Source organism: Curtobacterium caseinilyticum, from assembly GCF_030363035.1.
Taxonomy (GTDB): Bacteria; Actinomycetota; Actinomycetes; order Actinomycetales; family Microbacteriaceae; genus Curtobacterium; species Curtobacterium caseinilyticum.
Genome location: NZ_JAUCMN010000011.1, coordinates 1 through 57,257, shown reverse-complemented (window position 1 = coordinate 57,257; position 57,257 = coordinate 1). Strand labels below are relative to the sequence as shown.

At 71.0% G+C, this 57,257-nt stretch carries 52 protein-coding genes, 1 pseudogene and 1 other annotated feature (1 of these 54 running past the window's edge); of the genes and pseudogenes, 28 read left to right on the top strand and 25 right to left on the bottom strand.

All coding sequences use genetic code 11. The annotated features are described in order from the left end of the window. The 4 genes from QUG93_RS14250 to QUG93_RS14235 all read right to left on the bottom strand — a co-directional run. Positions 1–459, bottom strand: partial view of a dipeptide ABC transporter ATP-binding protein gene (locus tag QUG93_RS14250; RefSeq protein ID WP_289474865.1) — the beginning only. The gene continues 1,254 nt to the left of window position 1, outside the view; the window shows 459 of its 1,713 coding nt (coding positions 1–459); the start codon lies at positions 457–459; its stop codon lies off the left edge, out of view. Further along, positions 460–1,359, bottom strand: coding sequence for an ABC transporter permease (locus QUG93_RS14245; RefSeq protein ID WP_289474863.1), 900 nt, complete (start codon positions 1,357–1,359; stop codon positions 460–462). Then, entirely contained in the window at positions 1,356–2,315 is a 960-nt protein-coding gene (locus QUG93_RS14240) for an ABC transporter permease (protein ID WP_289474862.1), read from the bottom strand. The genes QUG93_RS14245 and QUG93_RS14240 overlap by 4 nt, the downstream gene beginning before the upstream one ends. A 156-nt stretch (positions 2,316–2,471) precedes the next feature. Further along, positions 2,472–4,268: a peptide ABC transporter substrate-binding protein gene (locus QUG93_RS14235; protein ID WP_289474861.1), complete on the bottom strand. Its 1,797-nt coding sequence runs from the start codon at positions 4,266–4,268 to the stop codon at positions 2,472–2,474. Positions 4,269–4,483: 215 nt separating this feature from the next. Here QUG93_RS14235 and QUG93_RS14230 point away from each other — a divergent pair, with 215 nt between their 5' ends. The 4 genes from QUG93_RS14230 to QUG93_RS14215 are packed head-to-tail and all read left to right on the top strand — an operon-like array spanning position 4,484 to position 8,946. Beyond that, a complete protein-coding gene (locus tag QUG93_RS14230) occupies positions 4,484–5,668 on the top strand; it encodes an ROK family protein (protein ID WP_289474859.1) in 1,185 nt (394 codons plus the stop codon). Continuing rightward, entirely contained in the window at positions 5,661–7,184 is a 1,524-nt protein-coding gene (locus QUG93_RS14225) for a M81 family metallopeptidase (RefSeq protein WP_289474856.1), read from the top strand. The genes QUG93_RS14230 and QUG93_RS14225 overlap by 8 nt, the downstream gene beginning before the upstream one ends. Beyond that, positions 7,181–7,933, top strand: coding sequence for a copper homeostasis protein CutC (locus tag QUG93_RS14220; RefSeq protein WP_289474854.1), 753 nt, complete (start codon positions 7,181–7,183; stop codon positions 7,931–7,933). Before QUG93_RS14225 ends, QUG93_RS14220 begins: the two co-directional genes overlap by 4 nt. 47 nt (positions 7,934–7,980) lie before the next feature. Further along, a complete protein-coding gene (locus QUG93_RS14215) occupies positions 7,981–8,946 on the top strand; it encodes a helix-turn-helix domain-containing protein (protein ID WP_289474853.1) in 966 nt (321 codons plus the stop codon). A gap of 32 nt (positions 8,947–8,978) precedes the next feature. On the opposite strand, the gene QUG93_RS14210 is transcribed toward QUG93_RS14215, so the two are convergent. Next, a complete protein-coding gene (locus tag QUG93_RS14210) occupies positions 8,979–9,605 on the bottom strand; it encodes a metal ABC transporter ATP-binding protein (protein ID WP_289474850.1) in 627 nt (208 codons plus the stop codon). Between the two features lie 50 nt (positions 9,606–9,655). Here QUG93_RS14210 and aztB point away from each other — a divergent pair, with 50 nt between their 5' ends. The 5 genes from aztB (at position 9,656) to QUG93_RS14185 (ending at position 14,444) form a co-directional block, all read left to right on the top strand. Continuing rightward, positions 9,656–10,555, top strand: a complete 900-nt coding sequence (gene aztB, locus QUG93_RS14205) for a zinc ABC transporter permease AztB (RefSeq protein ID WP_289474848.1) — start codon at positions 9,656–9,658, stop codon at positions 10,553–10,555. After that, a complete protein-coding gene (locus QUG93_RS14200) occupies positions 10,552–11,760 on the top strand; it encodes a YncE family protein (protein WP_289474847.1) in 1,209 nt (402 codons plus the stop codon). The genes aztB and QUG93_RS14200 overlap by 4 nt, the downstream gene beginning before the upstream one ends. Continuing rightward, positions 11,757–12,659, top strand: coding sequence for a metal ABC transporter substrate-binding protein (locus QUG93_RS14195; protein WP_289474846.1), 903 nt, complete (start codon positions 11,757–11,759; stop codon positions 12,657–12,659). The genes QUG93_RS14200 and QUG93_RS14195 overlap by 4 nt, the downstream gene beginning before the upstream one ends. A gap of 29 nt (positions 12,660–12,688) precedes the next feature. Next, on the top strand, positions 12,689–13,867 hold the full coding sequence (locus tag QUG93_RS14190; protein WP_289474845.1) for a hypothetical protein: 1,179 nt from the start codon (positions 12,689–12,691) through the stop codon (positions 13,865–13,867). 295 nt (positions 13,868–14,162) lie between these two features. Then, entirely contained in the window at positions 14,163–14,444 is a 282-nt protein-coding gene (locus QUG93_RS14185) for a substrate-binding domain-containing protein (protein ID WP_491700597.1), read from the top strand. Between the two features lie 24 nt (positions 14,445–14,468). Here QUG93_RS14185 and QUG93_RS14180 read toward each other — a convergent pair whose 3' ends face one another. Continuing rightward, the gene (locus QUG93_RS14180) at positions 14,469–14,729 is read right to left on the bottom strand and encodes a hypothetical protein (protein ID WP_066651540.1); all 261 of its coding nucleotides are present in this window, start codon (positions 14,727–14,729) and stop codon (positions 14,469–14,471) included. 220 nt (positions 14,730–14,949) lie between these two features. On the opposite strand from QUG93_RS14180, the gene msrA reads away from it, so the two are divergent. Next, positions 14,950–15,471: a peptide-methionine (S)-S-oxide reductase MsrA gene (msrA, locus tag QUG93_RS14175; protein WP_289474840.1), complete on the top strand. Its 522-nt coding sequence runs from the start codon at positions 14,950–14,952 to the stop codon at positions 15,469–15,471. A 102-nt stretch (positions 15,472–15,573) separates the two neighbouring features. Here the strand turns inward: msrA and QUG93_RS14170 are convergent, their stop codons facing one another. Continuing rightward, positions 15,574–16,575, bottom strand: a complete 1,002-nt coding sequence (locus tag QUG93_RS14170) for an aldo/keto reductase (protein WP_289474838.1) — start codon at positions 16,573–16,575, stop codon at positions 15,574–15,576. Positions 16,576–16,704: 129 nt separating this feature from the next. Between QUG93_RS14170 and QUG93_RS14165 the strand changes: the two genes are divergently transcribed. The 7 genes from QUG93_RS14165 (at position 16,705) to QUG93_RS14135 (ending at position 24,502) form a co-directional block, all read left to right on the top strand. Continuing rightward, positions 16,705–17,436, top strand: coding sequence for an OBAP family protein (locus QUG93_RS14165; protein WP_289474837.1), 732 nt, complete (start codon positions 16,705–16,707; stop codon positions 17,434–17,436). Positions 17,437–17,492: 56 nt separating this feature from the next. After that, positions 17,493–19,511 (top strand): glycogen debranching protein GlgX, encoded by a 2,019-nt coding sequence (gene glgX / locus QUG93_RS14160; RefSeq protein ID WP_289474834.1) that lies wholly within the window; start codon positions 17,493–17,495, stop codon positions 19,509–19,511. A 185-nt stretch (positions 19,512–19,696) separates the two neighbouring features. Then, entirely contained in the window at positions 19,697–20,407 is a 711-nt protein-coding gene (locus QUG93_RS14155) for a GntR family transcriptional regulator (protein ID WP_289474833.1), read from the top strand. A 29-nt stretch (positions 20,408–20,436) separates the two neighbouring features. Next, complete coding sequence (locus QUG93_RS14150) at positions 20,437–21,435, top strand: ADP-ribosylglycohydrolase family protein (protein WP_289474832.1); 999 nt, start codon at positions 20,437–20,439, stop codon at positions 21,433–21,435. A 94-nt stretch (positions 21,436–21,529) separates the two neighbouring features. After that, the gene (locus QUG93_RS14145; protein WP_289474831.1) at positions 21,530–23,059 is read left to right on the top strand and encodes a purine-cytosine permease family protein; all 1,530 of its coding nucleotides are present in this window, start codon (positions 21,530–21,532) and stop codon (positions 23,057–23,059) included. Further along, positions 23,059–23,982 (top strand): PfkB family carbohydrate kinase, encoded by a 924-nt coding sequence (locus QUG93_RS14140; protein WP_289474830.1) that lies wholly within the window; start codon positions 23,059–23,061, stop codon positions 23,980–23,982. The genes QUG93_RS14145 and QUG93_RS14140 overlap by 1 nt, the downstream gene beginning before the upstream one ends. A 100-nt stretch (positions 23,983–24,082) precedes the next feature. After that, entirely contained in the window at positions 24,083–24,502 is a 420-nt protein-coding gene (locus QUG93_RS14135) for a BLUF domain-containing protein (RefSeq protein ID WP_289474829.1), read from the top strand. 52 nt (positions 24,503–24,554) lie between these two features. Here the strand turns inward: QUG93_RS14135 and QUG93_RS14130 are convergent, their stop codons facing one another. Both QUG93_RS14130 and QUG93_RS14125 read right to left on the bottom strand, forming a co-directional pair. Further along, positions 24,555–27,278 (bottom strand): helix-turn-helix transcriptional regulator, encoded by a 2,724-nt coding sequence (locus QUG93_RS14130; protein ID WP_289474828.1) that lies wholly within the window; start codon positions 27,276–27,278, stop codon positions 24,555–24,557. Between the two features lie 44 nt (positions 27,279–27,322). After that, complete coding sequence (locus tag QUG93_RS14125; protein ID WP_289474826.1) at positions 27,323–28,150, bottom strand: helix-turn-helix domain-containing protein; 828 nt, start codon at positions 28,148–28,150, stop codon at positions 27,323–27,325. 338 nt (positions 28,151–28,488) lie between these two features. On the opposite strand from QUG93_RS14125, the gene QUG93_RS14120 reads away from it, so the two are divergent. The 4 genes from QUG93_RS14120 (at position 28,489) to QUG93_RS14105 (ending at position 31,668) form a co-directional block, all read left to right on the top strand. Next, entirely contained in the window at positions 28,489–29,217 is a 729-nt protein-coding gene (locus QUG93_RS14120; RefSeq protein ID WP_289474825.1) for an alpha/beta fold hydrolase, read from the top strand. Further along, on the top strand, positions 29,214–30,179 hold the full coding sequence (locus QUG93_RS14115; protein ID WP_289474823.1) for an alpha/beta hydrolase: 966 nt from the start codon (positions 29,214–29,216) through the stop codon (positions 30,177–30,179). Before QUG93_RS14120 ends, QUG93_RS14115 begins: the two co-directional genes overlap by 4 nt. A 71-nt stretch (positions 30,180–30,250) precedes the next feature. Continuing rightward, complete coding sequence (locus tag QUG93_RS14110) at positions 30,251–30,970, top strand: alpha/beta fold hydrolase (RefSeq protein WP_289474822.1); 720 nt, start codon at positions 30,251–30,253, stop codon at positions 30,968–30,970. Between the two features lie 11 nt (positions 30,971–30,981). Beyond that, positions 30,982–31,668, top strand: a complete 687-nt coding sequence (locus QUG93_RS14105) for a hypothetical protein (protein WP_289474820.1) — start codon at positions 30,982–30,984, stop codon at positions 31,666–31,668. Between the two features lie 75 nt (positions 31,669–31,743). Here the strand turns inward: QUG93_RS14105 and QUG93_RS14100 are convergent, their stop codons facing one another. The 6 genes from QUG93_RS14100 to QUG93_RS14075 form a co-directional block, all read right to left on the bottom strand. Then, the gene (locus tag QUG93_RS14100) at positions 31,744–33,510 is read right to left on the bottom strand and encodes a carbohydrate-binding protein (protein ID WP_289474818.1); all 1,767 of its coding nucleotides are present in this window, start codon (positions 33,508–33,510) and stop codon (positions 31,744–31,746) included. Between the two features lie 47 nt (positions 33,511–33,557). After that, positions 33,558–33,779 carry a LacI family DNA-binding transcriptional regulator gene (locus tag QUG93_RS14095; protein WP_353067775.1) on the bottom strand — a complete coding sequence of 74 codons (222 nt, stop codon included), beginning with the start codon at positions 33,777–33,779 and terminating at the stop codon, positions 33,558–33,560. A 99-nt stretch (positions 33,780–33,878) separates the two neighbouring features. Then, on the bottom strand, positions 33,879–35,810 hold the full coding sequence (locus QUG93_RS14090) for a glycoside hydrolase family 127 protein (RefSeq protein ID WP_289474817.1): 1,932 nt from the start codon (positions 35,808–35,810) through the stop codon (positions 33,879–33,881). Between the two features lie 31 nt (positions 35,811–35,841). After that, positions 35,842–36,603, bottom strand: coding sequence for a carbohydrate ABC transporter permease (locus QUG93_RS14085; RefSeq protein ID WP_289474973.1), 762 nt, complete (start codon positions 36,601–36,603; stop codon positions 35,842–35,844). 133 nt (positions 36,604–36,736) lie between these two features. Then, on the bottom strand, positions 36,737–37,708 hold the full coding sequence (locus QUG93_RS14080) for a carbohydrate ABC transporter permease (RefSeq protein WP_289474816.1): 972 nt from the start codon (positions 37,706–37,708) through the stop codon (positions 36,737–36,739). A gap of 59 nt (positions 37,709–37,767) precedes the next feature. Next, complete coding sequence (locus QUG93_RS14075; RefSeq protein WP_289474815.1) at positions 37,768–39,018, bottom strand: sugar ABC transporter substrate-binding protein; 1,251 nt, start codon at positions 39,016–39,018, stop codon at positions 37,768–37,770. A gap of 184 nt (positions 39,019–39,202) precedes the next feature. On the opposite strand from QUG93_RS14075, the gene QUG93_RS14070 reads away from it, so the two are divergent. The 6 genes and pseudogenes from QUG93_RS14070 to QUG93_RS14045 form a co-directional block, all read left to right on the top strand. Continuing rightward, positions 39,203–40,252: a LacI family DNA-binding transcriptional regulator gene (locus QUG93_RS14070; RefSeq protein WP_289474813.1), complete on the top strand. Its 1,050-nt coding sequence runs from the start codon at positions 39,203–39,205 to the stop codon at positions 40,250–40,252. 27 nt (positions 40,253–40,279) lie between these two features. Continuing rightward, positions 40,280–41,353, top strand: coding sequence for a hypothetical protein (locus QUG93_RS14065; protein WP_289474811.1), 1,074 nt, complete (start codon positions 40,280–40,282; stop codon positions 41,351–41,353). 346 nt (positions 41,354–41,699) lie between these two features. Next, entirely contained in the window at positions 41,700–42,023 is a 324-nt protein-coding gene (locus QUG93_RS14060) for a hypothetical protein (RefSeq protein WP_289474809.1), read from the top strand. Positions 42,024–42,159: 136 nt separating this feature from the next. Continuing rightward, the gene (locus QUG93_RS14055) at positions 42,160–42,507 is read left to right on the top strand and encodes a hypothetical protein (protein WP_289474807.1); all 348 of its coding nucleotides are present in this window, start codon (positions 42,160–42,162) and stop codon (positions 42,505–42,507) included. A 24-nt stretch (positions 42,508–42,531) separates the two neighbouring features. Beyond that, positions 42,532–42,840, top strand: a complete 309-nt coding sequence (locus QUG93_RS14050; RefSeq protein WP_289474805.1) for a DUF6966 domain-containing protein — start codon at positions 42,532–42,534, stop codon at positions 42,838–42,840. Positions 42,841–42,867: 27 nt separating this feature from the next. Then, a pseudogene (locus QUG93_RS14045) lies at positions 42,868–42,966 on the top strand (Lsr2 family DNA-binding protein); the annotation flags it as partial. Between the two features lie 168 nt (positions 42,967–43,134). Continuing rightward, positions 43,135–43,248, bottom strand: a sequence feature (AL1L pseudoknot). Here the strand turns inward: QUG93_RS14045 and QUG93_RS14040 are convergent. The 10 genes from QUG93_RS14040 to QUG93_RS13995 form a co-directional block, all read right to left on the bottom strand. Further along, positions 43,206–43,526 carry a transposase gene (locus QUG93_RS14040; protein ID WP_289474803.1) on the bottom strand — a complete coding sequence of 107 codons (321 nt, stop codon included), beginning with the start codon at positions 43,524–43,526 and terminating at the stop codon, positions 43,206–43,208. (Overlaps the previous feature by 43 nt.) Before the next feature lie 311 nt (positions 43,527–43,837). Next, a complete protein-coding gene (locus QUG93_RS14035) occupies positions 43,838–44,266 on the bottom strand; it encodes a glycosyl hydrolase (protein WP_289474801.1) in 429 nt (142 codons plus the stop codon). Further along, positions 44,182–44,844 carry a glycosyl hydrolase gene (locus QUG93_RS14030; protein ID WP_289474799.1) on the bottom strand — a complete coding sequence of 221 codons (663 nt, stop codon included), beginning with the start codon at positions 44,842–44,844 and terminating at the stop codon, positions 44,182–44,184. The genes QUG93_RS14035 and QUG93_RS14030 overlap by 85 nt, the downstream gene beginning before the upstream one ends. A 122-nt stretch (positions 44,845–44,966) precedes the next feature. Further along, complete coding sequence (locus tag QUG93_RS14025) at positions 44,967–47,840, bottom strand: CIA30 family protein (protein WP_289474798.1); 2,874 nt, start codon at positions 47,838–47,840, stop codon at positions 44,967–44,969. Between the two features lie 60 nt (positions 47,841–47,900). Then, positions 47,901–48,869, bottom strand: a complete 969-nt coding sequence (locus QUG93_RS14020) for an ROK family protein (protein WP_289474797.1) — start codon at positions 48,867–48,869, stop codon at positions 47,901–47,903. 2 nt (positions 48,870–48,871) lie between these two features. Further along, positions 48,872–51,358, bottom strand: coding sequence for a glycoside hydrolase family 2 protein (locus QUG93_RS14015; protein ID WP_289474795.1), 2,487 nt, complete (start codon positions 51,356–51,358; stop codon positions 48,872–48,874). Continuing rightward, positions 51,355–52,209 carry a carbohydrate ABC transporter permease gene (locus QUG93_RS14010; protein WP_289474792.1) on the bottom strand — a complete coding sequence of 285 codons (855 nt, stop codon included), beginning with the start codon at positions 52,207–52,209 and terminating at the stop codon, positions 51,355–51,357. Before QUG93_RS14010 ends, QUG93_RS14015 begins: the two co-directional genes overlap by 4 nt. Continuing rightward, complete coding sequence (locus tag QUG93_RS14005) at positions 52,206–53,165, bottom strand: carbohydrate ABC transporter permease (RefSeq protein WP_434533118.1); 960 nt, start codon at positions 53,163–53,165, stop codon at positions 52,206–52,208. The genes QUG93_RS14010 and QUG93_RS14005 overlap by 4 nt, the downstream gene beginning before the upstream one ends. Then, complete coding sequence (locus QUG93_RS14000; protein WP_289474790.1) at positions 53,162–54,460, bottom strand: ABC transporter substrate-binding protein; 1,299 nt, start codon at positions 54,458–54,460, stop codon at positions 53,162–53,164. The genes QUG93_RS14005 and QUG93_RS14000 overlap by 4 nt, the downstream gene beginning before the upstream one ends. A 184-nt stretch (positions 54,461–54,644) precedes the next feature. Then, positions 54,645–55,517, bottom strand: a complete 873-nt coding sequence (locus QUG93_RS13995; RefSeq protein WP_224442013.1) for a LacI family DNA-binding transcriptional regulator — start codon at positions 55,515–55,517, stop codon at positions 54,645–54,647. A gap of 99 nt (positions 55,518–55,616) precedes the next feature. On the opposite strand from QUG93_RS13995, the gene QUG93_RS13990 reads away from it, so the two are divergent. After that, entirely contained in the window at positions 55,617–56,840 is a 1,224-nt protein-coding gene (locus QUG93_RS13990; RefSeq protein ID WP_289474787.1) for an ROK family transcriptional regulator, read from the top strand. Positions 56,841–57,257 lie beyond the last annotated feature (417 nt).

The window sequence follows — 57,257 nt, the reverse complement described above, 5'->3', positions numbered from 1 at the left end:
GAGCTGGAACGGGAACGCCTTCGCCCGGGTCTCTGGCGAGGGGATGCCGACACGGGCGAGCAGGTCGACGGCGGCGGCGGACGCCTCGGCCGCGGAGACCGACCGGTGGTTCCGGATCACCTCGGCGATCTGGGCGCCGATGCGGGTGAGCGGGTCGAGGGCCGTCGCGGGCTCCTGGAACACCATCGAGACGGTGCTCCCGCGGAGACCACGGAGCGACGACTCCGGTGCGCCGACGACCTCGTGGCCGTCGACGACCGCGCTCCCCCGCGCCGAGGCGTTGCCGGAGAGCAGCCCCATCGCGGCGAGCGCCACGGTCGACTTGCCGGAGCCGGACTCGCCGACGAGGGCCAGGGTCTCCCCCGGCTCGACGTGCAGGGTCACCCCGCGGACGGCGTCGACCGTCCCGGTCTCCGTGGCGAACGCGACCCCGAGGTCGGTCATGGTCAGGATGGACATCTAGCGGCCCCTCACGTCGAAGGCGTCCCGGAGTCCGTCGCCCACCGCGTTGAACGCGCAGACGACGAGGATGACGGCGAGCCCCGGTGGCACGATCAGCCACCAGCGACCCGAGTAGGCGGCGGTGAGCCCCGCCGACAGCATGCCACCCCAGTCCGTCGCGGGCGCCTGCACCCCGAGGCCGAGGTACGACACGTAGGCGACGAGCAGGATCGCGTCGGCGACCTGGAACGTCGCGGCGACGACGATCGTCGACACCGAGTTCGGCAGCAGGTGCTTGCCGATGGCACGGGCATGCGAGCCACCGATCGCGCGCAGGGTGAGCACGTAGTCGCGGTTCTTCAGCGTGAGGGTCTCGGCGCGGATCAGCCGCGAGGGCACGAGCCACGACACGAGGCCGAGGATCACGATGAGGCCGGCGACCCCCGGTGTCGTGATCGCCGAGATGACGAGCAGGATGAAGAGCGCGGGGATCGCGATGCCCGCGTCGACCACACGCATCATCACGGCGTCGACCCAGCCGCCCGCGTACCCGGCGACCGAGCCCCAGAGCGTGCCGACGACGGTCGCCAGGACCCCGGCCGCGATGCCGACCATGAGCGACACCGTGCCGCCGTACATCAGGCGGCCGAGGACGTCGTGCCCGACGGCGTCGGTACCGAGCGGGTGCGCGCCGCTCGGGCCCTGGTTCGCCTGCTCGAGCAGGGTGTGCGTCTGGTCGGTCGGGTACAGGAACGGGCCGACGAAGCAGAACAGCACGACGACGACGATCACGACGAGGCCGACGACCGCGAGCGTGTTGTGCCGGAACCGACGGACGGCGAGGCGCCAACCGGTCGCGGCGACGGGCTGCACCAGGGCCCCTGCCCCGGGCGCTTCGGGTGCGAGCTGTGCGGTCATGCGCGGCCTGCCTTCACTCTGGGGTCGATCAGCGACTGCGCGACGTCGGCGAGCAGCGTGCCGACGACGGTCGCGATGGAGATGACGAGCACGCAGCCGAGCAGCGTCGGGTAGTCCGAGGACTGCGCGGCGTTCCAGAACAGCAGCCCCATCCCCGGGTAGTTGAACAGCTGCTCGGTGACGAGCGCGCCACCGAACAGCACCGGCAGGTAGTACCCGAGCATCGCCACCACCGGGGTGAGCGAGTTCCGGAACACGTGTCGCCGCAGGATCGCCGCGGTCGAGGCGCCGCCGGCCCGCGCGGTGCGCACGTAGTCCTCCTGCAGGTTCTCGAGCGTCGCTGCTCGCATGTACCGGCTGAACACGGCGATCATCGCGAGGGCCCCGGTCAGGACGGGCAGCACGAGACCCGCGGGGTCCTGGAACACCTCGGACAGGGTGGTGCCGCTCGGCGCCTGCGACGGCAGCCAGGGCAACTGCTGGCTGAACACGATGATCAGGACCAGGCCGAGGAAGAACGCGGGCGTCGAGTAGAACACGAACGCCAGTGCGGTCGCCGCGTAGTCGGCCGCACCGTTGCGGCGGGCGGCCTGCAGCATGCCGACCGGGATCGCGACGAGGAGCCCGAGCACGGCGGACAGTCCGGTGAGCACGAGGGTCTTCGGCAGGCGCTCGACGATGAGCTGCGAGACCGGTTCGTTGAGCGTGTACGAGGTGCCGAGGTCACCGGTGAGCAGTCGTCCGAGGAAGCGGACGTACTGCACGGGCAGCGGCTGGTCGAGTCCCTGCGCCTGGTTGAAGGCAGCGATCTGGGCGGGCGTCGCGGAGACGCCGAGCACACCGCGGGCGGGACCGCCCGGCAGGGCGTGCAGCAGGCAGAACACGACGATCGTGACGATGAGGATCACCGCGAGCGCCTGCAGGACGCGTCGGAGGAGGTACAGAGCTGTGGTCATGCGGCTTCCGTCGTTCGGGTGGTTGCTGAGCGGTCGGGCGCGCCCCGCTGAGCGGCGATGCGGAGCATCGCGCGGGGCGCGCCGACCGAGCTTGCGAGGGAGGACGGTGCGCGTCGGACGCGCACCGCGCCTCCCGACCGTGGTCGCGTCAGCGACTCACTTGCTCCACTTCCACTGGGCCGGGTGGAAGTTGGCGAGGGAGTCCTGGTCGAACCCGGTCAGGCCCTGCTTGACGACCGAGATCTGGTAGTCCGGGCTCGGCAGCCAGATGACGGGCAGGTCCTTCGCGACCGCGGCGCTGTAGTCCTGCACCTTGGTCGGGTCGGTCGAGGTGGTGGTCGCGTCGATCAGGGCGTCGACCTCCTTGTTCGAGTACGAGCCGAAGTTCGCCGAACCGCCGGTCTGGAAGAGCGACTCACCGGTCGGGTAGGCCGGGAAGTACCAGCTGCCCGCGGTGCCGAAGAACGAGAGGTCCCAGTCGCAGGACGCCTCGTCGCTCGTGCAGGTCGGGGTCTGCGACAGCACGCTCGAGACGGGCGCGGTCTTGATCGTGAAGCCGATGCCGGTCTTCGCCAGCGACGACTGGATCGCGCTCATCATGTTGTCGGTCACCGTGGAGCCGGACTGCGACAGCACCTGCATGGTGAACTCCGTGCCCTTCGCGACCCCCTCGCCGCACTGGTCCGCCGAGGTGCCCGGGTCCGTGCAGACCATGGTGTCGCCCTGCTTCGTCCAGCCGTGGCTGGTGAGCAGTTCCTTCGCCTTCGACGTGCTGAACGGGTACGGGTTGTCCTTCTGCACGTCGGAGACGAAGTCGGACTCCTGCGCCTGCGGGACGGGACCGTACGTGGCGGTGGCGGTGCCGTTGAAGACGACCTTCGACAGCGCGGTCTGGTCGATCGACATCTGCACGGCCTGGCGGGCGTACAGCTGCTTGAACACGGCACCCATGTCCGGGTTGTTGAAGTTGTACGGCATGTACGTGATCGCCCAGCCGGTCCACGGCTCGACCTCGTAGCCCTTCTGCGTGAAGGAGTCCTCCTGGTCCATGTCCGTGGCGTTGATGTACCCGTAGTCGACCTCACCCGAGCGGACGGCGTTCACCTCGGCGTCGGCGGTCGTGAACGGCAGCAGGTTGACGGTCGCGATCTGCGCCTCCTCACCGCCGTCGTACTTCGTGTTCGCCGTCAGGGTGACCTTGCCGGCAGTCGTGAACGCCGTGACGCCGTACGGGCCGGAGATGGTCTTCCACAGGTCGTCGGTCGCGTAGTCGGCGATCTTCCCCGCGGCGGTGTTGAGGTACTTCCAGACCTGCTTCGCGCCGTCCGTGGTCTCGTCGGCGTCGCTCACCGTCGCGGAGGCGCTCGTCTTGTCCCAGGCGTGCTGCGGCAGCGGGATGATGTGGCTCAGCTGGTTCGCGAGCATCCAGTCCGGGTTGTACGCCTTGTCGAAGGTGATCGTGAAGTGGGTGTCGTCGACGGCCTTGAAGGACGTCCAGTTGTCGGGCGCCTTGCCCTCGGAGTACGAGCCCCACTGGTCCTTGTTCGCCTTGACCAGGTTGAACCAGAACGCGACGTCACGGCTCGTGATCGGCTTGCCGTCCGACCAGTGCCGGTCGCCGAGCGTCATGGTCACGCTCGTGCCGTCCTTCGCGAAGTCGGCCGCCGTCGCGATCGAACCCGCCTTGTTCCAGGCGATCTTGCCGGTCGAGCCGTCGTAGGCGACGAGCGGTTCGTACAGCGACTGCGCGATCGAGCCGTTGTTGGTGTTGAGGTGGGCCGCGGTGCCGATCGGCAGGATCCAGTTCGGCGTGAAGTTGGCGGGGAGCGCGTAGTTGATCTCGTCGGATCCGGAACCGGTGGAGGCGTTGCCACCGCCGGAACATCCGGCGAGCAGGGCGCTCACGGCGATCGCGGCTCCGGTGAGGAGCGCCCAGCGACGGGGCTTGGACATGCGGTGTCTCCTTGTGCGTGGAACGTCGGGGAGGGTGGAGCACGGGTGCCGGCGGCACGGGGACAGTCAAGGACCAGGCGCGTTGGAAAAACAAACGTCTCCGTGTAAATAGTGTGTTTCTGCGATTTGCACGAAAGCCTCGCTGCGTACGGATCGCCGTATCGTCGCGGTGGACGGGACGCCGCCGACGCGTTCCGTCCGGATTGGAGAAAGTCGTGCCGGACCTCAGCGCGCGCGTCCTCGAGCTCGTCGCCACCGGGCAGGCGTCGAGCCGCACCGAGATCGCCGAGCTCCTCGCCGCCGCACCCTCGACGGTGTCGCACGTCGTCGGACAGCTGCTGCGACACGGACTGCTCGCCGAGGAGGGCACCGACGTCTCCACGGGCGGGCGTCCCCGCAAGGTGCTCCGCATCGGCGGTGCCGACGAGTACGCGGTCGCCGCGGACGTCGGCGGTGAGCACGTGCGGATCGGTGTGGTGCTGCCGGGAGGCGCGCTCGAGTCGGTCGCGACGGTCCCGTTCGCGCTCGCCGACGGGCCGACCGCCGGGCTCGCCCGCCTGGCCGGCCTGCTCGAGCGGCTCGCGGACGACCGGGGCCGCGACGGACTGCGCGGCGTCGGGGTCAGCCTCCCCGGCCCGGTGGACGTCGAGGCGGGGGTCGTCGACCTGCCGAGCCGGATGCCCGGCTGGAACGGGTTCCCCGTGGTCGACTGGCTCTCCGCGCGCTTCGGGCTGGCCGCCGTCGTGGACAACGACGCGAACTGCATGGCCGCGGGCGAGCAGACGGTGCGCGATCCGTCGCGTCGGCAGACCATCACGATCAAGGCCGGGTCGGCGATCGGTGCGGGCATCGTCCTCGACGGCCGGCTCTACCGCGGCTCGACCGGCTCCGCGGGCGACATCACGCACGTCCGGATCGACGCCGCCGGCGACACCCCGTGCTCGTGCGGCAACACCGGCTGCCTGGAGACCGTCGCGTCCGGCGCCGCCCTCGTGCGGATCCTGTCGTCCGCCGGGGTCGACGTGGCCTCGACCGCGGACGTCGTCCGACTCGCCTCGGACGCCCACCCGGAGACGACCCGCGCCGTGCGGGTGGCCGGTCGGTACCTCGGCGAGGTCCTCGCCGCGAACGTCAACTTCTTCAACCCGGACGCCGTCTACCTCGGCGGGATCCTCTCCACGCTCGACCCGTTCATCGCCGCCGTGCGGAGCCAGCTGTACGAGAGCTGCCACCCGCTGATGACGCAGCACCTCGCGATCGAACCGGTGTCGCTCGGCGCCGATGCCGGGCTCGTCGGTGCGGGGCAGTTCGCCCTGCAGCGCGGGCTCGCGGCATCGCTCGAGGCACTGTCCACCCCCATCCCGCAGTCCGCCACCAGGAACAGGAGCACCCGTGTCTGAGACCCCCGCCCGCCGCCGCCCGGTGATCGCGATCGCCGGACTCGCGATCGAGACGTCGACCTTCACGCCGACCCGGACGACGGCGCCCGCGTTCCACCCCGACCGCGGCGACGAGGTCGTGACCCGGTACCCGTTCCTGGCGTCGTACGCCGACGCGGCTGAGTTCCGCGGGGCGCTCATCGGTCACGCGCTGCCCGGCGGGGTCGTCGCCCGGCCGGCGTACGAGGAGCTCGCCGACGAGATCGTCGCGCGCCTGACCGACATCGGCCCCGTGGACGGGCTCTGGTACGACATCCACGGCGCGATGGTGGTCGAGGGGCTCGACGACGCCGAGACCGACCTGCTCGGTCGCATCCGCGCGGTCGTCGGACCGGACGTGGTCGTGTCGGCGTCGATGGACCTGCACGGCAACGTCACGCGGGAGCTCGCGCACCAGGTCGACCTCGTCACCTGTTACCGGATGGCCCCGCACGAGGACGCCCTCGAGACGAAGGAGCGCGCGGTCCGGAACCTCGTCGACGTGCTCACCACGAGGCCGGTCGGAGCACAGCGGCCGGTGAAGGCGTGGATCCCGATCCCGGTGCTGCTGCCGGGCGAGCAGACCTCCACCCGCATCGAGCCCGCGGCGTCGATCTACGCGCAGGTGCCGGAGGTCGAGCAGGAGGACGGCGTCCTCGACGCCGCGATCTGGGTCGGGTACGCCTGGGCCGACCAGCCCCGCGACCGTGCCGTCACCGTCGTCACCGGCTGGGACCGCGACGTCGTGGCCGCCGGCGCCGAGCGCCTGGCGCGGGCCTTCTGGGACGCCCGCGAGGACTTCGCGTTCGTGGCACCGACGGGCTCGTTCGACGAGTGCCTCGCCGCCGCGCTCGCGCCCGGTGCCGCCCGTCCGTTCTTCGTGTCGGACTCGGGGGACAACCCCACTGCCGGCGGTTCCGGCGACATGACGTGGGGGCTCACACAGGTGCTCGCGCAACCGGCGTTCGCGACCCCGGACGGACCGACCGTGATCTACGCGAGCGTCCCCGGGCCGGCTGCCGTCGAGGCCGCGGTGGCGGCGGGAGTCGGAGCGACCGTCACCGTCACCGCGGGAGCCGAGGTCGACGACGTGCACGCGGGGCCGATCACCATGACGGGACGGGTGCACGCGGTCAAGCACGGCGACCGTGACGCCGAGACCGAGGTGGTGCTGCAGGTCGGCAGCGTCTTCGCGATCCTGACGAGGCTCCGCAAGCCGTACCACCACGAGCACGACTTCACCGACCTCGACCTCGACCCGCGCGGGGCCGACGTCGTCGTCGTGAAGATCGGGTACCTCGAGCCGGAGCTGTTCGACATGGCTGCTGACTGGATGCTCGCGCTCACCCCGGGTGGGGTCGACCAGGACCTGCTCCGCCTCGGTCACCACCGGATCGAGCGACCGGTGTTCCCCTACGATCGGGAGTTCGCGACGCCGCCGGACCTGTCCGCGCGCATCGTCCCGCCGTCGAACGAACCCCTCGGAGCCACCGCGTGAACCCAGCCCCCTCGTCCACCGTCGCACTCGAGATCGCCGTGACCTCGCCCGCGGGAGCGCTCGTCGCCCGGGACGGCGGCGCCGACCGCGTCGAGCTGTGCGTCGGGCTGGAACTGGGCGGACTGACGCCGTCGCAGGCCCTGGTCGAGGCGACGCACGAGACCGGGATCCCGGCGCACGCCCTGGTGCGGTGCCGGCCCGGGGCCTTCGTGTACGACGACGACGAGCTCGCCCTGATGGAGCGGGAGGTCCGGACGGTGCTGCGGTCCGGGGCCGCGGGGGTGGTGGTCGGGGCCCTGCGCGCGGACCGGACCCTCGACGAGGACGCCCTCCGTCGCTTCGTGGACGCCGCTCGCGCCGTCTCCGCCCGTGCCGAGGTCACGCTGCACCGGGCGGTCGACCACGCCGCGGACCCGGTCGCGACGGCCGGTCGGCTGGCGGACCTCGGTCTGACCCGCGTCCTGACCTCGGGCGGCGCGCCGAGTGCTCCGGCTGGTGCGGCGACGATCGCCCGGATGGTCGACGCGGCCGGTCCGGTGCAGGTGATGGCGGGAGCAGGGGTGCGCCCGGGCGACGTCCCGGCACTGGTCGGGGCCGGGGTCGCCGCCGTGCACCTGTCCGCCAAGCGGTCGGCGGGGACCGGGCACGCGGGGGTCCCGATGGGCGCCGGGGACCGCGGCGACGCACACTCGGTGACGGACGCCACGGTGGTCGCGGCGGCGCGCGCCGCGCTCGACGGCACCGCCTGATCCGTGTGCCGTCGGCGTCCGCCGGTCACCGTAGAGTGACCGGACACATGGACGCAGCCCAGCCCAGCGGTGACCACGAACCCGCGGACGTGCACCGCCGCCTCGCCGCGGGATCGGACCTGCACTCCGCGACCGACTTCTACGCGCAGTTGCACAACGCCCACCGGGTCGAACTCGCACCGGTGCGCGACCGCGACTTCGGCTTCCGCATGCGCTCGGTCGCCGACCGCCGCTTCTCGCTCCGGAGCTCGACGGTCACGGGGCAGCGCTGGGGGCGGATCGAGCCCGTCGGGCGCTACCTGGTCACCTGGGCGCAGCACGGCAACGCGGTCATGGACGCCGGGACGCCGGACGAGCACGTGCTCGTCCCGGGCGTCCCCGCCACGTACCCGGTGGGGCGTCCGTTCACGATCGAGGCGGCGGCCGGGGTCGTCATGCACGCCGTCGACGTGGAGGCCGCGTACCTCGAGCAGCTGCACGTCGCCCGCGGTGGCAGCCCCGGCGCACTCACCCTCACCCGGCGCCCGGACCCGGTCGCGCTCGCCCGGCTGCAGGAGCGCCTGGCGGTCGCCGCGCCGGAACTGCTCGAGCCGGCGACGCCCGGCCCGCGCCGCAGCACGCTGGTCGGGTCGATCAGTCGTCTGCTCCTGGACGCCTTCGCCCTCGAGGAGCCGGGCCGGAACGTGCATCAGCCACGGGCCGTCGGTCGCGCTCGTGACTTCATCGTCGACCACTGCGCCGAGCCCCTGAGCGTGCACGACATCGCGGCCGCAGCGCAGCTCAGCGAGCGCGGCCTCCAGCAGGCCTTCACCCGCGCGGGACTGTCGTCACCGATGGTCGAGCTCCGGAACGCCCGCCTGCAGCAGGTGCGGGTCGCCCTGCGGGAGGGGGAACCATCGACGACCTCGGTCGCCGAGGTCGCGCGCGCGTGGAGCTTCGGGCACCTCGGCCGCTTCGCCGGGTACTACGCGGAGCAGTTCGGCGAACGCCCGAGCGACACCCTGCGCGGCTGACGCCGAGCGCCGGGCCCCGTCCGCCGTCCGCATCAGCCGAGCGCGACCACCCGGTCGGCAGCGGCGATCGCGACGGGGTCGTGTGCGGCGTGCACGACGACGACCCCCGTGGCTGCCTCGTCGGCGAGCGCACGGGTCACGAGCGCCGCCGACGCGGCGTCGACGCCGGCGGTCGGCTCGTCGACGAGCAGGACGGGAGCGCGCTGCGCCAACCCGAGTGCGACGAGCGTGCGCTGCCGCTGTCCGCCGGACAGCTCGTCGAGCGGCCGGTCGGCGAGGTCCGTGATCCCCATCCGCTCCAGCTGCGCGTCGACGACCGCGTGATCGGTCCGACCGAGCGGGCGCCACCAGGCCCGTGCCCGCCACCGACCCATCGCGACGGTCGAGCGCACGGTGAGCGGGAGCGCGGTCGGCGGCACGGCCTGGGTCACGTACGCGACACCGCCGGACGGGAGGCCCGACACGACTCCGTCGTCGACCGTCACCACCCCGGCGAGCGCGTCGAGCAGCGTCGACTTGCCGGACCCGTTGGGCCCGGTCAGCGCCGTGACCACCCCGGCGGGGAAGGTCATGTCGAGCCGGTCGAGCACGGTCCGGTCGCCGCGTCGGACGACCAGTCCGGTGACCCCGAGGGCAGGCGTGACGGCGGTGGTGAGCACCTGAGGAGGCTATCAGTATCGATACTCGTTTTCATGTAGCGTCTCGGACCGTGACCTGGCTGACCGATCCGTTCTCCGTCGACTTCATGCTGCGCGCCCTCGCCGGCGGCACCCTGGCGGCGGTCCTGTGCGCGGTCGTCGGCACGTGGGTGCTCGTGCGGGGCATGGCGTTCCTCGGCGAGGCCCTGGCGCACGGCATGCTCCCCGGCGTCGCGGTCGCCACCCTGACCGGCGCCCCCGCGGTGCTCGGTGCCGCGGTGAGCGCCGGCGTGATGGTGTTCGGCGTCGGTGCACTCCGTCGCCGCGCCCGGCTGTCGTACGACACCTCGATCGGGCTGCTGTTCGTCGGGATGCTCGCACTCGGCGTGATCATCGTGTCGTCGTCGCGCTCCTTCGCCACCGACGTCACGGCGATCCTGTTCGGGGACGTGCTCGCCGTGACCCGGACGGACCTGGGCGGCCTCGTGGTGGCGGTCGCCGTCGCGCTCGTGCTCGCCGCCGTGTTCCACCGGCCCTTCACCGCCGCGGCGTTCGACGTCCGCAAGGCCGCGACCCTCGGGCTCCGTCCCCGTCTGGCCGAGGTGGTGCTCGTCGGCCTGGTCACCCTCGCGGTCGTCGCGTCCTACCGGGCCGTCGGCACCCTGCTCGTCGTCGGGCTCCTGCTCGCCCCGGCGGCTGCCGCCCGCGCATGGACGCGGCAGGTGGGGTCGACGATGCTCCTCGCCGCGGTGATCGGCACGGCCGCCGTGGCCACGGGCCTGCTCGTGTCCTGGCACCTCGGCACCGCCGCCGGGGCGAGCATCGCGGCCGTCGCCGTCGCCTCCGTCGCCGTCTCCCGCACGCTCGCCACCCTGCGACCGCGGAGCGCGGACCCCCGCCGGGTCACACCAGCACGCCGACACGCACCAACAGCACCAGCACCAGCACCAGCACCACGAGAGGGAGCATGAACCAGCTGACGAACCGAGGCGCCCCGGCGCGCCTCCTCACCACCACCGCAGTCGCCGTCGGCCTGGCCGTCGGCCTCACCGCCTGCTCGAGCGACCGGTCCGGCGGGCCGGCGGCCGACGATGCGACCGGCACCGCGGCGCCCCACGGCCACGTCGAGGGCGCGAGCGAGGCGCAGGAGCCGCAGGTGCGCCTCCTGGCCGTGTCCGCGAGCGGGGCGACGAGCGTGCACGACCTGCTCACCGGGGAGACCACCGCCCTCGACGAGGTCGACGCGCCCGAGCACTCCGCCACCGACGGACGCTTCCTCGTCACCAGCATGGACGACCGGACCACGATCGTCGACGGCGGCTCGTGGACGGTCGACCACGGCGACCACACGCACTACTACGCGGCCCAGCCGCGGGTCGTCGACACGATCGACGGCGGTGGCCCGGTCGAGGTGCACTCCTCGGAGACGATGACCACCATCACCTGGCCCGAGCGCGGCGAGGCGGTCGTCCTCGACCGCGCGGCGCTCGGCCAGGGCGAGGTCGAGGAGACCGCACGGGTCGACGCGACCGTCCTGCTGCCGTTCGGTGAGCGCCTCGTCGCCGGCAGCGGGGACACCGTGCGCGTGCTCGACGCGGACGGCACGGCCAGCAGCCCGGGCACCGACTCGGACCCGGCGCAGGCGTGCACGGACCCCGCCGGCGGCATCGTGACGCGCGCCGGGGCGGTGGTCGGCTGCGCGGACGGCGCCGTCGTCGTCGGCGAGGACGGCGGGGTCACCGCCGTGGCGCTCCCGGCCGGCGCGGAGCGACCGACGGCGTTCTCGGCCCGCTCCGGGCGACCGACCGTGGCCGGGCTCGCGGGCGACCGCGGCGCCTGGCTGCTCGACACCCGCGAGGGGTCCTGGCGCCTGGTCGAGACCGACCGACCGCTGCGTGCGGTGACGGCGGTGGACGACGAGGACGAGCACGTCGTCGGCATCGACGAACAGGGCCGCGTCGTGGTGGTGACCGCGTCGACCGGTGCGGTCGCCACCACGGAGCCGCTGCTCGACCCCGCCGAGCAGCCGCTGCTGCAGCTCGACGCCCAGCGCGCCTACGTCGCCGATGCCTCCGGCGAGCAGGTGCACGAGGTCGACTTCGCCGACGGCGCACGGGTCGCCCGCTCGATCGACCTGCCGGAGGCACCCGTGGCCTTCGCCGAGGTCGGGCTGTGACGCGCCGCCTCCGGGTCGCGGCCGCACTGGCCGTGGCCGCCGGACTCGTCGTGACGACCGCAGGCTGCTCGTCGGCCGGGTCCGACCGCCCCATCGTCGCGGTCACGACGAACATCCTCGGCGACGTCGTGACCGAGGTCGTCGGGGACGCCGCCGACGTGATGGTGCTCATGCCCCCGGGGGCCGACCCGCACTCGTTCGAGGTCTCCGCGCAGGAGGCCGCCCGGCTCCGGACCGCCGACCTGGTCGTCGAGAACGGCCTGGGACTCGAGGAGGGGGTCGCCCGACACGTCGAGGCCGCCGCGTCCGACGGCGTCCCGGTGTTCACGGCGGGCGAGCACGTCGACGCCCTCGAGTGGACCACCGAGGACGACAGCGGCCCCGATCCGCACCTGTGGACCGACCCCGCGCGGATGGTCGACGTCGTCGAGGCGCTCGACGACGACCTGCGCGACGCGGGCATCGAGCCGACCGGCACGGAGGCGTACCTGACCGAGCTGGCGACGCTGGACGACGAGATGACCGACGCGTTCGCGGGCATCCCGGAGGACCGCAGGGCCCTCGTCACGAACCACCACGTGTTCGGGTACCTGGCCGACCGGTACGGCTTCCGCGTCGTCGGCGCCGTGATCCCGAGCGGCACGACCCTGGCGTCGCCGAGCGCCGCGGACCTGCGCGACCTGGCGTCCGCGATCGACGAGGCCGGGGTGCCGACGATCTTCGCCGACCTGTCGCAGCCCGCCCGACTGGCCGAGGTGCTCGCCGACGAGGTGGACGTGCACGTCGCGATCCGCTCCCTCGCCACCGAGTCACTGACCGCCGACGGCGAGGCATCGACCTACCTCGGGATGATGCGCTCGAACGCGGACGCCATCGTCGACGGCCTGTCGATTTCCTGATGAGAATGAGAATCAGTACAGTGAGCGCCATGACAACTCTGCGCACCACGCTCGCGCCCGCCGCCCTGCTCGGCGCGGCCGCCCTGGTCCTGACCGGCTGCTCGACCGGCCCGGCCGCCGAGGCCGAGGGCACCCCGACCACGAAGGCCGCTGCCGACGGCGACCGCATCGTCCTGACCTACGACGGCGGGCTGCTCACCCTCGACCAGGACCTGCAGGTCGTCGCCGACGACGCGATCGAGGGCTTCACCCGGGTCAACCCCGCCGGCGACGGGCGACACGTGCTCGTCACCGCCCCCGAGGGCTTCCGGGTCCTCGACACGGCTGCCGACCCGGCCCTGACCGATGCCGTCTTCCCGGCGGACACCGGCGGCCACGCGGTCGTGCACGGCGAGAAGACCGCACTGTTCGCGGACGGTTCCGGCGACGTGACCGTGTTCGACCACGACGAGCTCGACGGTGACCGCCTGCCCGAGGTCGAGACCACCGAGTCCGAGGCTGCACACCACGGCGTCGCCATCGTGCTCGAGGACGGGACGCTCCTCACCACCATCGGCACCGAGGAGGAGCGCACCGGCGTCCGCGCCCTGGACGAGGACGGCAAGGAGCTCACGCGCTCCGAGGAGTGCCCGAACGTGCACGGCGAGGGAGCGGTGCAGGACGAGGTCGCGGTGTTCGGCTGCACCGACGGCGCACTCGTGTACCGGGACGGTGCGTTCTCGAAGATCGACGCCCCGACCGAGTACGGACGCACGGGCAACCTCTTCACCACCGAGACGAGCTCGATCGCGGTCGGCGACTACAACGACGACCCGGACAGCGAGGGCTACCTGCTCGACCAGGTCGCGCTCATCGACGCGGCGTCCGGCGAGTACCGCGTGGCGGACATGCCGGAGGGCGTCGGCTTCACCTTCCGCGACATCGCACGCGGCCCGGACGACGAAGCCGTCGTCCTCGGCTCGGACGGCGCGCTGCACACCTTCGACGAGCAGACCGGCGGGGCCCTCGACTCCTTCCCCGTGATCGACGCGTGGGAGGGCCCGGCCGAGTGGCAGGACGCCCACCCCGCACTGAAGGTCGTCGGCGACGTCGCGTACGTCACCGACCCCGCCGAGCAGCAGCTCCACGCAGTGGACCTGACCACCGGGAAGGTCCTCGCGTCCAGCGACGAGCTGCCCGGCGTGCCCAACGAGATCGCGGTTGCGTAGCGGACCGGAGCGTCGACGGACGGGAGGCGCGGTGCCGGCTGGCACCGCGCCTCCCGTCCGTCACGTGGTCCCGATGCGCTCCGGTCGCGTCGCGTCGCCTCACCGAGCCGGCCTCGGTGGTCGCGGATGCGGTGCTCGCCCTGGTCGACGGACTCGGCCGGGGGCTGGCAGTACCGGCGGCGGACGGCGGGCCGGTGGGACGGCGGGCCGGTGGGACGGCGGGACCGGCGCGCTGGCGGGACCCCGGGATCGCGGCCGGTAGCCCGTGACGGACGGGTCCGCGGCCTGGACGTCGATGGTTCGACCGGTCAGCGGCGGCATCACCACAGGACCTGCCGCGGTGACCGTCGACCTCGCGCGGTCCTTCAATCGTATGACCATTGAAGGGCCGCTGAGTGCGATCTCCTCCACCGCGTGGGCGCTGCGCTGCGACCCACCGCTGTCGACCGTCCGGCAGCCCGCACGCACGCTCGGCGAGCCCGCGGCGCAGCAGGTCCTCGCGCACATCGCGGGCGACGACGAGGAGCCGCGCGGCCTGGTCCTGCCGACGGAGGTCGTCCGGCGCGGCAGTGCCTGACCCGCACCGCACCCCGCAGCGCAGTCAGCGCCAGGTTCGCGCGACCACCCAGCCGTCACCCTCGGGCACGATGTCGACGACGACCGCGTCCCCCTCGGCACTCACCTGGAACCGCCACCCCACCGTGCGCTCCGGCGCGTGCGTCATCGCCGACGGCAGGAACTCGGCCGTCGCCGTCAGCCGCGTCGGGCTGTCGCTCACCCGCCAGCGTCGGTCGCGCCACACCATCCGGTCCGGCACTCCGCGCTCCCACCACACCGTGGCGACCTCGTGCGTCAACATCATCCCGACCTCCCGATTCGAACGTGTGTTCGAATGCTAGACCACCGTCCCGACGCCCGCGAGACCCCTCGGCGCGGCGTCGGTCTGCGGACAGCGCCGTGCCCGTCACCAGCTGTCGTCGTGGTCCGCGGCGCAGGATGGACGCTCGGGAACACAGGACCCGGGCCGCCGGTTGCACCGTCTGATGCCGCAGCCAGCGGCGCCACGACCCCCAGGAGGACACATGACCACGACCGAGACCGCCATCCTCGCCGGCGGGTGCTTCTGGGGAGCCCAGCAGCTCCTGCGCCGCCGCCCGGGCGTGATCAGCACGCGCGTCGGCTACTCCGGCGGCGACACCCCGAACGCCACCTACCGGAACCACGGCGACCACGCCGAGGCCGTCGAGATCGTCTTCGACCCGTCGCAGATCTCGTACCGCGACCTGCTCGAGTTCTTCTTCCAGATCCACGACCCGTCCACGAAGGACCGGCAGGGCAACGACGTCGGACGCAGCTACCGCTCGGCGATCTTCTTCACGAACGACGAGCAGCGCCAGGTCGCCCTCGACACCATCGCCGACGTCGACGCCTCGGGCATCTGGCCGGGCAAGGTCGTCACCGAGGTCGAGCCCGCCGGTGACTTCTGGGAGGCCGAGGAGGAGCACCAGGACTACCTGGAGAAGTACCCCGCCGGGTACACGTGCCACTTCGTGCGCCCGGGCTGGAAGCTCCCGCACCGCGACGAGGCGACCGCCACGGTCTGACCCGGACGTCGCGTCACGACGCGACCACCGACGGACGGGAGGCGCGGTGCCAGCTGGCACCGCGCCTCCCGTCTGTCCGTCCGTCCGGTTGTCCGGCGGTCGTCAGCCCCGCGGCACCAGCGCGTCGATCGCCGCGAGCTCGTCGTCGCTGAGCGGCGCCCCGGCGAGCGCGTCGAGCGTCCCGTCGAGCTGCCGCACGCTCGACGCCCCGACGAGCGCCGAGGTGACGGCCGGCTGCCGGAGCACCCACGTGATCGCCAGCTGCGCGAGCGACTGCCCGCGCGCGACCGCGATGTCGTTCAGTGCCCGCGCCGTCGTGAGGTAGTCGTCGTCGATCCGGTCCGCGCCGAACCAGCGCCCCTCGGCGGCACGCGACCCGACCGGCACCGACCCGTCCAGGTACCGGTCGGTCAGCAGGCCGCCGGCCAGCGGCGAGAACACGATCGCGCCGGTCCCCTGCCGCTCGAGCTCGTCGAACAGCCCGGCCTCGGGTGTGCGGTCGAACATGCTGTACCGCGGCTGGTGGATGAGGAGCGGGACACCCTCGGCGGCGAGCACCTCGGCCGCGGCCGCGGTCTGCGCGGGCGAGTAGTTCGAGATGCCCGCGTACAGCGCCCGGCCCGAACGGACCGCGGTCACCAGGGCGCCCATCGTCTCCTCGATCGGCGTCTCCGGGTCGGGGCGGTGCGAGTAGAAGACGTCGACGTACTCGAGCCCGAGCCGGGCGAGCGACTGGTCGAGCGACGCGAGCAGGTACTTGCGGGAGCCCCAGTTGCCGTACGGGCCGGCCCACATGTCGTACCCGGCCTTGGTCGAGACGACGATCTCGTCGCGGTACGGCCGCAGGTCCGCCTCGAGGATGCGGCCGAACTGCTCCTCGGCAGCACCGTACGGCGGACCGTAGTTGTTCGCGAGGTCGAAGTGCGTCACCCCGCGGTCGAACGCGTGCAGCACGATGTCGCGCTGCGTGGCGAGGGGACGGTCGTGGCCGAAGTTGTTCCAGAGCCCGAGCGAGATGCGGGGCAGCAGCAAGCCGCTCCTCCCGACGCGTTCGTAGGGCGTCTGCTCGTAGCGGTCGTCGGCGGCGCGGTACTGCGATGGCATCGTTGCTCGATCCAGGTGGGAGGACGTCGGACGTGACGACCGTACTGGGTCGGGACGCCCGACCCCACGCTGGACCGACGACCAGGACGGCGGGGGCAGCGTCGGGGCCACGACGCGAGGAGGACGACGATGGCGATCACACCCGGCGTGCCGGACCGGAAGGCCGGCGTCACCCCGCCGGGCGAGGGCGGTGGCTTCACGCTGGCCCTCCTCGACCGCGGCGCCGCCGCGCTCCAGCAGCACGCACCGCTGAAGGGCTTCGACGTGTACGTGGTCGGCTTCCACTGCGTCAAGGGCGAGCCCGACCTGCAGATGGAGGCGCACCACTACTGCAAGGTCGTGAACGGCGAGGTGCTGCAGTGCGTGCTGTTCGACGGCAACACGGCGGACGCGAACCTGATCGGCATCGAGTACATCGTGTCCGAGCGGCTGTTCGACTCGCTGCCCGAGGACGAGCAGGCGTCGTGGCACCCGCACAACCACGAGGTGTTCTCCGGCGAGCTCGTCGCCCCCGGCCTGCCGATCGCCGTCGAGACCGAGCTGATGGGGCACCTCGTCAACTCGTACGGCAAGACCTGGCACACCTGGCACAGCACGCAGATGGGATCCCACCCGGCCGATCCCCTGCCGACGGGCGACCCGATGCTGATGTGGTCGTTCAACCGCGAGGGCGAGGTCGACAGCGCCCTGCAGCAGGACCGGAACCGCGTGATGGGCACCGACCCGGAGCCGCGGAAGGCATCGCGGGCGAAGCACCTGGACCGCGCGCACCCGCAGCGGGGCGTCCGCACGATGCGCGAGGACTTCACGGACACGACCCCGACGCCCGGCGTCGTGGACGCGGAGGACGGACGCCCGTGACGACCGGGGTACGCCGCCGAGGGCGGAGCACAGACGCCGACCACTAGAAGGGCACCATGACCTCTTCCTCCCGCACGCCCCTCGGTGTCACCCTCGTCGAGGGTGGCGCCAACGTCGCACTGTTCTCCAGCACGGCCGAGCGGGTGGAGTTCTGCCGCTTCGACGAGGACGGCACCGAGCACCGCACCGAGCTCCGCAACCGCACCGGCTACACCTTCCACGACGTGGTGCCGGACGTGACCGTCGGCACCCGCTACGGCTTCCGCGTGCACGGCGCCTGGGACCCGGCGAACGGCCTGCGTCACAACGCCGCGAAGCTCCTGCTCGACCCCTACGCCACCGCCGTCGACGGGTCGTACGAGTGGGGCCAGGCCCTGTTCGGCCACGACATGGAGGACCCCGAGCAGATCGACGAGACCGACTCGGCGAGCGCCATGCCGAAGTCCGTCGTCGCCGACCGCGAGTTCGACTGGGACGGCGACACCCTCCTGCGCACCCCGTACCGCGACACCGTCGTGTACGAGGTCCACGTCAAGGGCTTCACGAAGCAGCACCCGGACGTGCCGGAGGAGATCCGCGGCACGTACGCGGGCCTCGCGCACCCGGCGGCGATCAAGCACCTGACCGACCTCGGCGTGACCGCGGTCGAGCTGCTGCCGACGCACCAGTTCGTGCAGGACTCGACGCTCGCCGACAAGGGCCTCCGCAACTACTGGGGCTACAACAGCATCGGCTTCTTCGCCCCGCACGACGAGTACTCGTCCTCGGGCACGGCCGGGCAGCAGGTCACCGAGTTCAAGGAGATGGTCAAGGCCCTGCACGCCGCGGGGCTCGAAGTCATCATGGACGTCGTCTACAACCACACCGCCGAGGGCAACCACATGGGCCCGACGCTGTCCTTCAAGGGCATCGACAACGCCTCGTACTACCGCCTGGTCGAGGGCGACGAGGCGAACTACTTCGACACGACCGGCACGGGCAACTCGCTCAACGTGTCGCACCCGTCTGCCCTCGGGCTCATCACGGACTCGCTCCGTTACTGGGTCGAGGAGATGCACGTCGACGGCTTCCGCTTCGACCTGGCGACGACCCTGACCCGTCAGGACGGCGAGGCCGAGAAGCACTCCGCGTTCCTCGACATCATCCACCAGGACCCGGTGCTCCGCGAGGTGAAGATGATCGCCGAGCCGTGGGACACCGCCGGCTACCAGGTGGGCGGCTTCCCGGCCGACTGGTCGGAGTGGAACGGCAAGTACCGCGACGATCTCCGCGCGTTCTGGCGCGGCGACGAGGGCACGCTCGGCGACGCCGTGCAGCGCGTCCTCGGCAGCCCGGACGTCTACGAGGGCTCGCGCCGGTCGCCGCTCTGCTCGGTGGACTTCATCACCGCACACGACGGCTTCACCCTGGCCGACCTGACCATGTACGCCGAGAAGCACAACGAGGCCAACGGCGAGGACAACAACGACGGCGAGAGCAACAACACCTCGTTCAACGGCGGCATCGAGGGCCCGACCGACGACGGTGCGGTGAACGACTACCGCGACCGCCAGCGCCGGAACTTCCTCGGCACGCTGCTGCTGTCGGCGGGCATCCCGATGATCCTCGGCGGCGACGAGATCGCCCGGTCGCAGGGCGGCAACAACAACGCGTACTGCCAGGACGACGAGATCTCGTGGTTCGACTGGGCGGCTGCCGACCAGGACCTGCTCGCATTCACGACCGCGGCGATCGCGTTCCGCAAGCAGCACGTGGCGCTCCGCCCGGAGTGGTACCGCACCGCTCCCGGCGACTCGGAGTCGACCGTCCAGGTGCTCCGCGCGGACGCGCAGGGCTTCGAGGACGGCGACTGGGCGGACGTGGGCAACCGCGCCGTGATCCTGGTGCTCCAGCAGGGTGACGACACCGTCGCGGTGCTGCTCAACGCCTCGGAGACGACCGTCGAGTTCACGCTGCCCGAGAAGCCGGGTGGCGGCACGTGGTCGCTCGGCCTGTCGAGCGACCCCGACCAGGCCGTCGAGGGTGACGCGACGACGCTGCTCGTGCGCGACGCGTCGTTCACCGCCCTGGTCTAGTCGGGAGGCACGTCCCGGACGGACGGACGGACGGGCGCGCCCCGCTCAGCGGCAACGCGGAGCGTTGCGCGGGGCGCGCCGACCGAGCCTGCGAGGGAGGACGGTGCCGGCTGGCACCGCGCCTCCCGTCCGTCTCGTGGGTACCACAGCCACTGGACAAGCGTTGTACATGTACACTCCTGTCCATGCCCGTCTCACCGAAGCGACGCCTCGTCGCCGACGCCCTGCGCGACGCGATCGCGACGGGCCGCTACCGGGCGGGCGAGCGCCTGCCCGGTGAGCACGACCTGGCCGCCCACTTCGCGGTGAGCCGCGGCACCGTCCGCGCCGCCCTCGCCGACCTGGCGGACGACGAGTACATCTCCACCCACGGCGGCGTCGGGTCCGTCGTGACCTTCGACGGCGCAGCCCTCGACCCGCGCGGCGGGTGGGCTCGGTCGATCGCCGCGGCGGGCACCGAGGTGACCACCCGCATCCTGCGGCTCGCGCGCCTGGACGACCCGCGCCTCCAGGCCGAGCTCGACGCCGCCGATGCGGTGTTCGTCGCGGTCGACCGCCTGCGCAGCGTCGTCGGCGGACGACCGGTGTCGCTCGAACGCAGCGTCCTGCCGCACGTCGGCCGCCTGGCGGCCGCGACCACCGACGGACTCGTCGACGACTCGCTGACCGCCACCATCGCCGAGGCCGGCCTCGTGCCGGCGACCGCCGAGCAGTGGGTCGACGTCGTCCCGCTCGACCTCGACGACGCGGCGCTGCTCGACCGTGCGGCCGGCACGCCGTTCCTCCGCAGCCGCCGCGTGTCGCGCACCGCCGACGGTGCCTTCGTCGAGCGCGTCGACAGCCTGCTCGACCCCGACCGCTTCCGCCTGCACATGCGCTTCGGGACGACCCGGTGACCGCGCTCCCGACCGATCAGGACCCCACCGTGCACCAGCACCGCGACCACGCCCTCGCCGCCCTCACCGGACTCGCGATCGGCGACGCCCTCGGCATGCCGACCCAGTCGATGACGCTCGCGCAGATCCGCGCCGACCACGGGCGCATCACCGGCTTCGTCGACGCCGGGCCCCACCAGCGGATCGCCGCCGGCATGCCAGCGGGCACGATCACCGACGACACCGAGCAGGCCGTGATGGTCGCCGAGCTGCTGCTCGAGGGCGACGGCCGACTCGACCCCACCCGCTTCGCCGAGGCGCTCATCGCCTGGGAGCGCGGGATGGAGGCGAAGGGCTCGCTCGACCTGCTCGGACCGAGCACCAAGACGGCCGTGCAGCGGATCCTCGACGGCGTCCCGGCGTCCGAGGCCGGCTCGACCGGCACGACGAACGGCGCCGCGATGCGCATCGCGCCGGTCGGCATCGCCGTGCCGTCCAGCGACCTCGTCCGGCTGGTCGACGCGGTGCAGGACGCCTCGCGCGTGACGCACGACACCGGACTCGGCATCGCCGGTGCGAGCGCCGTCGCCGCGGCCGTGAGCGCCGGCATCGACGGGGCGACGCGCACCGAGGCGCTCGACGCAGCGGTCGCCGCCGCGACCATCGGCGCGGACCGCGGGCACCGCGTCGCCGGGGCGGACATCGCCGCACGCACGACCTGGGCCCGCGGGTACCTGCCGACCGTGCCCGAGTCCGACCGGTTCGGCACCGTCTCGCGGCTCATCGGCACGAGCGTCGCCAGCCAGGAGTCCGTCGTCGCCGCGCTCGCCCTCGTCGCACTCGACCTCGACCCGTGGCAGACGCTCTGCGCGGCGGCGTCGATCGGCGGTGACACCGACACGATCGCGGCGATGGCCGGCGCCGTGCTCGGTGCCGTGCACGGGCCCGACGCCTGGCCGGCCGGTGCCGTCACGACCGTGACGACCGTCAACCACCTCGACCTCGGCCCGCTGGTCGACGGACTGCTCACGCTCCGTCGACGGGGCTGACCCCGACGCCGGACGGTGGCGGTCCCCCCTCTGCCACCGTCCGGTCCCCTCCCCCACCCCTGCACCACCCCTTCCGACGACGCAAGAGGACCCCATGGCCGACCCCACCACCACGCTGCCCGGCGACTCGCCCACGGGCAGCAGGCCCACGAGCGGCTCGGTCACGAGCGGCTCGCTCACGAGCGGCTCGCTGACCAGCATCGAGCAGCGCGGCATCGAGCCCGTGCCCCACGAGGAGCGGAACGGCACGCCCCGCGCACTCTTCTGGGTCTGGTTCGCCGCGAACATCTCGATCCTCGGGCTCCCCCTCGGCGCGACCCTCGTCGCGTTCCAGGGCCTGACGATCTGGCAGGCCCTGGTCGTCGCCGTGGTCGGTGCCGCCGGCTCGTTCGCGGTCGTCGGCGTGATCTCGATCGCCGGACGTCGCGGCGGCGCCCCCGGCCTCACGCTGAGCCGCGCGGTGTTCGGTGTCCGTGGCAACGTCGGCCCGACCGCGGTCTCGCTGCTCTCCCGTCTCGGCTGGGAGACCGTGAACACCACCACGGCGGCGTTCGTCCTGCTGTCGCTCTTCAGCATCCTCTTCGGTACCGGCGGGGACGCGAAGGGCCACCCGGTGCTGACGATCGTCGCGATCCTGGTGTTCGTCGCGGCCACGGTGCTCGTCTCCGGCCTCGGCCACGCGTTCATCGTCGCGGTGCAGAAGTGGGCGACGTGGGTCTTCGGCGCCCTGAACGTGTTCGTCGCCGTGTTCCTGGTGCTCCGCGTCGACTGGGACGTCGTCGCGTCGCAGCCCGCCGGCCCGGTCGCCGCGATGGTGATCGGCATCGGCACCATCGCCGCGGGTACCGGCATCGGGTGGGCCACGGCCGGCGCCGACATCGCCCGGTACACCCGCACGTCGGTGAAGGCCGGCGCGCTGATCGCGGCGAGCGCCGCGGGCGCGGGCATCCCGCTCGTGGTGCTCGTCGGGCTCGGCGCACTCGTGTCCGCCGGTGACCCGACCCTCGCGCAGGCCGGCGATCCCGTCGCGGCGATCCGCGACCTGCTGCCGAGCTGGACGGCGATCCCGTACCTGGTCGCCGCGTTCGGCGGGCTGCTGCTGTCGAACCACCTGTCGGTGTACTCGGCGAGCCTCACCACGCTCACGCTCGGCATCAAGGTGCCCCGGGTCTGGGCGGTCGCCGTCGACGTGGTCGTCACGACCCTCGGCGCGGTCTACTTCATGCTCGTGGCGGACGGCTTCTACGCCCCGTTCATCACGTTCATCTCGGTGCTCGCGGTGCCGATCACCGCGTGGCTCGGCGTCTTCACCGCCGACATGCTCCGCCGCCGCTGGTACGACCCGGTGGCCCTGCTCGACCTGCGCGTCGGCGGGCGCTACTGGTACCGCGGCGGTGTCGCCTGGGGCGCCCTCGCCGCCTGGGTGGTCGCGATCGTCGTCGGCTTCCTCTTCACCGCGGTGCAGGTCGGCGACGCGGACCCCGTGTTCGTCGGCGCGCTCTCCGACAGCTGGGTCGGCGCGAACGGTCTCGGCTGGGTCGTCACCTTCGTCGTCGCCGCTGCCGTGTACCTGTTGACCGGCGGGGCCCGCGGCCAGGTGCGCGCGCCCGAGCAGGGCCGCTGATGCCCCGCCTGGTCTCGGTCGGCAACGTGATCGTCGACATCGTCATGCGCGTGGACGCGATCCCGGAGCCCGGCGGCGACGTCGTCGCGTCCGCCTCGGAGCTCACGGCGGGAGGGGGCCTCAACACGATGGTCGCCGCCGTCCGTGACGGCCTCGAGGTCGCCTTCGCCGGGCAGTACGGCACCGGCCCGTTCGGCGACGTGGTGCGCGCCGCCCTGGCGTCCTCCGGCGTCGAGGTCCTGCAACCCGGCCTCGACGACGTCGACAGCGGGTACTGCGTCGCACTGGTCGACGCATCGGCCGAGCGCACCTTCGTCACGAGCGTCGGTGCCGAGGGCCGCCTGACCCGGTCGGACCTCGACCGGGTCGTGCTCCGCTCGGACGACACCGTCTTCGTCTCCGGCTACGGCCTGGCCCACGCCGTGAACGGTCCGGCGATCGCCGACTGGCTCGGCTCGGTCCCGGCCTCGGTCCGGGTCGTCCTGGACCCGTCACCGCTGGTCGCGACGCTCCCCCCGGCGGTCCTCGGCCCCGTCGTCGCGCGAGCGGACGTCGTGAGCGCCAACGGACGGGAGGCGCGGCTCCTGTCCCCGACCGCCGCGGGACTCCCCGAGGCGGTCGCCGCGATCGCCGCGTCCGCCCGCGGCACCGCCCTGGTCCGCGACGGCGCAGCGGGCTGCTGGGTCGCCGAGCCCGGGCACGCCCCGGTCCTGGTGCCCGGGTTCGCCGTCGACGCGGTCGACTCGAACGGCGCGGGGGACGCCCACGGCGGGGTGCTCGTCGCGGCACTCTCCCGCGGGGCGACGCTGGTCGGGGCGGTCCGGCGCGCGAACGCCGCGGCGGCCCTCGCGGTGACGCGGCACGGCCCGGCGACCGCCCCGACGGGCGCCGAGACGGACGCGTTCCTGGCGGCGCACGCCTGACGCGGACCGGCGCTGTCCGGTCGTCCCCCGCCGGAGTGCGGACACACGGGGGCCGTGGAGTTGACTGACCCTCCCGGCACGACCCCACCAAGGAGACCCGATGCTGTCCCTCATCTACTCGAGCGTCGCCACGCGCTCCCTCGGCGACGACGACCTCGCGGCGCTGCTCGCGCAGAGCCGTCGAGCGAACGCCGAGAACGACATCACCGGTGTCCTGCTCTTCCGGAACGGCTACTTCCTGCAGTTGCTCGAGGGACCGGACCAGGCCGTCCGCGCCAAGATGGACACGATCAAGCACGACGACCGCCACACGAAGGTCACGGTGCTCACCGAGGAGCTCATCGAGGAGCGGCAGTTCCCGGAGTGGACGATGGGCTACCCGGCCGAGGACACCGACGTCGAGCAGGCACCGGGCTACCGGACGACGTTCGACGACCTCGACGCCGCTGACGGCACGCAGATCAGCTCGGTGCCGGCGCTCCGCGAGTTGATCCGGTGGTTCCGGCCCGCGGCGGGCTGATCCGCGCAGGGCTGATCCGCGCAGGGCTGACCCGCGCAGGGCTGACCCGGCGTCACCCCTGCTCCGGCTCGGCGGCGAGCACCTCGGCGAGCTGTGCCCGGCTGCTGATCCCGAGCTTCCGGTAGGCCGAGTACAGGTGCGCCCCGACGGTCCGTGGTGACAGGAAGAGCTGCTGGGCGATCGCACGGTTGGTGAGCCCGGTGTCCGCCAGGGTGCAGATCCGCAGCTCCTGCGGCGTGAGGACGGTCGTCCGCGACGGCGGTGCGTCCGGCAGCCGTTCGCCGGTCGCGCGGAGCACCTCGCGGGTGCGGCGCGCCCAGGCCGGTGCCGGCAGCTCCTCGAAGCACGCGAGCGCGGCGTGGAGCACGGCCCGGCCCTCCTCGGTCCGGCCCGTCCGTCGCAGGTGGTCTCCGGCGAGCAGGAGCGCCCGGGCGTGCTGGTAGGGCATCGGCAGCGGCCGGGACCGCAGTGCCGCCACCGCCGCGAGCGGGTCGACGTCGAGGGCGAGGGCGGTCTCGGTGTACCGGAGGGCGGACTCGAGGATCGGTGCGTGCCACGTCGCGTGGAGCTCGGCGAGACGACGGGCGTGCAGCTCGACCCGGTCCCGTGCGTCGGTGGCGAGGAGCGCGTCCACCCAGTCCTGGGTCGTCAGGACCGCGAAGTTCGGGTTGTAGGCCTCGTCGTCGTCCTCGAGCAGGGGACGCAGGGCCGCACCGGCGTCACGGGGACGGCGGTCGAGCAGCGCCGCCACGGCCGTCGTCCCCAGCAGGCTGGCCCGCATGTTGCTCGACTGCAGCACGTGCGCCCCGGCCGGGGAGCCGCCGGTGATGACGTCCCGGTCGGGCGGGGTGCCGTCGATGCCGTCGAACCAGGCGACGCAGGCCCGTGCCGCGGTGGTGTAGCCGGGGTCGCCGAGGTCGCGACCGAGCACCACCGCCTCCTCGGCGAGCGCGCGGGCACGCCCGAGCCGACCGGCCTGGTGGTTGCTCATCGACGCCCCGAGCAGCGCCTGCGGCAGGATGCGGAGGTCGCCGCGGGCCCGGAGACCCGCGACGGCGACCTCGAGCCGTTCGCGTGCCCCGACGAACTCGCCCGCGATGTTGAGCGAGTACCCCAGCCACCACGCCTGCTCGGGGTCGTCCGGGGCGACCGGTCCGCGGGCGAGGACGCGCTCGACGACCTCGTCCCCCCGCACCATCGGTTCGGTGGCCGCGGCGAGCAGGATGCTCCGCGGGTCGTCGTCGGGCAGGGCGAGCGCGCGGACGGCCTCGAGCATCGGCGCGCCGGGCACCGCGACACGGTTGTGGTCCCAGGCGATCGACGCCAGGTGCAGCAGCGCTCCGGTGGCGAGGTCGACGGCGCCGTGCCGCTCCAGTGCACGCACCGCCCGGAGCGCCGGCGTGAGGTCGCCCCGGGCGAGCGCGGTGCGGCCGGTCGGCAGCGTCTCCCGGATCCACTCGGCCCGCGCGCTCAGCACCGGGTCGGTGCTCTCCGTCGCGGCGCGTTGGACGAGCAGTGCCGCATCGGCGGTGCGACCAGCGAGAGCGGCGTGGTCCGCGGCGTCGAGGAGCCGTCCCACCCGGAGCGGTCCGGCGCCGGTCAGCTCGGCTGCGCGCGCGGACGCCCGCGCGGCGGCGACGGGATCGCCGGCCGCGAGGGCCGACGACGCGTGTGCGGCGAGCTCGCCGCTCAGCTCGGCGTCGGGGCCGGTCGCCAGTTCCGAGCGCCACCAGATCGTCCGGGCGGGGTCGGCGCCGTGCTCGAGCACGAGGGCCCGGAGGACCGCGGCGCGCTCGGACGGGCGACTGATGTTGGTGACCGCGGTCTGCACGAGCGGGTGCCGGAAGCGCAGGCCGCCCCGGTCCGACCAGACGAGGAGGGACGCCGCCACGGCGCGGTCGATCCAGGACGGGTCCGGGTACCGACCGAGGGCGCGGTCGACGAAGCGGCCGGCGTCCTCCGCGGTCGTGGTGCCGCCGAGGGCGATGGCGAGCACCGCGAGTCGTGCGGGCTGGTCGAGGTCCGTGAAGCGCTCGGCGAACGCGGTCTCGAGCCGCCTCGTGACGGCGCCGTCCTCCGACGACTCCGGTCCTCGGCCCGTGAGCTCCACGAGCGCGAGCGGGTTGCCCTGCGCGAGCTCGAGGAGCGCACGCCGGGCAGCACCGAGCGGTGGGCGGGGCAACGCGTCGAGCAGCGCGTCGGCCTCGTGCTCCGTCAGCGGTCCGAGGTGCATCCGGGCCAGGCCCGCGTCGTCGTCCGACGGACGCTCCCGCGTGGTCACCAGGACCACGACGGGGTCCTCGCCGATGCGCCGTGCGAGCATCCGGAGGGCCCACCGCGACTCCGGGTCGATCCAGTGCTCGTCCTCGACGACGAGCAGGAGGGGGCCGGCCGCTGCAGCGTCGGAGACGACGGTGAGCGCGGCGAGTCCCGCCAGCAACGGCGACGGCGGAGCACCGTCCGCGAGGCCGAACGCGACCTCGAGTGCACTGCGCTGCGGGGGCGGCAGGACCCGGAAGCCGTCGCGGAGCGGGTGGAGCAGGAGCTGGAGTGCGGCGTACTGCTCGCCGGACTCCGCCGTCGACCCCGCGGTGCGCAGCACGCGGACGCCCCTGGCGCGCGTGTGCTCGACGACCGCCTCGACGAGCGTGGTCTTGCCGACGCCCGCGTCACCGTCCACGACGACCGCCGCACCCTCGGCCCCGATCCGGTCGATCAGGCGACGGAGCCGCGCGAGCTCTCCGTCACGTCCGACCACGACGGCACGCTGCTCCACGCGTCGAGTATCGCATCCTCGCGCAGGCGCACCTCGACCTGCTGTCATGCCCGGAGGAAGTCGACGGTGGCGGCCGCGGCGCTCCCCGGCGAGCCGGAGAACACGGAGAGGAAGTGCTCACCGCCGGGGAAGGCCAGGGTCTGCCACCGGAACGTGACGGTGCCGAACGGCGCCACCTCGACCGGCGACGAACCCTCGCGCAGCGGTCTCGCCTCGTGCTCGGTCCAGACGCGACGGAAGGTCGTCGACCGCGGCGCGAGCGTGCGCACGAGCTCGGCGAGGCGTGGGTCGCCGGCCTCCGCGTGGAAGCGCAACGCGGCCGTCATGTCCGCCACCGTCCGCTCGCGGGCAGCACGGTTCCGTTCGTCGAGGTCGCGTTCCACCCGGGTCACCACCGCCTCGAGCAGGTTCGTCCCCGGCCCGCACCACTGCGGCAGCAGCATGCACGCCAGGTCGTCGGCGGCGACGAGGTCGTGGTGGCGGTCGGTGACGAACGCCGGGACCGTCGACCACGAGGACAGCACCGCCGTCACGTCCACCGCGTCCGGACCCGTCGCGGCGGCGTCGCCGGTTCCCGTCGCCTGGCGGGGCGTCACCTGGCCCGCCAGACGGAACAGGTGCTCGCGGCCGTCGGCGTCGAGCCCGAAGGTGCGGGCGAGTGCCGCGAGGACCTGCGCCGAGGGGTGCCGGTCCTTGCCCTGCTCGAGCCGCAGGTAGTAGTCGGCGCTGATCCCCGCGAGCTGGGCGACCTCCTGCCGCCGCAGCCCGCGCACCCGGCGTCCCCGGCCGACGTCGAAGCCGTGCTCCTGCGGTCGGAGCCGGTCGCGTCGAGCCCGGAGGTAGGTACCGAGGTCCGTCGTCACGTCGTCCACACCGCTCCCCTCGTCCCGTCACGACGGTACGGACCCCCGGGCGCCCGACGCCACCCGCGACCGACCTAATCCGCAGGGCCGACGTACCTAGATGCGTGCCCCGGGTCGGCGGAGGTGACCCCGGCGGGACCACGGTGGCACCCGCCCAGCGGGCCGAGCCCGGTCGCCACGCCGTCGACCGGACTCGGAGCCGGCCACGTCCGCACCGGCGCGCCGGGGCCGGGTTCCGCGGAGCTGACCGGGGCGGGGCCACGACAGGTCCCGCTCGCCCTCCCTACGGTTGCCACCGCGACGATCCGTCGCCCCGCAGCCGCACCACCGACCTGGAAGGACCGATCGTGTCCGGACCCACCATCGTGCTCGTGCACGGAGCGTTCGCGGACTCCGCGAGCTTCGCCCCGGTGACCCGAGCGCTGCTCGACCAGGGGCACCGTGTCGTCGTGCCCGCCGTCCCGAACCGCAGCCTGCTCGCGGACTCCGCCTACGTCCGCTCGATCGTCGAGGGGGTCGACGGCCCGGTCGTGCTCGTCGGCCACTCGTACGGCGGCGCCGTCATCACCGTCGCCGGCGCCGCAGAGAACGTCGTCGGACTCGTCTACCTCGCCGGCTACGCCCTCGACGAGGGCGAGAGCCTCGGTGCCCTGCAGGGCGGCTTCCCGGACTCCGAGCTCGCCGCGAACCTCGTCTACACGCCGTTCCCGGTGCCGGGCGGCGAGGACGGCACCGACGTGTCCGTCGCCGTCGACGCGTTCCCGGACGTCTTCGCCGCCGGCGTCGACCGGACGACGACCGAGGTGCTCGCCGTCTCGCAGCGTCCGCTGGCCGCCCTGGCCTTCGGCGAGGCAGCACCCGTCGCCGCGTGGAAGACCACGCCGGCGTGGGGCATCGTCTCCGCCGCCGACCGCACGATCAACCCCGACGTGGAGCGGTTCGGGTACCAGCGCGGCGGCTTCCGCGCCGTCGTCGAGCTGGACGCCCCGCACCTCGTCATGCTCTCCCACCCCCAGGACGTCGTCGCGTTCATCACTGACGCCGTCACCGAACTCGACCGGAAGGACCAGTCGTGACCACCGCGAACCCCAGGGGCATCGCCCTCGAACCCGCCGCGCAGGCCTTCGTCGAGGCGACCGCGAACCCCCCGTTCCTGTACCAGCTCAGCCCGGAGGACGGCCGCGCCGCCGTCGACGGCGTGCAGGACTCCGAGATCTGGAAGCCCGAGGTCGACGAGGAGTGGATCACCGTCGAGGGTGGTCCGACCGGCACGGTCCGTGCGCGGATCGTCCGGCCGCAGGGTGTCACCGGCTTGCTGCCCGTCGTGCTCTACACGCACGGCGCCGGCTGGGTCTTCGGCGACGCCCACACGCACGACCGCCTGGTCCGCGACCTCGCCGTCGGGACGGGTGCCGCGGTCGTCTTCCCCGAGTACGACCGGGCTCCCGAGCACCGCTACCCCGTGCAGAACGAGCAGTCGTACGCGGTCGCGCAGTGGGTCGTGCAGCACGGCGCCGAGAAGGACCTCGACGGCAGCACCGTCGCGATCGCCGGCGACTCGGTGGGCGGCAACATGGCCATCGCCCTGAACCTGATGGCTGCCGAGCGCGGTGACGTGTCCTTCACGGGTGCCGTGCTGTTCTACCCGGTGACGGACGCAGCATTCGACACCCCGTCGTACGAGGAGTTCTCCGAGGGGTACTTCCTGGCCCGCGACGGCATGCGCTGGTTCTGGGACCAGTACACGACCAGCGAGGAGGAGCGGGCTCAGGTCACCGCGTCCCCGCTGCGCGCGACCGAGGAGCAGCTGGCGTCCTTCCCGCCCACCCTCGTGATCACGGGCGAGGCCGACGTGCTCCGTGACGAGGGCGAGGCCTTCGCCGCCAAGCTCCGCCGGGCCGGCGTCGAGGTCACGGCCGTCCGGTACGGCGGGATCATCCACGACTTCGTGATGGTCAACAGCATGCACGACACCCCGCAGGCCAAGGCCGCCGTCGCGCAGGCCGTGGCGCACCTCAGCGCCGCACTGCAGCGCTGACCACCGGGAGCGCCCGGGACCCCCGGGCGCTCCCACCCCCACCCCGTCCACCTCCTGCCGAAGGGCCCCTCGTGTCGACCACCACCCCCACCGCCGTCCTGGTCCACGGCGCGTTCGCCGACTCCTCGAGCTGGGACGCGGTCGCCGCGCAGCTCACCGCCGCGGACGTCGACGTCGTCGCGTTCGCGAACCCGCTCCGCAGCGTCCGCGCCGACGCCGGTGTGCTGCAGGACCTCGTCCGGTCCCTCGACCGCCCGGTCGTCCTCGTCGGCCACTCGTACGGCGGCATGGTCGCGACGCAGGCGGCCGCCGACCTCGACGCGGTCACCGCCCTGGTGTTCGTCGGCGCGTTCGTGCCCGCGCCCGGCGAGAGCGCCGGGGACCTCGCCGGCCGGTTCCCGGGCAGCACGCTCGGCGACACCCTCCTGCCGACGCCGCTGACCGACGGTGGCACCGAGTTCCGCATCGACCCCACCCGCTTCCACCACCAGTTCGCGCACGACGTGAGCGCGTCCCGGGCAGCCGCCATGGCGATCGCGCAGCGCCCCGTGACGGAGGCCGCCCTCGGGGAGCCGCTCAGCGCCTCCACGGCCGTCTGGTCGACGCTGCCCGCCTGGTCCGTCTTCGGGGACGACGACCGGAACATCCCGGCCGCGGCGCACCGTTGGATGGCGGAACGCGCAGCGTTCGTCGGCACCACCGAACTGCCCGGCGCATCGCACGCGATCGCCGTCTCCGAGCCCGACGCGGTCGCCGCAGCGGTGCTCGCCGCGGTCCGGCACGCGTCCTGACGGCGGGCGACGTGGACGACCTGCCCGACGCGCGCGCGTCTGCCGATCACCTGCCCGACCGGCCGAGCGCCTTCTTCAGCGCCCTGTTGACGGAGCAGTTCATCCTGGAGTCGGCACGGAACGCGACGGTGTCGGAGTCCGGCACGCGGGCGTCGATCTACCTGACCACACTGTCGAGCAGCCTGGTCGCGTTCGGGTTCCTCGCGGACACCCCGTTCGCCGTCGTGTTCCTCGCCGCGGTCCTGCCGATGGTGTTCCTGCTCGGCGTGTCCACCTACGTCCGGCTCGTGGAGACCTCGCTCGAGGACGTCGCCGCCCTCGCCGCGCTGCAGCAGATCCGCCGGTACTACCGGACGATCCTGCCGGGGGCCGGGCGGTACTTCCCGATGCCGGCGCGGGACCACGCACCGAACGAGATGCTCGAAATCGGTGGTGCGGCGTCCTGGCGCCGCGTGTTCTCGACCCTGTCGTCGGCGATCGGGGCCGTGAACTCGGTCGTCGCCGGTGCCGGGGTCGTGGCGCTGCTGGTCCACGTGACGACGACACCGCTCGCGGTGACCGGGGGCGTGGTCGTGGTGGTGGTGCTCCTGGTGCTGCACGGGCTGTTCCAGGAGCGGCGGTACGCACAGCTGCCCCGGATCATCCGGTCCGCGCGCTCGGCGCAACCGGAAGCGCCCGCGGGGGCCGACGCGGACTGACACCGGGGGTGGCGAGGTCTGGGACGGGCACGGCGGGTCCGCCCCTCCTGGGGCGGACCCGCCGTGTCCGTGCCGCTACTGCAGACGGATGCTGTCCAGCTCGGCGAAGCCGGTGCCGCCGCCGAAGTTCGGCGACCCCTTCGCCAGTCGGATCACGTTGTACCCGGCCTTCAGCTGCACCGCGACGTCGACGCTGCCGGTCGGGTTCCCCCACCCGGAGGAGGTCGGTGGGTAGGTCACCGTCGAGAACCCGCCGCCGTTGTAGGCCAGGCCTTGTGTCGCGTCCGCACCGGTGGCGTTCGCGTACTTGACCGTCATCGTGTACGCGCGAGCGGTCGGCACGTTGACGAGGAAGTCCACGAAGCTGTCCGTCCTGGCGTCACCGGCGCCGTCGATGCGGCCGACGTACCCGCCGTTCGACGCCGTGGACGAGGACAGCCGGCTGGCGTTGACGACCGTCGCGTTCTCCGCCTCGTAGGTCTGCTGGTACGTGGGCGTCCCGGTCGTCGGCGTGATGAGCAGCTGGTACGCCGCGACCGCGTCCATGTTCGACACGGGGACCGAGATCGAGCCGTTGACGACGGTGTACGTCGTGGTCGACACGAGGTTCGGCGCCGCCTGGTTCGTCTTCCGACCCGTGGTGTTCGTCGACGAGAGCTGCACGGACACCTGGTTGCCGAGGCCCGCGAGCCCGTTCACCCGGACCGTGTTCGTGCCGCTGTCACCGCCGAAGACGACGTTCACCTGCTTCCGGCTGGCGTCGTACGATGCGACACCGTCCAGGTACGACTGCGGGACGGTCTGGACGACGTTGCCGGACTGGTCGCCGTACCACTTGTAGGCCCAGTAGGACGCCGTTGGCAGGTTGTTGTACAGGAGCCCGTCCATCGTGCCGGCCTCGTACCAGTACGCCCGCTCGGCGTCGTGGATGCCGGCGCGCTCGAACGCCGCCATGTAGTGCACGCCGATGCTCGGCTGGTCCACCTGGGCGGGTGAGGCGTACTCGTTGATCGAGATCGGGATGTGCGGCAGCCCGAGGGAGTCCTCTATGGACCGGAAGTCCGTCACGTGGGCTTGGACGTTCTGGTAGCTGAAGTCCTGGAGCTCGTGCCAGACCGCGACCGACGGCAGCGTGTTCGTGTTCTTCGCGTTCGTCATGAACGCGAGCATGAAGTCGTGGTCGTAGACGCTGGAGCCGGGTCCGATGATCGGGGTCAGGGTGTCGATCGCGCGGATGTCCCGGTAGGTCCGGGTCCACATGTCGAGGTAGCTGCCGGCGTTCGGGTCGTTCTTCGTGCTCTCCGCCCAGTTGGCGTCCGGCTCGTTCCAGATCTCGTACCCGGCGATGTTCGTGGTGTTCGTCGCGTTCACCCTCGCGGTGATCATCGTCCGGATCTTCGCCTCCCAGTCGGACCAGCTGACCCAGTTGTAGGGGAACGTGCTGAAGATGTCGGGAAGCCGCAGGTACTGCTGACCGCCGGCGTCGGTGATCTTGCCGGCGACCTGCAGGCCGTCGCAGCAGGGGCTCGTCGCGCCGTTGCCGAGCTGCTTCGTGCCGGGCGGCGGCTGCGTGAAGGTGTTGACGTGCAGCGGGTAGAGCTGGCTCAGCGGCGGGGTGCTGCCGGTGTCGACGCCGTACAGCCCGCCGGCGGCGACGTGGGTGACCGGGCGGACGGTCGTGCCCACGTTGACCGTGAGCGTGTTGCCGGCGGCGAAGGCGGGCGTGGAGCTCAGGCCGAACGCCGCCGTCCCGGCGACGACGAGCGCGGAGAGGACCGCTGCGGCCCGGAACCCTCGGCCTCGGCGGCGCTCGGGTCGGCGTGGTGTTCGAAGATGCGTCATTGCTTCCTCCTCGTGGTGCTCCGGGTGGTCCCGGTGCGGTGGTGTGGTCACTCCGCGCTGTCGGCGGGGTGCTTGTGGAGCCGGCCGAGGCGCTCCGCCTCGGCATTCCGCTCGTAGCCCAGGTAGGCGATGACCGCGAGGACGCGGTGTCGGTTCACCGGCCGCACCGTCTCCGGGCAGTTCAGGACGCGGGACACCGTCTGGTGCGACACCCCGGCGACGAGCGCCACGTCGTAGATCGTCGGCTTCTCGGTGCCGTCGAGCGTCATCGCTCCTCCTCTCGTGGCCGATCCGGCCGGACCGCGTCGCGCTGGTCGCGCTCCTCGGGGCGGACGGGAGGCGCGGTGCGGCTCCCGTCCGCGGCTCACCTACCCGACGGGCAGGAAGACCCGCATGGTCGAGGGGCCACGGTTGCCCCAGGACGCGTAGGGGACCAGGCGGACGGTCCGGCCGTCGCCGTCAGCGCCGTCCGTGCCGGTCGGCGCGCCCGCCGTCGCGCCGTCGGCGCTCCGGTACGGCAGCGCGTTCGGTTCCGGCGTCGTGTGCACCCGGACCGCGATGCGGACGTCATCGACGCCACCGTCCAGCGGCTCCGCGCCCGACAGCACCGTGACGTCGCGCACGTCCGCGCCCAGGTCCGTCGACTCGAGGGCGTAGACCAGCGGCCCGCGCTCGACGGCGACGGTGCCGCGGACCGCGTCGATCCGGGCGTCCGGCACGGTGACCCGTGCGCGGACCGGGACGTCGAGGACGACCCGGTCGCCCGCGGCGAAGACCCGCGTCACGGTGACGGTGTCGCCCGCCACGGGCACCGCGTCGCCGGCCACGTCGAGCGTGGCGCCCGACGACCAGGACGGTACCCGCAGCCGCAGGGCGACCGGACCGTCCGAGTCGGCGGTCGCGACGACCTCGACCCGGCCGGAGTGCGGCCAGTCGGAGCGCACCGAGAACGCCGCTCGGGTGCCGTCACCGACGACGGTGTCGACCTCGTAGTCGCCGTACTGGTGCAGCTGCAGGGCGTCGTCGCTCACCGTCGCGAAGACCGACTGCACGCTGGCGAGCGTGCGGGACAGGTTCGTCGGGCAGCACGACACCTCGAACCACGGGGCGCGCAGGCTCGACAGGGCCCGGCGGAGCACCTCGTCCTCCGGCGGCACCGTGCCCTCGACCCGCTGGTGCATGGTGTTCGCGTAGAAGAAGGCCCGGCCGTCCTCGCGCGGGGCGACCATCACGGCGTTGTACAGCGTGCGCTCGATCAGGTCGGCGTACTTCGACTCCCCCGTCTCGAGCAGCAGCCGCCACGAGAGCATGTTCGACGCGATCGCCGCGCAGGTCTCGCCGTACTCGCGGTCCGGCGGCAGCTCGTAGTCGGCGCCGAACGCCTCGTCCTGGTGGTGGGCGCCCATCGCGCCGGTCAGGTAGGTGCGCTTCGCCACGGTGTTCGCCCACTGCGTCTCGACCGCGCGGAGCAGCTCGGCGTCACCGGTCTCGACCGCGACGTCGACCGCCCCCGCGGCCAGGTAGAGCGCCCGGACGGCGTGGCCACGCAGCACGTCGGCGTCCCGCACGGGGACGTCGTCCTGGAAGTACTCCTGGCCGTACTCGATCGGCGCGAGCAGCCCGTGCCCGCGACGCTCGACGAACGTCCGCGCCAGGTCGACGTACCGGTGGTCGCCGGTCGCGCGGCCGAGTTCCACGAGGGCCGGCTCGATCTCCGGGTGGCCGCACACCGCCTCCCGTCCGCCCGTCCCGAACACGTCGACCAGGTGGTCGGCGACGCGGACCGCCACGTCGACGAGCCGACCGCCACCGGCGGTGCGCAGCCGCGCGACCGCGGCCTGCAGCAGGTGCCCCATCGAGTAGAGCTCGTGGCCCCACTCCAGGTCGGACCACCGGGGCCGCTGCCACGGTCGGCCGAAGCTGGTGTGCAGGTAGCCGTCGGCGTCCTGCGCCCCGGCGACCCGTTCGACCAGCCGGTCGTAGCGCTCGGCCAGGTCGTCGTCGTGCTGCACGCCGAGCTGCCAGGCCATGGCCTCGAGGAGCTTGTAGACCTCGGAGTCGACGAACTCGATGCCCGCGTGGTCGAACGGCTCGCCGCTCGCGGCGGCGTCGAAGTTGCCGGTCCAGCCGATGCGCTCCATCCAGGTCTCGCAGTGCCGGATCACGGTGTCCGCGTTCCGCTGCTGCCAGTCGGCCCAGTAGCCGCCGGTCAGGCGCAGGTCGCCGAGCGGCAGGGGGCGGAGCGCGCCGGTCGAGGGCACGACGGGCCCGGCCGGGACGGTGGTGTGGGTGATGGTCACGATGTCCTCCTGGGACGTGGGGTGCGGTGCGTCAGTCCTTGACGGCGCCGGCGGTCACACCGGCGGCGACGTAGCGCTGGGCGAGGACGAGGAGCACCGCGGCGGGGATCGACGCGACCACGGCGGTGGCCATGATCGAGTTCCACTCCTGGTTGTTGTTGCCGATGTAGGCGTAGATGCCGAGGGTGATGGGCTTCGCAGCACCACCGCCGTCGAGCGTGTTGGCGAACAGGAAGTCCGACCACGCCCACAGGAAGCTGAAGAGCGAGACCGTCACCACCGAGTTCCGGCTGACCGGCATGACGACCGCGGTGAAGGTGCGCCACGTGCTCGCGCCGTCGATGCGGGCGGCGTTGAGGAGCTCGTCGGGGATGCCCCGCATGAACGCCGTGAAGATGAGCACCCCGAACGGCACGGCGATCGTGGAGTCGGCGAGGACGAGTCCCCAGATCGTGTCGAGGATCCCGAGCTGCACGTAGATCGTGTAGAAGCCCATCGCCATGATGATCGCGGGGATCATCTGCGCGATGAGGAGCACGAAGCTCATCGCTCCGCCGCCCCGCGGGCCCAGCTTCGCGAGCGAGTAGGCGGCCGGGGCGGACAGCGCGAGCGTCAGCACGACCGTTCCGAGGCCGACGACCAGGCTCGTGCCGAGGAACGGCAGCTGCTGGCCGAGCACCGTGCTGTAGCCGTGCAGGGTGCCGTCGATCGGGATGAGGTTCGGCGGGCTCTTCCGCATGTCCTGGTCGCGGGTGAGCGAGACGTTCACCATCCAGTAGACGGGGAACAGCATCACGGCGGTGAAGACGACGCCGAGCACGGTCCGCCACCAGCGCTTCGCCGCGGGCGGTGTGCCCGTCGTGCGCGGCCGGCCACCGCGGGCGGTCCGGGTCGTCACGGCACGGGTGACGGTCGTGGTGGCCACCTCACACCTCCAGTCGGCGCTGCACGCGCGCGTAGATCAGGCCGACGACCAGGGCGATGACGATGAGCACGTTGCCCACGGTCGCGGCGGAGCTGAAGTCGGGCAGGAGCGATCCGAAGCCCAGTTGGTAGGACCAGATGGCGAGGGTGGTGGACGAGCCGGAGGGGCCGCCCTTCGTCATGATCCAGATGATGTCGAAGACCTTGAGCGTGTAGACGAAGCCGAGCAGCAGGGTGATCGCGGTGACCGGGCGCAGCAGCGGGAAGGTGATCCGCCAGAAGCGCTGCCAGCCGTTCGCCCCGTCGAGGGACGCCGCCTCGTACAGCTCCCCCGGGATGCCCTGCAGGCCGGAGTACATGATCACGAGGTTGAACGGGATGCCGATCCAGATGTTCGCGACGAGGACGGCGAACAGCGACCAGTCGGGCGAGGTCAGCCAGTTGATCTGCCCGATGCCGACCGACTCGAGGAACGCGTTCACGATGCCGGAGTCGCTGTTCATCATCCACGACCACGTGCTCGCGGACACGAGCAGCGGCAGGAGCCACGGCACGAGGAACAGCGCGCGGAGCAGGCCCGACAACGGGAAGTGGTTGTGGAAGAACACCGCGAGGGCGAGCCCGAGGGCGAACTGCACGAGGATCGACACGATCACGAAGACGGCCGTGTGCCAGATCGCCGGGGCGAAGGTCGCGCTCGAGAACACGTCGACGAAGTTCTGCAGGCCGACGAAGGGGGCGTTGCCGGAGACGAAGGACGCCACCGTGTAGTGCTTGAGGCTCAGCTCGATGTTCTTCCAGAGCGGGTACGCGTAGAAGAGCACGAGGTACAGGGCCACCGGGGCGAGGAACGCCCAGGCCGTGAGCTGCGCTCTCCGCTGCGCGTTCGCGCGGCGGCTCCGGGCCGAGGAGGCGGTGTCCTCGGCCCGGGGACGCGCAGCCGACGGTCGCAGTGACGTCGTGTCGGTCGTCATGGTCGTGTCGGCTTCCGTTCGGTGGTGCGGGTGGTGTCGGTGCTGGTCGTGACTGTGGGCTACTTCTGCAGCTTGTCGTCGACGGCCTGCTGGGCGGCCTGCAGGGCGTCAGACGGCGATGCCGAACCGGACTCGGCCTTCTGCACGGCCGTCCAGAGCTGCTCGGAGATCACCGGGTACTCGACGCCGAGGTTGTCGCCGGTGCGGGCGCGGGCGGCGCCGACGGCCTCGACCCACGTCTTCAGGTCGGCGTTGCCGGACAGCTGCTGCTGCTGGAGGTCCTTCGACGCGGCGATGTAGTTGAGCGTGTTGTCGGTCTTCACCACGTTGTCGCCCGAGGACAGGCACTCGACGATCTTCTTGGTCGTCGCGTAGCGGGCGTCGTCCTTCTGCACGGGGATGGTGAAGAACTCGCCACCGGTCGGCACCGGGGCGGCGCCGCCGTCCTTCGCCGGGATCGTGATGACGCCGGCGCCCATCTCCTTGGCGGCGTCCTTCTGCCAGGTGCCGTTCTCGCCGAAGGCGAAGTCGCCCGACTGGAACTCCTGCCAGCTGGTCGTCTGGGTGTTCTGGATGACCGAGTTCGGCGCGTAGCCCTCGTCGATCCACCCCTTCCAGAGCTGCAGCGCTTCCTCTGCCTTGGCCGAGTCGAGCTTGGTCAGGTCGGCGTCGGCGCCCCAGAACCACGGGAGGAACTGGAACGAGCCCTCCTCCGTGTTGATGCCCGAGAACGTGATGCCCTTCTTGCCGGCCGCCTTCACCTTGGCGAGCGCCGCGGTCAGCGAGTCCCAGTCCTGCACGGACGAGGGGTCGACGCCGGCCGCTTCCAGCACCTTGGGGTTGTAGTAGAGCGCCAGCGTGTTCGCCCCGATCGGGACGCCGTAGGTCTTGCCGTCGATGACACCCGCGCCGAGGATGTTCTCCGCGATGTCGCCGGTCTCCAGGCCGCTGGTCGCGGTGTCGGTCAGGATGCCGGACTGGGCCAGGGTCGAGACGACGGGGTTGTCGACGAGCAGCACGTCGGGCGACTTGCCCTGCTGGCCGGCGAGCAGCGCCTTGTTCGTCAGGTCGGACGTGTCGTAGCCGGTGCGCTTGACGGTGACGCCGGCCTCCGTGCCGCACTGGGCGACGAGCTTGCCCCACGCGGACGAGGCGTCGTACTGGGGGTACGGGTCCCAGAAGGTGTACGTGCCCGACGCGGCGTCGGACGAACCGGAGCCGGAGGACTGGGCAGAACATCCGGTGAGACCGGCGACGACGCTGGCTGCTGCCACCAGCGCGCCGATGCGGACAACAGTCTTGGTGCGCATGATCACGGGTTCCTCTCTGAATGCGACGTGATCGCCGTTCGGGTCCGGCACCGTCCGTCCCGGCGAGCGCGCCCCTCCAGGAGGAACTCTTCGTCGAGCAGAACCGAAACCGGTTTCGGGAGCAATGTACGAGGCGCCTTGCCGCGGTGTCAAGAAGTTTCGTAAACTGGTTTCGGAGGGGCACATGGACGAGGACGACCACCACATCGGATCGACGGTCGAGACCGTGACGCTGGCCGACGTCGCGCGTGCCGCCGGCGTCTCCGTCGCCACCGCGTCCAAGGCGCTCAACGGCAGGGCCCACGTCAGCGCCCGGTCACGAGAGGCCGTGCTCGCCGCAGCTGCTGCACTCTCGTTCACGCCGAACCCGTTCGCCCGTGCCCTGAACCGGGCGTCCACGAACACCATCGGCATGCTCACGAGCGACCTCGACAACCGCTTCGTGCTGCCGATCCTGCTCGGCGCCGAGGACGCGTTCGGCGCCGGGTCGCTCAGCGTCCTGCTCGCCGACGCCCGCGACAGCGCGCTCCGCGAGCAGCTGCAGCTGCAGTCGCTCCTGACCCGACGGGTCGACGGCGTGCTCGTCGTGGGCCGCACGACGAACCCCCGACCGCCGATGCAGGCGAAGCCGGACGTCCCCGTCGTCTACGTCTACGCGCCCTCCACCGACGAGCAGGACCTGTCCTTCGAGCCGGACAACGAGCTCGCAGGTCGGATCGCCGTCGAGCACCTGGTGGACACCGGACGCAGGCGCATCGCGATCGTCAACGGCGAGGACACCTACGCCGCCGCCCGCGACCGACTGCGCGGTGCCGCCGCGGCGCTCGACGAGCACGGGCTCGAACTCGTCGGCAGCCCGGGGCGCGTGTTCGGCGAGTGGAACGAGACCTGGGGGCGGCAGGCCACGGAGCGGTTGCTCGAGCGCCACCCGGACCTCGACGCCGTCGTCGCCGGCAGCGACCACATCGCCCGCGGGGTGATGGACGCCGTGCGCGAGTCCGGGCGACGGATCCCTGAGGACGTCGCCGTCGTCGGGTTCGACAACTGGGACATCCTGGTCGAGGGGGCACGACCGCAGCTGACGAGCGTCGACATGGACCTGGAGCAGCTCGGGCGGCTCGCCGCCGGGGCACTGGTGGACATGATCGACGGCAAGGTGCAGCGGGGGCGGGTGCGGAACCCGGTGTCGCTCGTGGTCCGTGGGTCGACGGTCCCGGGGGAACCCCACGCCTGACGTCCGCGGCTGTGCGATGATCAGCCCGTGGGGTGGGGGAACACTGCAGCAGCGGAACCGGTGACGCGCCGGCCGGACGCCGACCGCGCCGCCAGGCCCGGGCCGCACCTGCTCGGAGCCGCGGTCATCGGAGTCGGGGCCGCGGGCTTCGCGCACGCCGGACTCGTGCTCACCCTGTTCACGGGCCTCCCCGGCCTGGTCGTGCTGCTCGTCGTCACCGTCCTGACCGGCGTCGCCCTCGGCGCCTGCGCGGTCGCCGGCACCCGGTCACGGCAGTCCGCCTGGGTCGGCACGACCACGCTGCTCCTGGTCCCCGGCGCGCTCGTCGCCGAGGTCGTGCCGCTGTTCCGCGCCGACGCGAGCGACCCCCTCGACCTCGCACCGACACCGCTGCCCTTCGCCGTCGGTCTGGTCGTCGCCGTCGTCCCCGCACTGCTGCTGCACCGCGGCCGCCTCCGGACGATCGGCCTGGTCGTCACCGCAGCCGTGGTCCTGGCGGGCGTCGTCACCGGGGTGCTCCTCGCCGGACAGGCCACGGCCCGCGCCGGCGACCGCGAACGGCAGGCGATCGCCCGCGCCCAGGTCGCGATCGGCGCGGACTTCCGCCCGGTGACGATCTCCGTCGACGGCTACGGCTCGGTCTTCGAGGCGAACATCGAGAAGCGCCTGCCGGGGTTCCTGCAGGTGTTCTCGTCCCCGGCGGAGAAGGCCCACGCGCCCGGGCAGACGGACGACTCCGACCTCACCGTCGTCACCCTCGCGGCCGGTACGACCGCCTGCGGACGACCCGTCGAGGGCGTCGGCGCCGACGGCGCGTCCGAGCCGGAGACCTCGTGCTCCGTCCACGACGGCGTGACCACCCGTGCGACCGCGCACGGCCACGAGGTCTCGGCGGTCGTCGGCGACGCCCGCGTCGCCGTCAGCGCCCGGAACGCGGTCGACGTCAGCCTGCTCGAGGCGGCGGTCCGCTCCGCGGTCCCGATCGACGACGACGCCTACCGACACGTGCTGCTGGGCGACGGGGACGAGTACACGGACGAGCTCGACGGCAACCGCTGCCCCGTCACCGGGGCCGCCTGCGGGTCGCTCCCGCACCGGTGAGCGGTCGCGGCGTCCGACGGGCGGCTGCGGGTCACCGAGGTGACCACCGACGGACGGGAGGCGCGGTGCCGGCCCGCACCGCGCCTCCCGTCCGCAGGTGCGTCGCGTGACGGGGCGGGGCCCCGCCGTCGGTTCCCGTCGGCGACGTGGCGGGGCCCGCTGTCGGCTCCCGTCGGGGGCGTGGCCGGGAGCGTCGCTCCCGCAGCTGACCGGAGCCGACCCGGTCGGGTACCCGGTGCGGCCTGCGCGCACACGCTCGCGAGGTCGGACCCCGGTACGGCGGCCTCCTCGACCTGGACGGGCCTCGACGCGGCGTGGGTTCACTGGGACGGGGAAGGAGCACGTCATGAAGCACATCCGCTACGACAGCAGCAGCATCCTCACGAGCGACGACGTCGCCGATGCGGTGATCGAGTACGCCGCAGCACTCGCAGGCGGCGACCGGGCCGACACCGTGGCGATCCCGGCGGTCGCGGACGACGGCACGATGACGACGACGAAGATCCTGATCGGCCCGTCGAGCGAGATCGTGGTGGAGGACGCGGAGGACGACGAACTGGAGGTCGAGGACGACGAGTTCGTCCGACGACTCCGCGCCGCGGCGCGCACCTTCGGCCACAGTGAGCCGATCCACGCGGACACCAGGTCGGACCTCACCGAGACGGACTGACGCCGCGGTCACGCTGGGCGTCGTGCGTACGACGCTCGGTTCCGGGGCAGCCCCTGCGCCCTCGGCCGGTCCCGTCCCGGCGAGCAGTGTGCGCTCCCGGGCGCGGCCGACGACCGTCGACTGGGATCATCGACGCATGGGGTGGTTGCGACGAGTGCTCGGCGGCGCGTACGACGACCGCGACCGGAAGCAGCAGCTGCGGCGGTACGTCGCTGCGGCCGAACGGCTCGTCGCGTTCCTCGACGAGCACGGCGACGAGCGTGCCGCGGGGATCCGCGAGCGCGCCGGCTTCGCCCGTGAGCTGCTCGAGCACGGGTGGACGCGCGACGACCTGCTCGCTCTCGCGCAGCCCGTGCACCCGCCGTGGCCCGCCGGCAAGGCGCGCGACTCCGGCGCCGTCGCGCCGGACCACGCGGATGAAGGCGACCGTCTGTACGCCCGGGTCGTCGACGTGGCGTTCGAGCTCCGTGCGATCGGGGAGTGACCAGCTCGTCGGTACGCTCGCCGCATGGGGAAGCAGCCACGCACCGTCAGCGCTCTGCTCGCCGAGGTCCGCGGTGCGGTCGACGAGGTGCGCACGGTCGCAGCCGCCGAACACGACAGCGCACGCCAGGGCGCCGCGACCTGGCTCGACAGCGTGTTCGCTGACGTCGGAACGCGCGCGGAGCTCCGGGCTGCCGCGAAGCTCGCCCTCGGTCTGTGGGGTGGGATGGGCTCGTTCTCCGATGCGAACACCCGCGAGGACGGAGCCGCGATCGACCGGCTCGGCAGGGCGCTCACACGCGCCAGGCGCTCGTGGTTCGTCCGGGAGGGCTGAGGCCCGGCGGGTGGTTCGGAAGAGCTCGCGAAGATCCGCGAGTGGGCAACAGCGAACGGCCGTGACGTGTCCTCCCGCGGACGGATCAGCCAGACGCTCCGAGACGCACACGGCGCCGCGCGCTGATCCCTCCCTCACGCAGAACGGCCTGGTCGCCCTCGTGCGATCGGGCGTTCTCCAGCATGCGGGACCCTAGGAGTTCGATCGATGCACCCGCACGATCTCGGCACTCCGGACGACATCACTGCGCGACCTCGCGGACGGCGGCCTCGACCTCGCGGCGTAGTAGCTCGACGGGGCGACCTGCAACGTCCTGCAGATCGGCTCGACCCCGAACTCGTGCTTGTGCTGATCGATGAACTGCGTCATCTGCTGGACGGGCGGTCGAGCTCCGCCGCGAAGAAAGCCGACCCCGACCTCAGAATCGCATTCGCCCGCCGCAGCTCCCGGACCTCACGCTCGAGCTCCGCGATCCGCTGCGCGTCGTCAGAGGTGACACCCGGCCGATCGCCGGCATCGACCTCGGCCTGCTGCACCCAGTTCCGCAGCGTCTCCGGATTGATCCCCAACTGCTCACCGATCCGACGCAACGCGCCAGGTCTGGTGCTCGGGTCGCGGCGCGCGTCCACCGCGAGCCCCACCGCCCGCTCCCGAAGCTCCTCCGGGTACTTCCTCGGTGCTCCCATGACTCTCATCCTCCCGTGGATTGAGAGCCTCCATCAGACCCGGGGCGGAACAGTTTCGCCACTTCGGACATCAAGGTCTTGGAGCGGCGTCGTTTCCGTCTTGCTCGATGGAGTACAACCCGCAGCCGCCTTTCAACAGCGGCTCGCCTGAAACTGCTGATCCGGCTCTCGTAGCTGTTGCGACAGACTTCATGGCTCCACTGATCGACGCGGTCAAAGCTGGCGCCGAGGACAGCGCCGCTCAGTAAGACGGGCTTCGATGACCGGGACGACGCTCGTCGTCCCGGTCATCGTGCGGAGGTCTTCTCTCCTCAGGGGAGGGTGATGTCTCCCTGATGCAACACGCGCGGGTTGTAGTAGGTGTCCTTGATGGCCTGGGCGGTGTTGCTGCCCTCGAGCTGCTCGGACCATTCCATGAACCAGGTCCACTCGGGCTGTGCCGACAGGTTCGCAGCGGTGGGCATCGTGCCGACCTCGGCCAGCGCGATCGGCTTACCTGCGGCTATCGAGCGGATGGATTGATACTCGGCCGCGCTCGGGAACGCCTTGTACCAGGCGTCGAGCGTGACGACGTCGACGTAGCTGCTGCCGGGGTAGTAATCGGCGAAACCGCCGGCGGGGTTGTCTTGAACATTCCACGCCCAGATGAGGTTCGTCATCCCCTTCGTGCCGGCGAGGTAGTCACGAGTGATCTGGTACAGCTTCGCCGACCCGTTGCTGCCGGAGCGTCCGCCCCACACGCCCACTGTTCGTTCATCTCGTGCAGGGGTCGGAAGACGGCGGGTACGCCCGCATCCTTGAGCTGTTGCAGGTACGGAACGATCTCGTCGAGTCGCTTCTTCCATGCCGAGTTCAAGGCTGTGCCGTTGGTGACGAGCTGCGACCACTGCGTGTCGGTGAGGTTCGCGTTCACGTCGCTCCAAGTACACGACGATCCGACTGTGGGCGGGCACACGTGCCAAGTGAGGCTGACGAGCGATCCGTTCTTCCACTCGGTCTTGGCCTGGTCGATGACGCGCTGCCGGTTGGCGACGTCCGCTGAGCCGAAGTGGAAGTCCCCTCCCCAGAGGCCTGGGTAGACGCCGGTGATGTCCTTCACGCGCTGCGTGTACTGGCTGGGCTGCGCGGCGGGTTCCTTGTTGTGCTGTCCGCTGACGATCTTCTGACCCTTGATCGAAGCCAGGTAGTTCAAGACCGTCGCTTTGCTTCCAGCGCTGAAGGCTTCCGCCTTCGGCGCTGCAGGTGTCCCGACGGCCATCGTGGCGCCGAGTGCGACTACCAGACCAGTGGTCAGCAGTGCACGTGTTGTCGACTTCATTGTCTTCCCCTCGTGTTGTTTTCATGGACATCGCTCGACCCTGCGGTGTTCAGCAGGAACCGAAGCGAGAACTGGGCGTGAGATCGGTCATCGGCGTACCCGGACGCACGAGGACGCAACGATCACGGCCGGTGGACTCGTCCAGCAGCCGTCCGCGTTCTACGACGTCGCGTGATCAAGAGGATCACTACGCCGAGCAGCACCGCCCCCAGGGCCCCAAGAACAAGAGCCCCGCTGACGGACGCGCCCGTGAACGCCAGTCCTCCTGAAGGGTCGTCGGTTCCGGCGTTCTCAGTCGCACTCGGCGTCACCGCCGACGGGGACGGGGACGCCCCTCCGTTGGGGCTGCCCGGCGTGGTCGGAGTGCCGGCGGCAGGCGGAATGGTCGGTGTCGGCGATCCGGGTTCGCCTGGGTCTGTGCCTGCGGGAGCGACAGTGGTCGACACGTCGTCGACGGTGAGTTCCCCGGCACCATCACCGCCCAGGTAGAACGCGAGCTGCGTCACGTTCGACGGGTCGAGGGTTGCGTCTCCCGCCCATGCCGGTGGCTTGAACTGGTCGAAGGGCACGCTGACGCGCTGCCACCCGGTCCCCTGCACAGGAACCGTCGTCTCGAAGTACGAACCGCCAGCAACGATCTGCAGAGTGACGTCGTCACCCGCAGGTGCTTGGAGTGACAGCTCGAGCCCGGAGTGACCCCACCAGTCCTGCGGCGTGGTCAGCGTTCGCACGACGCCGGCGTATCCAGGGCCGGCGAGGTCGTAGGAGAAGCGACCTGCCTGAGATCCGGTGTCGGGGTTCGGCGTGAGCGTCGCGGTGATGGCACCGCCGCCGGTGTTCCGCACGTATGTGGCATTGAGCTCGGCGTCGTCGGCGTACTCCTCGAAGTCTTCAACGACGAGCGGCTGCGTAGGCAGGGCACGAGTGCTGAACGAGGCGCTGGCGGGTGTCGACGAGGTGCTGCCGACGCCATTGACTGCGGTGACGGACCAGCGGTAGGTCACGCCAGGCTGCAGGTCCACGTCGGGACGGATGGTCGTGGCGGTGAGTCCATCGGTGTGCGCGATGGTCGTCCCGTCCTCGTCGGTGATGCTGAACCGGTAGTAGGCGGCGTCAGCGGCGGGCGTCCAGGAGAAGGTGGGCACTGCGGTGACGTCATGTGTGCCGACAGTCGGAGACTGCAAGGAGAACGCCCCGGGCTCGGTTGTCGGGTCATTCACTGCTGAGCGGAGCATTGCTCGCGTGAGGTGCGCAGTTCCCGTCACGACGACACGCACGTGATCGCCGGTGAGGCTGTCGGCGGTCACCGTGCCGTCGGCGCCGATGGTCGTGTCGGCGGCGGCCCAGGTGGAACCGTCCGTACTTGTCTCGACTCGGAGGGCTGCTGTGTCGTCCGTCTGGAATGCAGCACGGGTGAGTCCGTTCTGCTTCCAGGTCACGGTGCCGGAGACACCGCCCACAGCGGTGACGAAGCCGCCCTCGGGGTCGGCTTGCACCGCGGTGTCGGTGTGGCTCGATGTGAGACGCCAGTCCTGCAGCGGATCCACCAGGACGTCGCCGCCGGCGGGCGTGACCACGTCGCTGGTTGCCGGCGCAGCGCCTGATGCGTTGATCGCTCGGACGCGGTACGAGGCGCCGGCAGGAGATGTGAAGTCAGTGACGGTGCCGGCGGATGCTCCGAGGGTGCCGTCATGAACGGCGGTCCAAGCTTTCCCGGGGATCTGTCGCTCAACGACGTAGTCAGTGGCTCCTGCAGTGCCGCGCCAGGTGACGGTTGAGACGCCGTTGGTACGGGTGATGGCTGTGATCAGTGGCGCGTCGAGTGGCGTGGTCGGGATCGTTACGCCGATGCTGCGCGCGTACTGTTCGACCGCGTCTGCACGCGTCTGCTCCAGAGCGGTCCCGCCGGGGATGTGGAGGGTGAATCCGTCGTCGTGGGCGACGAGGCCGCTGCGGTCGTCGTGGCCGAACAGCGACCAAACGAACATGCCCGTGACGTTCGAGTCGGCTGCGGCGGCGTTCAGTAGGTCATCGGTTGCGGCCGTGGAGGCGTATTCGCCGGCGATGTAGACCTTCCCGGCAGCGGTGACGGTCTTGGCGTCTGCGGAGATCTTGGCTGCGGTCGGGGGGTAGTAGTGCACGTCGACCATGTCGAGGTTCGCTGCTGCGAGGGTGTCCGGGTCTATGTCGAATCGACGTCCCGCTGCGACGAGCTGCGAGGGGGCTTCGTGCTTGATGTGGGCGACTAGTTCGTTGATCCAGGGCAGTGTCATCCCCTCGAGCTCGTTGCCGAGTTCCCACGCCATGATGGTCGGGTCCTGCGAGTACGGCACGCCGGTAAGGGTGTTGGTGTGGCCGATGACGTGGTCGACGTAGTCCTGGTATGCGCCGATGGCGCGGGAGTCCGTGTAGAAGTCGTCGGGTTGCAGGCCGAGCGGTGCGGTGAAGTCGCGGTGTCCGCCGTGGTAGTACTCCCATTCGTCGGTGAGGGGCAGGATCAGTCGGATGCCGAGCGTGCCGGCGTATGCGACGGCGAAGTCCATGGTGGCGAATGCCTGGTCGTTGTATTCGCCGAGGGATGGCATCAGCGCGAGCGTGTTCGCGTTGTCCTGGCTGGTTGAGGTTCCCATGTGGGAGCGAACCACGGTGATGCCGGCCCGGTGTGCGGCGTCGAGGGTGTCTTTGATGCGGAAGTACGTCGGGTAGTCGACACCGCCGACGTTCTCGTCGAGGCCGAGCCAGTAGATGTTCGCGCCGCTCGCGCGGAACCGCTGTCCGTCGACCTGGAGATGTGTGGCGTCGCGCGTGACGAAGCCGGTGTTCTGGTTCGTCCACTCGCTTGGTACGGCGCTGGCCGGCATGTGAGTGGTGAGCGGGAGCATCGTTCCGAAAAGGACAGCCGTGAGGATCGCTGCACCGAGTCGGACTACACGGAGTTGCGGGTGGTGCGCCAGGCGGGACGTTGCGCGTGAGACGGGGTTCGTGGTGCGCTGCATCGGTGCTCAGACTCCTTCGGCTGGGCTACGGTTCGGGCGGCGGCAGTGGCCGTCCGGGGTTCAGCGGGTGCTGACGAGGTGATCGGTTCGCGGTCGGGCGGGGCTGGTCATGTCGGGGCGGTGGATGAGGGCTGCAGCGCCAAGGAGCGGTGCAGTTGATCCCAGGAGCGCGGGGCGGATCTGCACCGCGGTGGCGTAGGTGAAGACCGTCGCGCGCCGGGCTGCGGCACGGACGAGGTCGACGTAGTCGGGTACCACGGAGGCGAAGCCGCCGCCGATCGCGACGACGTCGAGGTCAAGCAGCGTCGTCGTGCTCGCAATCGCCTGGCCGACAGCGTCCGCGGAGCGGCGCACCGCCCGCCAGGCGACCGTGTCGCCGGCCGCGCAGGACGCAGCGAGGTCCTCCCCCGAGGTCCCCGACCATCCCTGCTTCTGCGCCCAGGCGACGGCGCTGGTTCCCGAAGCGACTGCCTCGAGGGTGGTGGAGTCGGCATCGGCTGGATCGCCGCCGAAGCCGGCGACGTGGATCTGGCCGATGTGGCCGGCGTTGCCGCTGCGGCCGGACACGAGTGTCCCGCCGAGGATCAGCCCGCCGCCGACGCCGGTGGAGACAACCATCGACATCGAGTTCTCGACGCCGACTGCGGCGCCGCACCAGTGCTCGGCGAGGGCGATGCACGTGCCGTCCAGTCGCAGCTGGACTGGCAGGCCCCCCAGTTCACGTGCGACCGCCCCGCGGAGGTCGAAGTCCGCCAACGCGGGCAGGTTCTTCGGGCTGATCTGTCCGGTGTCGAGTGTGATCGGCCCTGCCGACCCGATGCCCGCACCGGCGAGCGTCGAGTCGGCAGGGACCGCTGCGAGTGTCTGCCGGACCGTCTGGGACACCGTCGCGGCGAGGTCCTCACGCCGTGCAGCGCGACCAGTCGGGGCGCGATGACGGCTTCCGGCGATGATGGCGCCGCTCGCGTCGACGAGCGCAGTCTCGATCTTGGTGCCGCCGAGATCGACAGCGAGTGCGAGCGACGTCACGGCTACGACCAGTCGGTGACGAGCTGGTTCGACGTGCGGAGGACACTGCTCGAGGTGAGCTCCTCCGGTGCGAGTGTCTTCGTCGTCGTCACGTGGAACGTGACCGTCTCGCCCGGCAGAAGCGTCACCATCATGTCGTCGACCGTTGCGTCCACATCGACCTTGTCGACCAGGAGCGCGAGATCGCGGACGAGCGACGTTGCGGTCACTGCGACGTCGTACCCGCCGTCGGTCGCGGATACCTCCGTCCGGAAGTCCGCAGCAGGCAACGCCGAATCGCGCTGCTCCACCGGGAACCAGAAGCCTCGCTCGTCGCCGAGCATCGCGACGAGCACCTCGCTCGCCGGGTCAGTGAACGCTGCGAGGTCCGCCGGCACAGCGACCGTCTGGGTGCTGCGGGGAGCGAGCGACACTGTGATGGTCGTGGCTGCGAGCTCGGTGCCGTCGTAGCCGAGACGGCGGAGGACGACGTCGCCGTCCCATGCTGCCGACGAGTCGTTCACGACCGCTGTCACGAGGTCGCCGCCGCGCGGCTGGATGGTGATGAGGCGGTCGGCGTAGACGTGCTTGAGGGCGTAGAGCAGCGGCTTCGCGCGGCCGTACCCGTCGACTGCGGCCCAGGATGTGACGGGCCAGCAGTCGTTGAGCTGCCAGACGATCGAGCCCATGTTCTTCGGGGACCAGGACCGCCAGTGCTCGATCGCGAACGCCACCGCGTTGGCCTGGTTCAGCGACATCGCCCAGTGCCAGTCCTCGGTGTGGTCCGGCAGCGGCAGGTGCGCCACGAGCCCGTCGGTGAGCTTGTCGTTGCCGTCCTGCGCCTTCTGGTGCCAGATCATGCCGGGCGATTCCGGGGTGAGCGGCGAGTCCGAGATCGACTGGTTGATCGTGGACCAGGTCGCTGGGCCCTGCCAGCCGAACTCCGCGACGAAGCGCGGGACGGTGTCGCGGTAGTGCGGGTAGTCGACCCGGTTCCACAGCTCCCAGAGGTGCACCGAGCCGTGGTCGATCTCGTTCGCCGGCCGGTCGACGTCGCCGGACCAGGGGCTCGCCGGCGTGTAGGAGCGTTGCGGGTCGAGTTCGGCGGCCAAGCGCGGCAGCAGGTCGAGGTAGTACCCCAGGCCCCAGGTGCGGCCCTGGACGCGCTTCTCCCAGCCCCATTCCTCGAAGCCCCAGATGTTCTCGTTGTTGCCGTTCCAGAGCACGAGGCTCGGGTGGGACATGATCCGGGTGACGTTGTCGCGCACCTCGGCCTCGACCTCGCCGCGCAGCGGCTCTTCCTCGGCGTAGGAGGCGCAGGCGAACAGGAAGTCCTGCCAGGTGAGGATGCCGCGTTCGTCGCAGAGGTCGTAGAAGTCGTCCGACTCGTAGTACCCGCCGCCCCAGACGCGCAACAGGTTCATGTTCGCGAACTCCGCCTGGTCCAGGCGTGCTGCGACCCGGTCTCGCGTGACACGGGTCACGAACGCGTCGTCAGGGATCCAGTTCGCGCCCCGCACCCAGACGGGCTCGTCGTTGACGACGACGCGGAAGCTCGTGCCGTCGCTGTCGGGCAGGAGCTCCACGACGGCGGTCCGGAAGCCGATCCGCTTCTGCCAGGTGGCGAGGACGCCGCTCTCGTCGGCGATGGTCACGGACAGGCCGTAGAGGACGGCGTCGCCGTAGCCCCGCGGCCACCAGAGCTCGACCTCGTCGACATCGAGGATGAGTGTGCCGGTGGCGCCGTCGATGACGGCGTCGACGGTGTGTTCTGCGCCGTCAGGGGCGGTGAGGGTGCCCGTCGCGGTCACGGGAGCCGCGTTCTCGGCGTTCTGCAGCGCGAGCGCCACCTCGACGTGGCCGGCGGTTCCGTCCGTGGTGACGGTGGGCCGGACTGACTCGATGCGGGCGCCTGACCAGGCGTGCAACGTCACGGGCTTGAAGATGCCGGAGGATGCAGCGTCGAGACCCCAGTCCCAACCGAAGTTGCAGGCGGCCTTCCGGATCGCGTTGAACGGGTGGAAGTAGGTGTGGGGCCGGTAGCCGATGTCGAGACTCGCCTGGTCGGCGTACGCGACCGGGGAGGCGAAGTGCACGACGAGTTCGTTGGTGCCGGCGACAAGGACGTCGTGAGCTGCGAGTCGGTAGGTGCGGTGCTGGTTGAAGGTGCGGGCAAGCCCGCGGCCGTTCAGGGTGATCGTGGCGACGGTGTCGAGGCCCTCGAAGACAAGGTCGTGGTGGTCGTGCCCGTCGGGCTCCCACGTGAAGGTGGTGCGGTACTCCCAATCCGTCTCACCGATCCAGGTGACCTTCTGCTCGTTGCGGTCCAGGTACGGGTCGGGGATGAGCCCGGCGGCGAGCAGGTCGGTGTGCACGAGGCCGGGCACGGTTGCGGGGATGGATCGCAGCGCAACGTCGACCGGGGTGTCACCGCTAGTGGCTCGGAGCGTCCATCCGTCGTGGAGGGTGCGCCGGGTCTCGGTGGTGGTGCTGGGGGCGGTGGTGCTCACTTGGTTGCTCCTGCCGTGAGGCCGTTGTAGATGTGTCGCTGGAGGAAGAGGAAGACGATCAGCGTGGGGATGATGACCAGCAGCGTGCCGGCGGCGATGACTTCCCATTGCGCGCCGAACGGCCCCATGAACCGGAAGAGCGACGTCGAGATGACGCCGAGGTCCTGCGACGGCATGTAGAGGAAGGGGATGTAGAACTCGTTGTAGACGGCGATGCCCTTGATGATGATCACGGTCGCGATCGCCGGCCGCAGCAGCGGCAGGATGATCCGCCAGTACACGGTGAACCGGTTGGCACCGTCGAGCATGGCTGCCTCGTCGAGGGAGACCGGGATCGACTGCATGAACTGCAGGAAGATGTAAATCGCGACGATGTCAGTGCCCATGAACAGCACGATCGCGGCGCCTCGGGTGTTGAACAGCTCGAGTGCGTTGATGACCTGGAACGTCGCGACCTGTGTCGTGACGGACGGCACGAGAGTCGCCAGGAGGAACCCGCCGAAGACGAGCTTCCTGCCGCGGAACCGGAACCGGTCGATGGCATACGCCGCCATCGTCCCGATCAGGATCGTGCCGGTGACCGACACCAGCAGGATGATGCCGGTGTTGATGAAGCCCTGCACCATCCCGCCCTGGGTGAACGCGGTGACGAAGTTGCTGAAGTTCAGCCAGTTCGACGGCGGCGTCAGCGGTGTCGTCGATCGATACTCGCGGTCCGTCTTGAACGCGAGCATCACGATCGTGATGAGCGGGATGAACGCACACAGGCTCGCGATGATGAGGCTGGCGTACTTCCCGGTAGTCCCTGCTCGGGCGAGAAGACGGCCACGGGTCACGGACGGTGCGCTCATGATGCGACTTCCTTCTTCTCGTCGGGGAACAGCCACCGCTGTATCCCGGTGATCACCAGCACGATGACGAGCAGGACGACGGCCATCGCCGACGCGAGTCCGACCTTGGAGAACTTGAACGCGGTGTTCACGGTCTGAATGACGAACGTCTCCGACCCGTTGGCGCCGCCGGTCATCACGTACGGCATCTCGAAGGCGGACAGTGCACCGGCGATCGCGAGGATGAACGACAGGCCGAGAATGCGTCGGATGCTCGGCACGATGATGTAGCGGAACTTGTCGAACGACGTTGCTCCGTCGAGGTCTGCTGCTTCGTACTGCTCGGCCGGAACCGACTGGATCGCGCCGAGGAACAGCACGAAGTTCAACCCCATGTACCGCCACACGCTGGACGCGGCGAGGGACAGGTTGACCACGCTCGGGTCGCCGAGCCACTGCGGGGTGTCCTGTACACCGACGACGGCCAGGAGCGCGTCGAGGGTGCCGCCTGGACGAAAGAAGTACAGGAACACCAGGCCGATCGCGACCCCGTTGATGAGGTAGGGGAAGAAGATGATGCCCTTGAACAGGTTCGAGAACCGAGTCTTGAAGCTCAGCAGCGTCGCCAGGTAGAGCGCGATGACGAGCTGCGCGATCGCACCAACCAGGTAGTAGAGGCTGACGAAGAAGACCTGGAAGATCGCCGGCTGGGTGAAGATCTGAACGAAGTTCTTGACACCGACGAAGTCCTTCTCCGGGGAAAGGCCGTCCCAGTCGGTGACGCTGTACCAGAGCATGTTCACCACGGGGACGTAGGTGAGCACGATCAAGAACGCCAGCGGGATCGCGAGGAACAGCCACGGTGTCACGCGCGATCCCCCGAAGGCACGCTTCTTGCCTGGGATGAGGGGTGCGGTGGCGCCGGGGAGGCCGGTGGCCTGCCCCGGCGCTGCCGCACCTGGTTCGAGACGGGTCACTGATCCACCTGGGTCTTCGCCGCAGCCCACTGCTTGTTCAGCGTGGCGAAGTACGACTCCTCGGTCCCGGAGGCGGCGCCGCGGGCGACGTCGATGAGCTTCTGCCGGTACGTGTTGCCAAAGATGTCGACCTCGCTGGTGTTCGCGATATCGGTCAGCAGCGACTCCTCACCCTTCGGGTCCGCGTTCAGCTCGACGTACTGAACGCCGATGTCCTGGAAGTCCTTGAGGGTCGACGGTGCCGGGTCTGCCTTCACCGGGCTGATCGCGCCCTGGCTCTTCGCGTAGCCGGAGTCGTTGATGAACCAGTTCACCCATGCCTTGGCGGTGGCCTTGTTCTTCGAGTTCTTGTTCACCGCGAGGAGCTTGTCCGTTGTGGTGACCGACGTGAACTTGCCGTCGGTCTGCCACGGCATCGGCCAGAAGCCGATCTCATCGGCCGACTTCCCGGCCTTCTTCGCGGCGTCCTGCATCTGCGACACGGCCCAGGACCCGAGCGCCATCGTGCCGATCTTCCCCTGCGCGAGGAGATCCTTCGACTCCTCCCAGTTCGTCGTCGTCGGGTCCGACTCGCTCAACCCTTCCGACACGGTCTTGAAGAGCATGTCGTCGATGTTGTACTGGTCAGAACCCGCTTTCCAGGGGCTCTTGTCCGCGGCGAGCTTCATGCGGGCGTCAGCGCCCTGCGTGGTGCCGAGGGCGTTCTCGAGGCCGGCGAGCGGCCACCCGTCCTTGTAGTTGGTGTAGTACGGCACCGCGTCGGTCTCGTCCTTGATCGCCTTCAGGTCGGCGAGGTACTCGTCCTGCGTGGTCGGCGGGGTCGTGATCCCGGCGTCCTTCCACACGGTCTTGTTGATGACGAGGCCCATGGCGGAGCCGAAGGTCGAAATGCCGTAGACCTCGCCGTCGTAGGACCCGTCTCCGGCAAAACGGTAGGTCTTCTCCAGGTCGCTGGTCTTGCCGAGCGGCTCGAAGTAGGACGAGTACTTGTCCTTCGTCACTGTCGAGCTCGGGATCAGCAGCGCGTCGCCGTAGTCCTTCGAGCTCAACCGGATCTTCGCGTCACCCTCGTAGTCGGTGAGGGCCTCGAACTTCACGTTCGTGCCCGGGTACTTCTTCTCGAACTGCGCCGCGTAGTCCTTGAACGTGGTGTCGACCAGATCGGTGCGGTTGCTAAGGACGGTGATGGTCCCTGATGGCTTCCCGTCGTCGTTGGACGAGCCAGCCGAACAGCCTGAAAGCGCCAGCGCGGCGACGACGATGCCTCCGGTCGCGGCGAGCACGGACTTCTTCATGGCGAACTCCTTCGTTCATTGGCGCCGGCACGAGCTGGTCGCTGGCTCGAGCGCTTCGGGTTGCACCAGCGTGCAGGGCAGAGCCGTCGAAGTCAAGACTTAGATTAGTAATCGATGAAAGTTTTCGAGCGAGGAGAACGAGGGCAGGTAGCGGTACTGCCTCCGGTCAGAAGCGGTCAGCGACTCATCGCCCGTGCCGCCCGACGCTCTCGCGCTGCACGAAGCGGATCGCCGGCGCCTCGACGACTGGCGGCTGCTGCCCGCGAAGTAGGGACGCCAGCGTCTCGCCCACCAGCCGCCCGATGCGCTGGACGTCGTGGCTCAACGATGCGAGAGGCGGAGTCGAGAGTTGGCACAGCGCCGAGTCATCCCATGCGACGATCGATACGTCTTCCGGGACCCGCAGACCAGATCGTCGCGCCGCATCAAGACCCCCGAGAGCCATCAGGTCGTTGTCGAACACGACGGCCGATGGCGGCGTGTCTCCCCCTGTCAAGCCTTCGAAGGCGCGGGCTCCCGACTCGGACGAGTAGTCCCCTGAGGCGAGATGCGCCGTCAGATGCAGCTCCGCGCACGCGTCGGTGAACGCTGCCGCACGGGTGATCGTGTGGGCAAGCTCCGGTGGCCCGCCCACCAGCCCGAGTGCGCTGTGCCCGAGACCGGCGAGGGCGCGCACGGCGGCCCGCATTGCCGCGTCGTCATTGGTCCACACCGTCGGCAGTCCGCCTGACACCATCGGGGACGACACGGCGACCGCGGGCATCCCGACGTCGGCAACCAGTTGCACGCGAGGATCGTCCTCAATCAGGTCGACGAGCACCACACCGGCGACGGCTCGCTTGTCCTGCCATCCGCGCAGCCATTCAAGCTCGTCAGCACGGGAACCGAGGACTCGCAGGAGCACCGAGTGTCCTAGCGGTCGAACAACCTGGTCGACGCCTGCCGTGAACTCGTGGAACCAGGGCTCCGCGCCGTAGATTTCACTCGCGCGCACGAGCGTGAGCCCGATCGGCTGACCGAGGTCGCCCTTGGACGGATGGCCTTCGTCGCTTCGCATCTGGTGGTCCTCCAGTCAGCACGGGTCCGCGGCACAGCTAGTGTGACATCGCCGGACCCGTCGGCACCGCAGGTAGTCGAGCTGCAGAGAGGACGTCCGATGGCACGATCCGAGACAGTCGCATCGGGACCCGGCAGCCGCGCGCTCATCGTCGACATCATCCGGTCAGCTGGCCCTGTCAGCCGAGTCGAACTCGTCCAAGCAACAGGTCTCACGCAACCGACCATCTCGAACATCGTCCGCCAGCTCCTCGCCTCCGGGGTGATCCGCGAAAGCGGACGGACACCTTCCACGGGCGGGAAACCTCGCACACTCCTCGAGATCAACCCCACAGCGCTCTACGCGGTCGGCGTGCAACTCGGTTTCGAGGCGATGACCTTCGTCGCCGCAGGCGTCGGTGGCGGCACGGTCGCGCGACAACTCGTCGATGGTGCGGCACTGGACGATCCACAGCAAGTCGTGGAGCGTCTCGCCATGCAATTCCGAGTCTTCGTGGACACGGCCGGGATCCCGATCGACAGCGTCGCAGGCGTGGCCGTGGTCGTGCCGGGACCGCTGTCGCCACCACTCGGCACGATGTTCCGATCCCCGACTCTCCGCCAATGGGAGGGCTTCCCGCTCGCCGCCACGCTCGGCGAGCTCCTGCCGGTGCCCGTCGTCCTCGACAACGACGCCGCCGCCGCCGCCATCGGAGAGTTCTGGACGCGGCGCGTTCCGCGAACCGACACGTTCGCCACTGTCTACATGGGCACTGGGATCGGTGCGGGTGTCGTCATCGATGGCGCCCTGTACCGCGGAGCGAGCTCGAACGCGGCTGAACTCGGTCACCTGTCCATTGATGCTGAAGGCGTCGCCTGCAGTTGCGGCAACACGGGCTGTGTCGAGCGCTACGCGGCTCCTGCTGCCGTCCTCGCCGAGGCTGTTGCCACCAGGTGCGATTTTCTCGGACTGGATCTGGAATTCACCGCAGAGAGTACGGGCCAAGACTTCGACAGGCTTGCGCGTGCTGCAGTCGGCGGCCACGAGGCCGCCGACGCACTCCTCGGGCGCTCCGCCGATCGCCTCGCCGCCGCGGTCGTATCCTTCAGCAATGCGTTCGACCTGGACAGCGTCGTACTAGCGGGGCCCAGCTTCGCGATCGCCGGTTCGCTCTACGCCAAAGCCGTTCGAACACGCATGGAGCGCGCCTCGTTCGCTCGCCGAGCGCACGGCGTCCGCATCGAGATTGCCTCGAATCCGCGCGACTCCGCAGCGATTGGAGCAGCCGCGCTCGTACTTCAGAGTTCGGTGGCTCCCGGTCACGGACCGGTGCTCTCTGCCTAGGCAACCGCACAGCGGGAGCACCTTCCACCTCACAACGGGACCGACGACAGGGTTCGTACGGACCGCTTCCTCACCGCCAACACACTCCTCCGCGCCGACTACCGCAACGCCGACGACGCAGCATCGCTGCAAGAAGTACGGGACCGGCTGCAGTTCCTCGCCGACACCGGCTACGACCTCCGCCACAACCTGCCGAGCTGAAGCCTCTGCTTCCGAGTCCACCGGCGTCCGTATGAGGCAGCCTGGTGAGAATCAAATCGGACGGGCTATCTGCGACCCAACGAACGGCGAACATACAAGCTCAAGGGCGCTGAACGGTGAACGACCGGCTATCGGACATGGGTTGCCAGCTCCAATGTCATCGCGAGAGACCCGACGGCATCCTGTCTACTGATCCCGACGAAGCCCGCGCGTTCG

Excerpts from the sequence above, each read along its gene's own strand:
- QUG93_RS14245 (WP_289474863.1), bottom strand. The coding sequence starts at position 1,359 with ATGACCGCACAGCTCGCACCCGAAGCGCCCGGGGCAGGGGCCCTGGTG.
- QUG93_RS14240 (WP_289474862.1), bottom strand. The coding sequence starts at position 2,315 with ATGACCACAGCTCTGTACCTCCTCCGACGCGTCCTGCAGGCGCTCGCG.
- QUG93_RS14235 (WP_289474861.1), bottom strand. The coding sequence starts at position 4,268 with ATGTCCAAGCCCCGTCGCTGGGCGCTCCTCACCGGAGCCGCGATCGCC.
- QUG93_RS14215 (WP_289474853.1), top strand. The coding sequence starts at position 7,981 with ATGGACGCAGCCCAGCCCAGCGGTGACCACGAACCCGCGGACGTGCAC.
- QUG93_RS14200 (WP_289474847.1), top strand. The coding sequence starts at position 10,552 with ATGAACCAGCTGACGAACCGAGGCGCCCCGGCGCGCCTCCTCACCACC.
- QUG93_RS14190 (WP_289474845.1), top strand. The coding sequence starts at position 12,689 with ATGACAACTCTGCGCACCACGCTCGCGCCCGCCGCCCTGCTCGGCGCG.
- QUG93_RS14185 (WP_491700597.1), top strand. The coding sequence starts at position 14,163 with ATGGTTCGACCGGTCAGCGGCGGCATCACCACAGGACCTGCCGCGGTG.
- QUG93_RS14180 (WP_066651540.1), bottom strand. The coding sequence starts at position 14,729 with ATGATGTTGACGCACGAGGTCGCCACGGTGTGGTGGGAGCGCGGAGTG.
- msrA (WP_289474840.1), top strand. The coding sequence starts at position 14,950 with ATGACCACGACCGAGACCGCCATCCTCGCCGGCGGGTGCTTCTGGGGA.
- QUG93_RS14170 (WP_289474838.1), bottom strand. The coding sequence starts at position 16,575 with ATGCCATCGCAGTACCGCGCCGCCGACGACCGCTACGAGCAGACGCCC.
- QUG93_RS14165 (WP_289474837.1), top strand. The coding sequence starts at position 16,705 with ATGGCGATCACACCCGGCGTGCCGGACCGGAAGGCCGGCGTCACCCCG.
- glgX (WP_289474834.1), top strand. The coding sequence starts at position 17,493 with ATGACCTCTTCCTCCCGCACGCCCCTCGGTGTCACCCTCGTCGAGGGT.
- QUG93_RS14155 (WP_289474833.1), top strand. The coding sequence starts at position 19,697 with ATGCCCGTCTCACCGAAGCGACGCCTCGTCGCCGACGCCCTGCGCGAC.
- QUG93_RS14145 (WP_289474831.1), top strand. The coding sequence starts at position 21,530 with ATGGCCGACCCCACCACCACGCTGCCCGGCGACTCGCCCACGGGCAGC.
- QUG93_RS14140 (WP_289474830.1), top strand. The coding sequence starts at position 23,059 with ATGCCCCGCCTGGTCTCGGTCGGCAACGTGATCGTCGACATCGTCATG.
- QUG93_RS14135 (WP_289474829.1), top strand. The coding sequence starts at position 24,083 with ATGCTGTCCCTCATCTACTCGAGCGTCGCCACGCGCTCCCTCGGCGAC.
- QUG93_RS14100 (WP_289474818.1), bottom strand. The coding sequence starts at position 33,510 with ATGACGCATCTTCGAACACCACGCCGACCCGAGCGCCGCCGAGGCCGA.
- QUG93_RS14095 (WP_353067775.1), bottom strand. The coding sequence starts at position 33,779 with ATGACGCTCGACGGCACCGAGAAGCCGACGATCTACGACGTGGCGCTC.
- QUG93_RS14085 (WP_289474973.1), bottom strand. The coding sequence starts at position 36,603 with ATGCTGTTCCCCGTCTACTGGATGGTGAACGTCTCGCTCACCCGCGAC.
- QUG93_RS14080 (WP_289474816.1), bottom strand. The coding sequence starts at position 37,708 with ATGACGACCGACACGACGTCACTGCGACCGTCGGCTGCGCGTCCCCGG.
- QUG93_RS14075 (WP_289474815.1), bottom strand. The coding sequence starts at position 39,018 with ATGCGCACCAAGACTGTTGTCCGCATCGGCGCGCTGGTGGCAGCAGCC.
- QUG93_RS14070 (WP_289474813.1), top strand. The coding sequence starts at position 39,203 with ATGGACGAGGACGACCACCACATCGGATCGACGGTCGAGACCGTGACG.
- QUG93_RS14060 (WP_289474809.1), top strand. The coding sequence starts at position 41,700 with ATGAAGCACATCCGCTACGACAGCAGCAGCATCCTCACGAGCGACGAC.
- QUG93_RS14055 (WP_289474807.1), top strand. The coding sequence starts at position 42,160 with ATGGGGTGGTTGCGACGAGTGCTCGGCGGCGCGTACGACGACCGCGAC.
- QUG93_RS14050 (WP_289474805.1), top strand. The coding sequence starts at position 42,532 with ATGGGGAAGCAGCCACGCACCGTCAGCGCTCTGCTCGCCGAGGTCCGC.
- QUG93_RS14040 (WP_289474803.1), bottom strand. The coding sequence starts at position 43,526 with ATGGGAGCACCGAGGAAGTACCCGGAGGAGCTTCGGGAGCGGGCGGTG.
- QUG93_RS14030 (WP_289474799.1), bottom strand. The coding sequence starts at position 44,844 with ATGAAGTCGACAACACGTGCACTGCTGACCACTGGTCTGGTAGTCGCA.
- QUG93_RS14025 (WP_289474798.1), bottom strand. The coding sequence starts at position 47,840 with ATGCAGCGCACCACGAACCCCGTCTCACGCGCAACGTCCCGCCTGGCG.
- QUG93_RS14010 (WP_289474792.1), bottom strand. The coding sequence starts at position 52,209 with ATGAGCGCACCGTCCGTGACCCGTGGCCGTCTTCTCGCCCGAGCAGGG.
- QUG93_RS14000 (WP_289474790.1), bottom strand. The coding sequence starts at position 54,460 with ATGAAGAAGTCCGTGCTCGCCGCGACCGGAGGCATCGTCGTCGCCGCG.
- QUG93_RS13995 (WP_224442013.1), bottom strand. The coding sequence starts at position 55,517 with ATGCGAAGCGACGAAGGCCATCCGTCCAAGGGCGACCTCGGTCAGCCG.
- QUG93_RS13990 (WP_289474787.1), top strand. The coding sequence starts at position 55,617 with ATGGCACGATCCGAGACAGTCGCATCGGGACCCGGCAGCCGCGCGCTC.